The organism is Amnibacterium sp., from assembly GCF_025463795.1.
Taxonomy (GTDB): Bacteria; Actinomycetota; Actinomycetes; order Actinomycetales; family Microbacteriaceae; genus Amnibacterium.
The window spans coordinates 1-44,142 of the sequence record NZ_JAODBE010000028.1 but is presented as its reverse complement, the minus strand read 5'-3'; the positions used below and the strand labels follow the sequence as shown (position 1 = coordinate 44,142).

At 73.1% G+C, this 44,142-nt stretch carries 39 protein-coding genes and 1 tRNA gene; 13 read left to right on the top strand and 27 right to left on the bottom strand.

Going from position 1 to position 44,142, the window contains the following annotated elements; all coding sequences use genetic code 11:
• Nucleotides 1–10: 10 nt before the first annotated feature.
• The 7 genes from JWQ92_RS02450 (at nucleotide 11) to JWQ92_RS02420 (ending at nucleotide 7,902) form a co-directional block, all read left to right on the top strand.
• The gene (locus JWQ92_RS02450) at nucleotides 11–1,444 is read left to right on the top strand and encodes a rhamnulokinase family protein (protein WP_297342868.1); all 1,434 of its coding nucleotides are present in this window, start codon (nucleotides 11–13) and stop codon (nucleotides 1,442–1,444) included.
• Nucleotides 1,445–1,447: 3 nt separating this feature from the next.
• Nucleotides 1,448–2,686 carry an alpha-hydroxy acid oxidase gene (locus JWQ92_RS02445; protein ID WP_297342865.1) on the top strand — a complete coding sequence of 413 codons (1,239 nt, stop codon included), beginning with the start codon at nucleotides 1,448–1,450 and terminating at the stop codon, nucleotides 2,684–2,686.
• 100 nt (nucleotides 2,687–2,786) lie between these two features.
• Complete coding sequence (gene htpX / locus JWQ92_RS02440) at nucleotides 2,787–3,662, top strand: zinc metalloprotease HtpX (protein ID WP_297342864.1); 876 nt, start codon at nucleotides 2,787–2,789, stop codon at nucleotides 3,660–3,662.
• Between the two features lie 272 nt (nucleotides 3,663–3,934).
• The gene (locus JWQ92_RS02435) at nucleotides 3,935–5,032 is read left to right on the top strand and encodes an ABC transporter ATP-binding protein (RefSeq protein ID WP_297342863.1); all 1,098 of its coding nucleotides are present in this window, start codon (nucleotides 3,935–3,937) and stop codon (nucleotides 5,030–5,032) included.
• Complete coding sequence (locus JWQ92_RS02430) at nucleotides 5,032–6,231, top strand: ABC transporter substrate-binding protein (protein WP_297342862.1); 1,200 nt, start codon at nucleotides 5,032–5,034, stop codon at nucleotides 6,229–6,231. Before JWQ92_RS02435 ends, JWQ92_RS02430 begins: the two co-directional genes overlap by 1 nt.
• A 10-nt stretch (nucleotides 6,232–6,241) precedes the next feature.
• Nucleotides 6,242–7,090 carry an ABC transporter permease gene (locus JWQ92_RS02425; protein WP_297342861.1) on the top strand — a complete coding sequence of 283 codons (849 nt, stop codon included), beginning with the start codon at nucleotides 6,242–6,244 and terminating at the stop codon, nucleotides 7,088–7,090.
• Nucleotides 7,090–7,902, top strand: a complete 813-nt coding sequence (locus tag JWQ92_RS02420) for an ABC transporter permease (protein WP_367276702.1) — start codon at nucleotides 7,090–7,092, stop codon at nucleotides 7,900–7,902. The genes JWQ92_RS02425 and JWQ92_RS02420 overlap by 1 nt, the downstream gene beginning before the upstream one ends.
• Nucleotides 7,903–8,117: 215 nt before the next feature.
• Here the strand turns inward: JWQ92_RS02420 and JWQ92_RS02415 are convergent, their stop codons facing one another.
• Nucleotides 8,118–8,402: a GlsB/YeaQ/YmgE family stress response membrane protein gene (locus JWQ92_RS02415; protein WP_297342859.1), complete on the bottom strand. Its 285-nt coding sequence runs from the start codon at nucleotides 8,400–8,402 to the stop codon at nucleotides 8,118–8,120.
• 184 nt (nucleotides 8,403–8,586) lie between these two features.
• Between JWQ92_RS02415 and JWQ92_RS02410 the strand changes: the two genes are divergently transcribed.
• Both JWQ92_RS02410 and JWQ92_RS02405 read left to right on the top strand, forming a co-directional pair.
• Nucleotides 8,587–9,198, top strand: coding sequence for a response regulator transcription factor (locus JWQ92_RS02410; RefSeq protein ID WP_297342858.1), 612 nt, complete (start codon nucleotides 8,587–8,589; stop codon nucleotides 9,196–9,198).
• Between the two features lie 26 nt (nucleotides 9,199–9,224).
• Nucleotides 9,225–12,131 (top strand): aminotransferase, encoded by a 2,907-nt coding sequence (locus JWQ92_RS02405; RefSeq protein ID WP_297342857.1) that lies wholly within the window; start codon nucleotides 9,225–9,227, stop codon nucleotides 12,129–12,131.
• Between the two features lie 3 nt (nucleotides 12,132–12,134).
• Here the strand turns inward: JWQ92_RS02405 and JWQ92_RS02400 are convergent, their stop codons facing one another.
• The gene (locus JWQ92_RS02400; RefSeq protein WP_297342856.1) at nucleotides 12,135–13,316 is read right to left on the bottom strand and encodes an aromatic acid exporter family protein; all 1,182 of its coding nucleotides are present in this window, start codon (nucleotides 13,314–13,316) and stop codon (nucleotides 12,135–12,137) included.
• Nucleotides 13,317–13,445: 129 nt separating this feature from the next.
• Nucleotides 13,446–14,870: an XRE family transcriptional regulator gene (locus JWQ92_RS02395; protein WP_297342855.1), complete on the bottom strand. Its 1,425-nt coding sequence runs from the start codon at nucleotides 14,868–14,870 to the stop codon at nucleotides 13,446–13,448.
• 119 nt (nucleotides 14,871–14,989) lie between these two features.
• Between JWQ92_RS02395 and JWQ92_RS02390 the strand changes: the two genes are divergently transcribed.
• Entirely contained in the window at nucleotides 14,990–16,822 is a 1,833-nt protein-coding gene (locus JWQ92_RS02390) for a phosphoenolpyruvate carboxykinase (GTP) (RefSeq protein WP_297342867.1), read from the top strand.
• 266 nt (nucleotides 16,823–17,088) lie between these two features.
• On the opposite strand, the gene JWQ92_RS02380 is transcribed toward JWQ92_RS02390, so the two are convergent.
• Genes JWQ92_RS02380 through JWQ92_RS02345 form a run of 8 tightly spaced genes read right to left on the bottom strand, consistent with a single transcriptional unit; the run spans nucleotide 17,089 to nucleotide 24,804 of the window.
• Complete coding sequence (locus tag JWQ92_RS02380) at nucleotides 17,089–18,309, bottom strand: acetyl-CoA C-acetyltransferase (RefSeq protein ID WP_297342854.1); 1,221 nt, start codon at nucleotides 18,307–18,309, stop codon at nucleotides 17,089–17,091.
• The gene (locus JWQ92_RS02375) at nucleotides 18,306–18,965 is read right to left on the bottom strand and encodes a CoA transferase subunit B (protein WP_297342853.1); all 660 of its coding nucleotides are present in this window, start codon (nucleotides 18,963–18,965) and stop codon (nucleotides 18,306–18,308) included. Before JWQ92_RS02375 ends, JWQ92_RS02380 begins: the two co-directional genes overlap by 4 nt.
• 2 nt (nucleotides 18,966–18,967) lie before the next feature.
• Complete coding sequence (locus JWQ92_RS02370) at nucleotides 18,968–19,747, bottom strand: CoA transferase subunit A (RefSeq protein ID WP_297342852.1); 780 nt, start codon at nucleotides 19,745–19,747, stop codon at nucleotides 18,968–18,970.
• A gap of 10 nt (nucleotides 19,748–19,757) precedes the next feature.
• Nucleotides 19,758–20,930 carry an alpha/beta fold hydrolase gene (locus tag JWQ92_RS02365; RefSeq protein ID WP_297342851.1) on the bottom strand — a complete coding sequence of 391 codons (1,173 nt, stop codon included), beginning with the start codon at nucleotides 20,928–20,930 and terminating at the stop codon, nucleotides 19,758–19,760.
• Nucleotides 20,927–22,243 (bottom strand): lyase family protein, encoded by a 1,317-nt coding sequence (locus JWQ92_RS02360; RefSeq protein ID WP_297342850.1) that lies wholly within the window; start codon nucleotides 22,241–22,243, stop codon nucleotides 20,927–20,929. The genes JWQ92_RS02365 and JWQ92_RS02360 overlap by 4 nt, the downstream gene beginning before the upstream one ends.
• Complete coding sequence (pcaG, locus tag JWQ92_RS02355) at nucleotides 22,240–22,875, bottom strand: protocatechuate 3,4-dioxygenase subunit alpha (protein WP_297342849.1); 636 nt, start codon at nucleotides 22,873–22,875, stop codon at nucleotides 22,240–22,242. The genes JWQ92_RS02360 and pcaG overlap by 4 nt, the downstream gene beginning before the upstream one ends.
• Complete coding sequence (gene pcaH / locus JWQ92_RS02350; RefSeq protein WP_297342848.1) at nucleotides 22,862–23,620, bottom strand: protocatechuate 3,4-dioxygenase subunit beta; 759 nt, start codon at nucleotides 23,618–23,620, stop codon at nucleotides 22,862–22,864. Before pcaH ends, pcaG begins: the two co-directional genes overlap by 14 nt.
• On the bottom strand, nucleotides 23,617–24,804 hold the full coding sequence (locus tag JWQ92_RS02345) for a 4-hydroxybenzoate 3-monooxygenase (protein WP_297342847.1): 1,188 nt from the start codon (nucleotides 24,802–24,804) through the stop codon (nucleotides 23,617–23,619). The genes pcaH and JWQ92_RS02345 overlap by 4 nt, the downstream gene beginning before the upstream one ends.
• Nucleotides 24,805–24,959: 155 nt before the next feature.
• Between JWQ92_RS02345 and JWQ92_RS02340 the strand changes: the two genes are divergently transcribed.
• From JWQ92_RS02340 to JWQ92_RS02330, 3 genes are all read left to right on the top strand, one after another.
• Nucleotides 24,960–25,175 carry a hypothetical protein gene (locus tag JWQ92_RS02340; RefSeq protein WP_297342846.1) on the top strand — a complete coding sequence of 72 codons (216 nt, stop codon included), beginning with the start codon at nucleotides 24,960–24,962 and terminating at the stop codon, nucleotides 25,173–25,175.
• Between the two features lie 7 nt (nucleotides 25,176–25,182).
• Nucleotides 25,183–27,000 (top strand): ABC transporter ATP-binding protein, encoded by a 1,818-nt coding sequence (locus JWQ92_RS02335; protein WP_297342845.1) that lies wholly within the window; start codon nucleotides 25,183–25,185, stop codon nucleotides 26,998–27,000.
• Nucleotides 27,001–27,228: 228 nt separating this feature from the next.
• On the top strand, nucleotides 27,229–28,155 hold the full coding sequence (locus JWQ92_RS02330) for an endonuclease domain-containing protein (protein ID WP_297342844.1): 927 nt from the start codon (nucleotides 27,229–27,231) through the stop codon (nucleotides 28,153–28,155).
• 135 nt (nucleotides 28,156–28,290) lie between these two features.
• Here JWQ92_RS02330 and JWQ92_RS02325 read toward each other — a convergent pair whose 3' ends face one another.
• The 16 genes from JWQ92_RS02325 to JWQ92_RS02250 all read right to left on the bottom strand — a co-directional run.
• Nucleotides 28,291–29,604, bottom strand: a complete 1,314-nt coding sequence (locus JWQ92_RS02325) for an L-fuconate dehydratase (RefSeq protein ID WP_297342843.1) — start codon at nucleotides 29,602–29,604, stop codon at nucleotides 28,291–28,293.
• Nucleotides 29,601–30,587: an aldo/keto reductase gene (locus JWQ92_RS02320; RefSeq protein WP_367276701.1), complete on the bottom strand. Its 987-nt coding sequence runs from the start codon at nucleotides 30,585–30,587 to the stop codon at nucleotides 29,601–29,603. Before JWQ92_RS02320 ends, JWQ92_RS02325 begins: the two co-directional genes overlap by 4 nt.
• 4 nt (nucleotides 30,588–30,591) lie before the next feature.
• Nucleotides 30,592–32,067, bottom strand: a complete 1,476-nt coding sequence (locus JWQ92_RS02315; RefSeq protein ID WP_297342842.1) for an NAD-dependent succinate-semialdehyde dehydrogenase — start codon at nucleotides 32,065–32,067, stop codon at nucleotides 30,592–30,594.
• A 111-nt stretch (nucleotides 32,068–32,178) separates the two neighbouring features.
• Nucleotides 32,179–32,760 (bottom strand): isochorismatase family protein, encoded by a 582-nt coding sequence (locus JWQ92_RS02310; protein ID WP_297342841.1) that lies wholly within the window; start codon nucleotides 32,758–32,760, stop codon nucleotides 32,179–32,181.
• A 75-nt stretch (nucleotides 32,761–32,835) separates the two neighbouring features.
• Nucleotides 32,836–34,251: a D-alanyl-D-alanine carboxypeptidase/D-alanyl-D-alanine-endopeptidase gene (dacB, locus tag JWQ92_RS02305; protein ID WP_297342840.1), complete on the bottom strand. Its 1,416-nt coding sequence runs from the start codon at nucleotides 34,249–34,251 to the stop codon at nucleotides 32,836–32,838.
• Nucleotides 34,252–34,287: 36 nt separating this feature from the next.
• A complete protein-coding gene (locus JWQ92_RS02300; RefSeq protein ID WP_297342839.1) occupies nucleotides 34,288–35,289 on the bottom strand; it encodes a Gfo/Idh/MocA family oxidoreductase in 1,002 nt (333 codons plus the stop codon).
• 273 nt (nucleotides 35,290–35,562) lie between these two features.
• Nucleotides 35,563–35,635 (bottom strand) — tRNA-Thr (locus JWQ92_RS02295).
• Nucleotides 35,636–35,695: 60 nt separating this feature from the next.
• A complete protein-coding gene (locus JWQ92_RS02290; RefSeq protein ID WP_297342838.1) occupies nucleotides 35,696–36,358 on the bottom strand; it encodes a TetR/AcrR family transcriptional regulator in 663 nt (220 codons plus the stop codon).
• Between the two features lie 36 nt (nucleotides 36,359–36,394).
• Nucleotides 36,395–37,909 carry an alpha/beta hydrolase gene (locus JWQ92_RS02285; RefSeq protein WP_297342837.1) on the bottom strand — a complete coding sequence of 505 codons (1,515 nt, stop codon included), beginning with the start codon at nucleotides 37,907–37,909 and terminating at the stop codon, nucleotides 36,395–36,397.
• Nucleotides 37,910–37,920: 11 nt separating this feature from the next.
• On the bottom strand, nucleotides 37,921–39,093 hold the full coding sequence (locus JWQ92_RS02280) for a DNA polymerase III subunit delta' (RefSeq protein ID WP_297342836.1): 1,173 nt from the start codon (nucleotides 39,091–39,093) through the stop codon (nucleotides 37,921–37,923).
• Nucleotides 39,090–39,713, bottom strand: a complete 624-nt coding sequence (gene tmk / locus JWQ92_RS02275) for a dTMP kinase (protein WP_297342835.1) — start codon at nucleotides 39,711–39,713, stop codon at nucleotides 39,090–39,092. Before tmk ends, JWQ92_RS02280 begins: the two co-directional genes overlap by 4 nt.
• On the bottom strand, nucleotides 39,710–42,400 hold the full coding sequence (topA, locus tag JWQ92_RS02270; RefSeq protein WP_297342834.1) for a type I DNA topoisomerase: 2,691 nt from the start codon (nucleotides 42,398–42,400) through the stop codon (nucleotides 39,710–39,712). Before topA ends, tmk begins: the two co-directional genes overlap by 4 nt.
• Nucleotides 42,376–42,843 (bottom strand): Rv3654c family TadE-like protein, encoded by a 468-nt coding sequence (locus JWQ92_RS02265; protein ID WP_297342833.1) that lies wholly within the window; start codon nucleotides 42,841–42,843, stop codon nucleotides 42,376–42,378. The genes topA and JWQ92_RS02265 overlap by 25 nt, the downstream gene beginning before the upstream one ends.
• The gene (locus tag JWQ92_RS02260) at nucleotides 42,840–43,139 is read right to left on the bottom strand and encodes a TadE family type IV pilus minor pilin (protein ID WP_297342832.1); all 300 of its coding nucleotides are present in this window, start codon (nucleotides 43,137–43,139) and stop codon (nucleotides 42,840–42,842) included. Before JWQ92_RS02260 ends, JWQ92_RS02265 begins: the two co-directional genes overlap by 4 nt.
• A 19-nt stretch (nucleotides 43,140–43,158) precedes the next feature.
• Nucleotides 43,159–43,353, bottom strand: coding sequence for a DUF4244 domain-containing protein (locus JWQ92_RS02255; RefSeq protein WP_297342831.1), 195 nt, complete (start codon nucleotides 43,351–43,353; stop codon nucleotides 43,159–43,161).
• A 100-nt stretch (nucleotides 43,354–43,453) separates the two neighbouring features.
• Nucleotides 43,454–44,142 (bottom strand): hypothetical protein (locus tag JWQ92_RS02250; protein ID WP_297342830.1); only part of this gene is annotated, 689 nt, incomplete at its 5' end.

Genomic DNA, 44,142 nt, shown 5'->3' with positions numbered 1-44,142 from the left:
GGGTCGCCGGATGAAGACCGTCGCCGCCGTCGACCTCGGCGCCACGAGCGGACGGGTGATCCTCGGCTCGGTCGGGCACGGAGAGGTGACGCTGCGCACCGTCGCGCGCTTCCCCAACACGCCCGTGCGACTGCCCGACGGGCTGCACTGGGACGTCCTCTCCCTCTACTCCGCCGCGATGCACGGCCTCGGTACGGCCTCCCGCGAGGAGCCGGAGCTCGTGGGCGCGGCCGTCGACGCGTGGGCGGTCGACTACGCCCTGCTGCTCGGCGACCGCATGATCGGCAACCCCTACCACTACCGCGACGCCCGTACCGAGCGGGGAGTCGCGGCGGTCCACGCGGCGATCGGGCCGGACGAGCTCTACCGGCGCAACGGCCTCCAGCACCTCCCCTTCAACACCCTGTTCCAGCTGGCGGCATCCGCCTCATCCGGCGCGCTCGACGCCGCCGACGGCTTCCTCCTCATCCCCGACCTCATCGGCTACTGGGCGACCGGCCAGAGGGTCGCCGAGCGGACGAACGCGTCGACCACCGGCCTCATCCGGGCCGGCGAGAACGAGTGGGACGCCGAGCTGCTGTCCCGCCTGGGCCTGCGCTACGACCTGCTGCCACCGATCGTCGAGCCCGGCACCCAGCTCGGTCCCGTCTCCCCCGTCATGCGGGAGGAGTTCGGGATCCGCCACGTCTTCCCCTTCACGACCGTCGGCTCCCACGACACCGCGTCCGCCGTCGTCGGGGTGCCGTCGACCGGCGACGACGCCGCATACATCTCCTGCGGCACCTGGTCGCTCGTGGGCACCGAGCTGCCGTCACCCGTGCTCACGGAGGAGGCGCGGCTGGCGCGCTTCACGAACGAGGGCGGCGTCGACGGCCGCATCCGGTTCCTGAAGAACGTGATGGGCCTCTGGCTGCTCTCCGAGTCGATCCGCTCGTGGGCGAAGGTCGGCGAGCAGGAGGACCTCGAGCATCTGCTGAAGCAGGCGGCGGACGCGCCGGCGGACGTGCCCGTCTTCGACGCGAACGACCCTCGGCTGCTGCCGCCCGGCGACATGCCCACGCGGATCGAGACCTTGTTCACCGAGCAGGGAGTACGTCCCCCCGCGACGATGGGCGAGTTCGTGCGCAGCGTGCTGCAGAGCCTCGCGAACGCGTACGCCGACGCGATCCGCGACATCGAGCGCCTCACCGGCCGCCCCATCCGCACGGTGCACCTGGTGGGCGGTGGCGCACGCAACGAGCTGCTCTGCCGGCTCACCGCGGACGCGTGCGGGCTACCGGTCGTCGCCGGCCCTGTCGAGGCCACGGCCGTCGGCAACCTGCTGGTGCAGGCGCGCACCCACGGCCTCATCACCGGCGACCTCGAGGCCCTGCGCAGCGTCGTCGCGTCCTCGTTCCCCCTCCGCACCTCCGCCCCGCGCACCAGCACCGACGCGAAGGACTGACTCATGGTCCAGCGACAGCTCCCGAGGCCGGTGGAGGTCTTCGAGTACCTGCGGTTCAAGAAGCCCGACCTCGACCGCAAGAAGGCGCGGCTCGAGGCGGCGCTGACCATCGAGGACCTGCGGCGGATCGCGAAGCGGCGCACCCCGAAGGCGGCGTTCGACTACACGGACGGGTCCGCCGAGGGCGAGATCTCGATCGCTCGCGCGAGGCAGGCCTTCCAGGACGTCGAGTTCCACCCCGAGGTGCTCCGCGACGTCGAGCACGTCGACACCACCGCGACGGTGTTCGGCGCCCCGTCGAGCCTGCCGTTCGGCATCGCGCCCACGGGCTTCACCCGCCTGATGCAGACCGAGGGCGAGACCGCCGGCGCGGGTGCGGCGAACGCCGCGGGCATCCCGTTCACCCTCTCGACGCTCGGCACGACGTCGATCGAGCACGTGAAGGACGCGAACCCTGGCGGCCGCAGCTGGTTCCAGCTCTACGTGATGCGGCAGCGGGAGATCTCGTACGGCCTCGTCGAGCGCGCCGCGAAGGCCGGCTACGAGACCCTCTTCTTCACGGTCGACACCCCCGTCGCCGGCGCGCGGCTCCGGGACAAGCGCAACGGCTTCTCCATCCCGCCGCAGCTCACCCTTCGCACGCTGCTCGACGCCGCACCCCGGCCGTGGTGGTGGTTCGACTTCCTCACGACGCCGAAGCTCGAGTTCGCCTCGCTGACCTCGACCGGCGGCACCGTCGGCGACCTGCTCGACCTCGCGATGGATCCGACCATCAGCTTCACGGACCTGAAGACGATCCGGCAGCTGTGGCCCGGCAAGCTGGCGATCAAGGGCGTGCAGAGCGTCGAGGACGCGAAGCTGTTCGCGGACTTCGGCGTCGACGGCATCGTGCTGTCGAACCACGGCGGCCGCCAGCTCGACCGCGCCCCGATCCCGTTCCACCTGCTGCCCGACGTCGTGCGCGAGGTCGGGCGCGATCTCGACGTGCTCGTCGACACCGGGATCATGGACGGCGCCGACATCGTGGCGTCGATCGCCCTCGGCGCCGACTTCACCCTTGTCGGCCGCGCCTACCTGTACGGGCTCATGGCCGGCGGCCGCGCCGGCGTCGACCGGGCCATCGCGATCCTCGCCGACCAGATCGTCCGCACCATGAAGCTGCTCGGCGCCCACTCCCTCGAGGAGCTCGAGCCCCGGCACGTCACCCAGCTCGAACGGCTGATCCCCCGAACCCGCGCCTGACCGGCGGTCCATATGCCCTTCCGAGGATGTATCGAAGCGGTGGGGCCCTTCGCGTGTTGATCCGGATGCGAGCGCATCGGGTGCTCGCGGAAGGATCGACATGTCCCACCGGCACTTCAACGGTCTGACGACCGCGGCGCTCTTCGGACTCCTCGGCGCCGTCGTGCTCGGCGCCAGCTACCTCCTGTTCGGCCGCAGCCTCGCGGCGCTCACGATCGGTCTCGTGCTCGCCCTCGCGGTGAACCTCGGCTCCTGGTGGTTCAGCGACTCCGTCGCCATCCGGGCCATGCGCGCCCGTCCCGTCACCGAGGCGGAGCAGCCGGGCATGTACCGGATCGTCCGCGAGCTCTGGGCGCGCGCCGGCAGGCCGATGCCCGCCCTCTACGTCTCCCCCACCGCCGCGCCGAACGCGTTCGCGACCGGTCGCAGCCCCGAGCACGCGGCGGTGTGCTGCACCGAGGGCATCCTGCAGCTGCTCGACGAGCGCGAGCTGCGCGGTGTGCTCGGGCACGAGTTCATGCACGTCTACAACCGCGACATCCTCACGTCGTCGGTCGCCGCCGCGCTGAGCTCGGTGATCACGTATCTGGCCTACGGCGCGATGCTCTTCGGCGGCGGGAACGACCGCGAGAACCGGGGCGGTGGCGTCGGCGCCCTGCTCCTGCTGGTCCTCGGCCCGATCGCGGCCGGCGTGGTGCAGCTCGCGATCAGCCGGACGCGCGAGTACGACGCCGACGAGGACGGCGCCGCCCTCACCGGCGACCCGATCGCGCTCGCCTCCGCGCTGCGCAAGCTCGAGGCGGGCACGCAGCGGTACCCGCTGGCGCCGGAGCCGCAGCTGCGGAGCACGAGCCACCTGATGATCGCGAATCCGTTCCGGGCCCAGGACGTCGGCAGGCTGTTCTCCACGCACCCGCCCATGCGGGAGCGCATCGCCCGCCTCGAGGCGATGGCGGGCGCGCCCCTGCTCCACTAGCCGCATCCCGGCGGGCGCGACGCGGCCCGTGGTCGCGATCGACGCCGCTCCAGTCGCTCCGCTGACGGCAGGAACCCGGACCACCGCGCTGGTCGGCTCCCACTCGATCGAGGACCCGGAACGGCCTGATCGTCCGTCGTGAGCCCGGATCGGCACGGATCCGGTCGCCGAGACGCGATCGCAACACGGATCCCGTGGTCGAGCACCCGCCCGCGCCCCTAGCATGCACCCAGGGAACGCAGAGGAGCGCACCCCGTCCGGGAGGAGCAGCGGTGGCACAGGTCGCGGCACGGCGCGACGTCCGGGACGCCGACCCGGCGACACCCGGGATCGCCCTGGAGGGCGTGCGGAAGACCTTCGGATCCGTCGTCGCGGTCGACCGCGTCGACCTCGAGATCGCCGACGGCGAGCTCTTCGCGATGCTCGGTCCGTCGGGCTCCGGCAAGACGACCGTGCTCCGGATGATCGCGGGCTTCGAGCAGCCGACCGAGGGCCGCATCCGCCTCGCCGGGATCGACTCGACCGACCTGCCCCCGCACCGGCGCGACGTGAACACCGTCTTCCAGGACTATGCGCTCTTCCCCCATCTCAGCGTGCAGCAGAACGTCGAGTACGGGCTCACCGTGCGCGGCATCGGCCGCGCCGAGCGGATCCGGCGGGCGGGCGAGGCGCTCGACATGGTGCGGCTCGCCGGCGTGGGCGCGCGCCGCCCCGACGAGCTCTCCGGCGGCCAGCGGCAGCGCGTCGCGCTCGCCCGCGCCCTCGTGGTCCGCCCGCGGGTGCTCCTGCTCGACGAACCCCTCGGTGCCCTCGACCTGAAGCTGCGTGAGCAGATGCAGGTCGAGCTGAAGGCGATCCAGCGCGAGGTCGGCATCACGTTCGTGTTCGTCACCCACGACCAGGACGAGGCCCTGACCCTCTGCGACCGCCTCGCCGTCTTCAACGCGGGTCGCATCGAGCAGGTCGGGGCCGCCGCCGACGTCTACGAGCGGCCGCAGACGCGCTTCGTCGCGGGCTTCGTCGGCACCTCCAACGTGCTCGACGGGGCCGCGGCGGCCGCCCTCGTCGGCCGGCCGGGGGTGTTCGGCATCCGCCCCGAGAAGCTCGAGGTGCTGCCGGCGGGCACGGCCGCCGGCGGCGGCCTCCGCAGCACCGAGGGCACCGTGGCGGAGGTCGTCTACGCCGGGTCCACCACACGGCTGATCGTCGACACGGACGCGGGCGCCGCCCTCTCCGTCGTGCAGCTGAACGCCGACACCGGCCCGGCCGCGCTGCGCCGCGGCGACCGCGCGGTGGTCGCCTGGCATCCCGAATCCGTCCGGACCCTCGAGTCCGCCTCCCCCACCCCTCCCCCGGAAGGATCCGCGTGATGAAGCGACCGATCGCCCGCATCGCGGCGACCGCGACGGCTCTGGCCGTCGCCGTGCTGCTCGGTGCCTGCTCCACCGCCACGACGACGACCGGGACGGCCGGCGTCGCCCCGCCGAAGGTGAAGGAGATGAAGAAGCTCGGCGCCGGTGAGGGCCAGCTCAACATCATCGCCTGGGCGGGCTACGCCGAGGACGGCTCGAACGACAAGACCGTCGACTGGGTGCATCCGTTCGAGCAGCAGACCGGCTGCCAGGTGAACGTGAAGATCGGCAACACCTCCGACGAGATGGTGCAGCTCATGCGCACCGGCCAGTACGACGGGGTCTCCGCCTCCGGCGATGCGACGCTGCGCCTGATCTACGCGGGCGACGTGGCCCCGGTCAACACCGCGCTCGTGCCGAACTACGCCACGATCTCCACCTTTCTGAAGAAGCGGCCCTGGAACTCGGTGAGCGGGCAGATGTACGGCATCCCGCACGGCTGGGGCGCCAACGTGCTCATGTACAACCCGAAGGTCGTCACGACCGCGCCCACCTCGTGGGGCGCCGTGTTCGGCGGCTCGAGCGCGTACAAGGGCAAGGTCACGGCCTACGACTCCCCCATCTACATCGCGGACGCCGCGCTGTACCTGATGAAGACGAAGCCGTCGCTGAAGATCAAGGACCCGTACTCCCTCACCGAGAAGCAGCTCGACGCGGCGGTGGCGCTGCTGAAGCAGCAGAACGCGAACGTCGGCGAGTACTGGGCCGACTACACGAAGGAGGTGCAGGCCTTCGAGTCGGGCAGCTCCGTGATCGGCACGACCTGGCAGGTCATCGCGAACGTGATCGGCGCCGACAAGAAGGTGCAGGTGAAGACGGTCCTGCCGGCCGAGGGCGCGACCGGCTGGTCGGACACCTGGATGATCTCGTCCAAGGCGAAGCACCCGAACTGCATGTACCAGTGGATGGACTACATCACCTCGCCGAAGGTCAACGCGCAGGTCGCGGAGTGGTTCGGCGAGGCGCCCGCGCAGACGAAGGCCTGCACGGAGACCTCCGACAAGGGCTTCTGCACGACCTACCACGCCCTCGACTCCGCGTACGCGTCGAACATCCACTACTGGACGACGCCGCAGAAGCAGTGCGTCGACGGGTCCGGGAACGACTGCACCGCCTACTCGGAATGGGTCGACAAGTGGCAGCAGATCAAGGGCTGAGCACGGTCAGGTGAGCGTCCCCTCGACTGCGCGGCCGGGCGCGCGCCTGCGCCTGGCCGCGCTGCTCGGGCCGCCGATGGTGTGGCTCGTCGTGGCCTACCTGGGCTCGATGGCGGTGCTGCTGGTCTCGGCGTTCTGGAGCACGAACACCTTCACCGGCGCCGTCGTGCCGGTCTACACGAGCGGGAACCTGCTCGCGCTCGTCACGGATCCCCTGTACCGCGACGTCACCCTCAGGACCCTGCTCGTGGCCCTCGGTGTCACGGTGCTCGACGCCGCGGTCGCCGTCCCGATGGCGCTGTACATGAGCCGCGTCGCCTCTCCGCGCGCCCGGGTCGCGCTCGTCGTGGCCGTCACGACGCCGCTGTGGGCGAGCTATCTCGTGAAGGCGTACGCGTGGCGTGTGCTGCTGTCGCCGACGGGGCCGATCGCGTGGCTCACCGGTGGGCACTCGAGCGGATACGGGATCGGGGCGGTCGTCGTCACCCTCGCCTACCTGTGGCTGCCCTACATGGTGCTGCCGGTGTTCGCCGGCTTCGACCGGGTGCCCGACTCGCTCCTCGAGGCGAGCGCGGACCTCGGCGCGCCGATGCGCACGACGCTCCGTCGGATCGTCGCCCCGCTCGTGCTCCCGGCCGTCGCGGCGGGCTCGATCTTCACGTTCTCGCTGTCGCTCGGGGACTACATCGCCGTCACGATCGTCGGCGGGAAGACGCAGATGCTCGGCAACGTGATCTACGGCCAGCTCATCACCGCCAACGACCAGCCGCTCGCCGCGGCACTCTCACTCGTCCCCCTCGCCGCGATCGTGATCTACCTGCTCGCGATGCGCCGCACCGGTGCTCTGGAGAACGTGTGATCCGCCGATCCCCCGGCCTCCGCCGCGCGCTGCTCGCCTGGACCGTCGCCGGGCTCGTGCTGCTCTACGTGCCGCTCGCCCTCGTCGTGCTGAACTCCTTCAACGCGTCGCGGACGTTCGGCTTCCCCCCGTCCGGGTTCACCCTGCGCTGGTGGATCGCGGCGGCCGGCAGCTCGGGGGCGCTCCAGGCGCTCGGCACGTCGGTGCTCGCCGGGCTCTGCGCGACGGCGATCGCCCTCGTGCTCGGAACGATGGCGGCGTTCGCCGTCCAGCGCTTCCGCTTCTTCGGCCGGCGGGCGGTCAGCTTCCTCGTCGTGCTGCCGATCACGCTCCCGGGCATCGTCACCGGGATCGCCCTGAACGCGACCTTCACGTCCCTGCTCGGACCCGTCGGCGTGACGCTCGGCCTCGGGACGGTGATCGTCGGCCACGCCACGTTCTGCATCGTCATCGTCTTCAACAACGTGGCCGCACGCCTCCGGCGGCTCGGAACCTCCTTCGAGGAGGCGTCCGCCGACCTCGGCGCGAACCCGTGGCAGACGTTCCGGCTCGTGACCGTCCCCCTGCTCCGCGGCGCGCTGGTCGCGGGCGCCCTCCTCGCGTTCGCGCTGAGCTTCGACGAGATCGTGGTCACGACCTTCACCGCCGGCCCGACCGTGCAGACCCTGCCGATCTGGATCTTCGGGAACCTCTTCCGCCCGAACCAGGCGCCCGTGGTCAACGTCGTCGCGGCCGTGCTCACGCTCGTCGCGATCGTGCCGGTGTCGCTCGCGCAGCGCCTCGGTGGCGACGTGGCCGGCAGCCGCACCTGACCTCATCCGCCGTATTCAGGATCCGAGGCGCCGGCCGCCGCCTGTCGCCCCCCGGATGTCCTGAATCCCTCGACCGACTCCTGAGAACGGCGGACGCCGGCGCGGAGATCGGCAGCCGGGAACCGGGCGGTGCGCAGACGACGGCGCCCCGCCCCGCGATCCCGTCGAAGGGGGACGCGGGTCGGAGCGCCGATCCGTGGTGGGTGGGTGTGGGCTCAGACGCGGGCGCCGCTGCGGCGCTTCACGGCCATCCAGATCAGCAGCACGATGATCGCGCCGATGATGGAGCCGATGATGCCGGCCGGCTGGAAGAAGCCCCCCTGCGGGTCCGCGTGGAAGAGCAGGAAGCCGAGGAAGCCGCCCACGAACGAGCCGATGATGCCGAGCAGGATCGTCGCTCCGATGCCCATGCTCTGACGGCCCGGCACGATGGCGCGGGCGAGGAACCCGGCGATGAGGCCGACGATGATGATGACGATGATGGTGCCGAGGAGGCCCATGGCCGTATCCCTTCTGATGGCACGACGGTCGTCGTGCTGCTGGACCGCCCGGTTGCGGCGGTGGCCCTACTCGACCACTTCAGGTCCTCTGCAGGCACACCCCTAGGGGTGTTACGGTCCGATCATCAGCGTTCTCACACTCACGCGGCCGATCACGGTCGCCCTCGTCGACGACTACGACGTCGTGCTGGTCGGGCTCGCCCATCTGTTCGACGCCTTCCGCGACCGCGTCGTGGTCTCGGAGATCGACGCCAACGCGGCGCTCGACGACTCGATCGACGTCGTGCTCTACGACTCGTTCGCCCAGCCGGAGTCGGATCAAGTGGAGGTCGCCGGCCTCGTGGCCAACCCGCGGGCGAGGCGGGTGGTGATCTACACCTGGAACTTCCAGCCCGACCTCGTGGCTGCGGCCGAGGCGCTCGGCGTCCACGGGTACCTCCCGAAGACGCTCTCCGCCGAGGAGCTGGTCGAGGCGATCGAGCGCGTGCACGCGGGCGAGCGGGTCTTCGTCCGGCCGCCAGGCCGAGTCGGGAGCGCCCCGGGCCTCGACTGGCCGGGCCGCGAGCTCGGGCTCTCGGATCGGGAGTCGGAGATCCTCGCACTCATCACGCAAGGCAAGAGCAACGCGGACGTGGCACGGCTCACCCACCTGAGCCCCAACACGATCAAGTCCTACATCCGCTCGATCTACCGCAAGATCGGCGCGGGCAGCCGCACCCAGGCCGTGCTGTGGGGCGTCGCGCATGGATTCACCCCGGACCATCGCCGCATCGACCACTGGCTCGGCGGACCGTAGGGTGCGGATGCGGGAAGGTGGAGGACGTGACGGAAGCACCTCCCAGCCCCGCGTTCGGCGGCCTGCCCCGGCCGCAGGTCGACCTCGAGTCGGCCCGCTCCCTCGCGGAGCGCCTCTTCGGGGTGACCGGGGACCTCGAGGAGCTGGGCAGCCAGCAGGACCGCAACTTCCGCATCGACGGTCCGCGCGGCCGCTTCCTGCTGAAGGTGGGCAACCCGGCGTTCCCGGTGGCCGAGGTCGAGGCCCAGAACCTCGCCATGCGGGCCGTCTCGGCCCACGGCATCCGCTGCCCCGTCCCGGTGGCGGCAGTCGACGGCACCGAGTGCCCGCTGGTCGAGCTGGACGGCCGGCCGCATGTCGTGCGCCTGCTCACGTTCGTCGACGGTGTGCCGCTCACCGATCGGCGGCACCTTGCGGCGGAGACCGCCGCCGGACTCGGCGACACCGCCGGCGCGGTCGTCCAGGCCCTCGCGCCCCTCGACCATCCGGGCTTCGACAGGCGGCTGCAGTGGGACCTGCGGCACGCGGAGCAGGTCGTCACGGACCTGCTGCCGTTCGTCGCCGACGAGGACCGGCGGGCGCAGGTCGCGGCGGCGGCCGGGGCGGCGGCAGCGGCGCTCGAGGCGCTGGCCGCCCGGCTGCCGGTGCAGGTCGTGCACGGTGACCTCACCGACGACAACACGGTCGCGGAGACCGGCATCGACGGGCGGCCGCGGATCACCGGAGTGATCGACTTCGGTGACGCGGCACTCGGCTGGCGCGTCGCCGAGGCCGCCGTCGCCTGCAGCGCGGTGTTCCACCACGATCCCGCGTCGCCCCTCGCCGTGCTGCCGGTGCTCGCCGCGTTCGACGCCCGGGTGCGGCTCACGGACGAGGAGCTGGCGGCGGTGTGGTCGCTGCTCGTGCTGCGCGGCGCGACGCTCGTCGTGTCCGGCGAGCAGCAGGTCGCGATCGACCCGGAGAACGCCTACGCCGACTCGGCCAGGGAGAGGGAGTGGCTCATGTTCGCCGTGCCGGCCGGCTTCGATCCGGCCGTGGCGACCGCGGCGATCCGGCGGCACCTCGGCCGGCCCACCGAGGCGCCGGCGCTGCCGGCGGCCTCGGCTCCGGTGCTTCCCGCCAGCCCGGACGTGATCGACCTCGGCTGGTCGAGCCGCGCTCTCCGGGACGGGGACTGGCTCGTCGACCCGCGTGCGACGGAGGAGCGGTTACTGGCGACGGCGGCCGGTGCCGCCGGGGCCGCCGTCACGCGGTACGGCGAGGCCCGGCTGACCCGGAGCGCGGCGCCGTCCGCCGAGGAGCCCCGCAACGCCGCCCTCGGCGTCGAGCTGCTGGTCGCCGCCCCTCAGGTGCTGCGGGCACCGTTCGCGGGACGGGCGCGCTCGAGCGGGAACGGCGTCCGCCTGCTCGCGGACGGGCTGGAGCTGCGCATCGACGGGGTCGCACCCGAGGGCCCGGACCGGGCGGTGGCCGCAGGCGAGCCTATCGCCCGCGTCACGACATCCGCGTGGATCCAGGCGGTCGTGCCGGGCGGCGTCGCGGATCCCCCGCGCTTCGTGCCCGCGGGCGAGGTCGCCGCGTGGGGCGCACGCTGCCCGGATCCGTCCCCGCTGCTCGGTCTCCCCGCGGCACCCGCGGAGGAGCCGCCCGCATCCGTGCTCGCCCGCCGCGATCGCAGCTACTCGAGCCTGCAGTCCCACTACTACGCGGATCCGCCGCGCATCGAGCGGGGCGTGCGGGAGTTCCTGATCGACACCGCAGGCCGCCACCTGGTCGACATGGTCGACAACGTCACGGCGCTCGGGCATGGGCACCCGCGGATCGCCGCGGCGGCGGCGGACCAGTGGTCGATGCTGAACACGAACTCGCGGTTCCACTACGGCGCCGTCGCCGATCTCAGCGAGCGCCTGCTCGCCACCCTGCCCGCGCCGTTCGACACCGTGCTGCTCGTGAACAGCGGCAGTGAGGCCGTCGACCTCGCGCTGCGCCTGGCCCGCGCCTTCACGGGGCGCGAGGACGTGCTCGTCGTGCGCGAGTCGTACCACGGCTGGACCGTCGCGACCGACGCCGCCTCCACCTCCGTCTCCGACAACCCGCTCGCCGACGAGACCCGGCCGGGCTGGGTCCACGTCGTGGACGCGCCGAACACCTACCGCGGCCGGTACCGCGGCGCCGGGGCCGGCGCCCGCTACTCGGCCGACGCGGTGGCCGAGATCGACCGTCTCGCCGCCGCCGGCCGCCCCCTCGGGGCGTTCCTGGCGGAGCCGCGCAACGGCAACGCGGGCGCGATCGAGGTACCGCCCGGCTACCTCGCGGCCGTGTACGACGCCGTCCGCCGGCACGGCGGGATCTGCATCGACGACGAGGTGCAGGTCGGCTACGGCCGGCAGGGCGACGTGTTCTGGGGCTTCGAGCAGCACGAGGACGTCGTGCCGGATGTCGTCACGGTCGCGAAGGCGATGGGGAACGGGCATCCGCTCGGGGCGGTGATCACGCGCCGGGAGATCGCGGACGCGCTCGCCGCGCAGGGCTCCTTCTTCTCGTCCGCCGGCGGCAGCACGCTGTCCGCCCGGATCGGCTCCGAGGTGCTGGCCGTGATGGCGGACGAGCGGCTGCAGGAGCACGCCCGCGAGGTCGGCGACCGGGTGCACCGGCGGCTCGAGGCCCTGCGGACGCGGCATCCGCTGATCGGCGCCGTGCACGGGTGCGGGCTCTACCAGGGTGTCGAGCTGGTGCGGGACGCCTCGACCCTCGAACCCGCCACCGAGGAGACGGCGCGGATCTGCGACCGGATGCTCGAGCTCGGCGTGGTGGTGCAGCCGACCGGCGACCGGCAGAACATCCTCAAGGTGAAGCCGCCGCTCTGCATCTCGCGGGCGAGCGCGGACGCCTTCGTCGACGCCCTCGACCGGACCCTGACCGACGGCTGGTGATGCTCAGGCCTCGTCGCGGGCGGCATCGAGCTGCGCCAGCACGTGCTCGACGGCGGCGAGCACGGAGCCCTGCAGCATCCAGAGGTCCGGCCGGTCGCGCGGGTCCACGTCGAGCAGCCGCAGCTCGGTGAGCACCGCCCGCGTCTCGCGGACCGTCTCGAGGGTGCGCGACAGGGCCGCCTCCCGATCGGCCGGGCGTCTGTCCGCAGCGCCGGCGGCGTCGCCGTAGGCGCGGAGCGCGCCCGCGATGTCGTCGAGCAGCACGGCGAACGCCCGACGCACCTCACCCGCGGTCGGTCCCGGTGATCCCGTGGGCCGTGCCTCCTGGCCGCCGAGGACCACGAGCAGCGCCCGCTCGGCGGCGAGGCATCGATCCAGTCGGGCGAGCGCCGACCGGAGCGCGGGATCGAGGCGCGCCGACCCGAGCGCGCGAGGGTTGAGCCGACGCGCCTCCTCGATCGCGCGGATCGCCAGGGACGCCTCGACCACCTCGGTGCCGATGTGCTCCGCCCAGGCGGCCCACGCCTCCAGCTCCTCCGGCGCCGGAGGGCGCTCACCGAGCGTCGAGGCGACCTCGTCGAGCAGCGCGGCCTGGGAGCGCGCCACCCGCCGCACCGCGTCCGCCGCCGTCCTGTTCGGGATCGCGACCGGCACGACGAGGCTGAACAGGATCCCGACGGCCGTGCCGATGAGCGTGTTGACGATCCGCACCTGGGCGGCCTGGTGATGGGCGGAGACCGCCAGGATGAGCATCGCGCTGATCGGCGTCTCGAGCGACTGCTCCCCGAGGCGGAGCAGCTTCGCGAGCGTGAGCGACGCCGCGATCGCGAGCGCCAGGCTCCACCACGTCAGGCCGATCCACGTCGAGACGCCGACCGCGACGAGCACGCCCGTCAGCACCGCGCCGACGCGCACGATCCCCATCTGGAGCGTGCCCACCGTCGAGGCCTGCACCACCAGGAGCGCGGTGAGCGGCGCGGTGAGGTCGAGCGTCCCCGGCGTGACGAGCTCGGCGGCGACGTAGGCGACGACGGCCGCCACCGTGAGACGGGCGATCTGCACCGCCTGCGGCCGCAGCAGAGACGGAACCTCCCGCCACGACGCCGGGGACGACGGCCAGACGAGGTGCAGCAGCCGCCGGGCACCGATGCGCCACCGCCGCCGATCGAACGCGCCCGTCGTCATGCCCCGCTCCGCCCTGCAGAGGATGCGCGCAGGGTAGCGCGCCCTTCCTTCAGGAGAGCGGCCAGCCGGACGGCCTCGATGCCCCGTCGGGTCCGAGGGCCGAGACGGCCCTCGGCGCTCTGCTCCGAGCTAGCGGCTCGCATGCGCCGCAAGGAAGCGGTACACCTCCGCGTCGTCGACGCCCGGGAAGGTGCCGGTCGGCAGCGGCGACAGCACGTGCGCGTGCAGCTTCGCGCTCGGCCACGCCTTCCCGCTCCACCGGGCGGCGAGCTCGGCGTCCCGGCCGTCGCGGCGAGCGCCCGCGACCCGCGCATCCGCCCGCTCCGCGGTCTCACGGCCGCGGAACCACTTCGCGTCCGCGAACCGCACGCCGACGGTGATCGAGAACTCCTCCGAGGCCGATGTGCCCGTCTGGGTCGAGCACCAGAAGGTGCCGGCCGGGGTGTCGGTGTACTGGTAGAACTCCGTCGTTCTGTTCGTGCGCTCGAACGCGGCGCGGGCGGCCCACGCCGGATGCACGAACTGCCCCTCGACGGATCCGGACACGTCCGCGGGCAGGGGCAGGTCGTCGTTCTCGTAGGCCTTCGTGATCGCGCCGTCGTCCGCGACGCGGAGGAAGTGCAGTCGCAGGTCGAGGTGCACGGTCGCGAGGTTGGTGAGCCGCAGCGCCGCCGCCTCGTGGGTGACGCCGAACGCGTCGCGGAAGTCCTCCACCGCCAGGTCGCGGCGCTGCTTGGCCGCGGCGAGGAACTCGACGCTCGCCGGCTCGGGCATGAGGCACGCGGCGGCGAAGGCGTTGATCTCGAGCCGCTGCTCGAGGAACTCGGCGTAGTCGCGCGGCTCGTGGTGGCCGAGCACCCGGTGCGCCATCGCCTGCAGCGCGAGCGCCCGCAGGCCGTGACCGCCCGGGATGGAGGCGGGGGGCAGGTAGATGCGGCCGTTCTCGAGGTCCGTGACCGACCGCGTGGAGTGCGGCAGGTCGTTCACGTGGATGATCGAGAAGCCGAGGTGCTTCGCCATGAGGCCCACGGAGCGGTGGGTGAGGGCGCCGCGCTCGTGGCCGACGACCGCGAGCAGCTCGAGCGCCGCCCGCTCGATGGCGGGGAGGTGGTTGTTCCGCTCGCGGCTCGCCCGCCGCAGCGCCGTGTTCGCCCGACGCGCCTCCTCGGGCGTCGCGATCGCGCGCTCCGCCCGGCGGCGCAGCTCCCGGTGCAGCCCCACGAGCGCCTCCAGCGCGTCCTGCGGCAGGGTGCGCGAGGCGGGCACGGCCGGGAGGCCCAGCTCCGCGTAGAGCGGGGACTGCTGGAAGCGCTCCAGCTCGACCTCCAGCGCGGTGCGCTCGTCAGGGGCCTCGTCCGCGAGGAGCGCCGGCATCTCGGCGCCGAGCGCCGCGGCGATCGAGGCGAGCTGCGAGAGCCGCGGCTCCCGGCGTCCGTTCTCGATGAGGGACAGCCGGCTCGCCGCGATGCCCGTCCGCTCGCCGAGGTCGTCGAGCGTGAGCCCTGCCGCCCGTCGCCGCGCGCGGATCTGGCGGCCGACGAGCAGCGCATCCATCGTTCTTCTCCTATCGGAAAGATCGGCCGATCTTCTCCTTCGCACAGCCTGTACGGTCCACGCAATGCGCGCAACAGTGGAAGACAGGCCGTTTCTTTCCGGGAGGCACCGTGTCCGTACTGCCCGTCGCATCCGCACCGAGCGCCGCCCGCTTCCACGGGAGGGCCGCCCTCGAGGACTGGGTCGGCGGGATCGCCGCCCTCACCGGGCCGGACCGGGTGGTGTGGTGCGACGGCAGCGCCGCCGAGGCGGACCGGCTCGCGAAGGCGATGGTCGCCGACGGGGCCCTGATCCGGCTGAATCCGGAGTGGCGCCCGAACAGCTTCCTCGCCCGGAGCGACCCGGCCGACGTCGCCCGGCTGGAGGACCGCACCTTCATCTGCTCCGCGACGGCCGCGGACGCCGGTCCGACCAACAACTGGCGGGACCCCGCCGGGATGCGGGACGAGCTCGGCACGCGCTTCGCCGGCGCCATGCGCGGTCGCACGATGTACGTGCTGCCGTTCTCGATGGGGCCGGTGGGCGGAGCCATCTCGCAGCTCGGCGTGCAGGTGACCGACTCGCCCTACGTCGTGCTCTCGATGGGCCTGATGACCCGGATGGGCGACGAGGCGCTGGCGGAGATCCAGGGGACCACCTCGTGGGTGCCGGCCGTGCACTCGGTCGGCATGCCGCTGATCGACGGGGAGGGCCGGCGGATCCCGGACCTGCCGTGGCCGTCGAACGCGGTGAAGGTCATCGCCCACTTCCCGGAGACGCGGGAGATCTGGTCGTACGGGTCCGGCTACGGCGGCAACGCGCTGCTGGCGAAGAAGTGCTTCGCCCTCCGGATCGCCTCGGTGATGGCCCGCGACGAGGGCTGGCTCGCCGAGCACATGCTGCTCATCAAGCTCACCTCGCCCGCAGGCCGTGTCCACCACGTCGCCGCGGCGTTCCCCTCGGCGTGCGGCAAGACGAACTTCGCGATGCTGCAGCCCAGCCGACCCGGGTGGCGGGTCGAGACGATCGGCGACGACATCGCATGGCTCCGGCAGGGCGCGGACGGGCGGCTGCGCGCCATCAACCCCGAGGCGGGCTTCTTCGGAGTCGCCCCGGGCACGGGTGAGGCCACCAACCCGGCGGCGATGGCGACGATGTGGGGCAACACGATCTTCACGAACGTCGCGCTGCGACCCGACGGCGACGTCTGGTGGGAGGGGATGACGCCGACGCCGCCGGACGGGCTGATCGACTGGCGGGGCGAGCCGTGGTCGCCCCGCTCCGGCCGGCCGGCCGCGCATCCGAACGCTCGCTTCACGGTCGCGGCGGAGCAGTGCCCGGTGCTCGCCGACGACTGGGACTCCCCCGACGGCGTGGCGATCGACGCGATCGTGTTCGGCGGCCGCCGCGCCCGCAACGTGCCGCTCGTCGCCGAAGCCGCCGACTGGACCGACGGCGTCTTCATGGGCGCCACCATCGCGAGCGAGCAGACCGCCGCCGCGGAGGGTCCGGTCGGCGAGCTGCGGTTCGACCCGTTCGCCATGCTGCCCTTCGGCGGCTACGACATGGCCGAGCACTGGAACCATTGGCTGCGGGTCGGCGAGCGCCTCGGCACGAAGGCGCCGCGGATCTTCCGCGTCAACTGGTTCCGGAAGGGGAACGACGGCCGCTTCCTCTGGCCGGGCTACGGAGACAACATCCGCGTGCTCGACTGGATCGTCGCCCGGATCGAGCACGAGGCCGATGCCGTCGTCTCGCCCATCGGCCTGCTGCCCTACCGGCACGATCTCGACCTCGCCGGCCTCGCGCTGCCCGACGCCGACGTGCGCGAGCTGCTCACGGTCGACGCCGCCGGCTGGCGGCACGAGTGCGACGAGATCGAAGGGCTGTTCGCCCGCTTCGGGGACCGCGTGCCCCGCCCGCTCGTGCGCCGGCTGCAGCAGCTGCGCTGGCGGCTCGGCTCGTACGCATGACCCTCGACGCGACGGTCGGCGCCGAGCGGGGCCACCACCCTCCGGTTCCTCGCGCTCCCGTCGGACGCCGCTGTCGACGCCGGGTCGGTGCAGGCCGGTCGGGTGCTCGAATGGATCGACCGGGCCGGCTTCGCCTGTGCGGCGGCGTGAAGCGGCTCGTATGACCCCTCGCAGGCCGGCGCGAAGGAGCGCACGGACCCACGCACACTTGCCACTTTCTGCCCTCATCCGAGCCGTTTGAGGGCGGAAAGTGGCAAGTCCGCGTTTCAGCGCTCGACGCGCTCGAAGACGGCAGCGAGGCCCTGACCGCCGCCGATGCACGTGGTCTCGAGCGCCCACCGGCCGCCCAGGTCGTGCAGCTCGTTCGCGAGGGTCGCGAGCATCCGCACCCCTGTCGCGCCGAGCGGATGGCCGATCGAGATGCCGCTGCCCCGCGGGTTGAGCCGCGGATCCGCGTCGTCGACCCCCCACTCGTCGAGGCAGGCGAGCACCTGCACCGCGAAGGCCTCGTTCAGCTCGATCACGTCGAGGTCGTCGAACCCGATGCCGGCCCGCTCCACCGCGCGTCGGGCGGCGGGCACGGGTCCGATCCCGAACCGCTCCGGCTCGACGCCTGCGACGGCCCACGTCGCGAGGCGCAGGAGCGGGACCAGCCCGAGCGCCTCGGCGCGATCCGGGGTCGTGAGGATGCACGCGGCCGCGGCGTCGTTCTGCCCGCTCGCGTTGCCGGCCGTCACGGTGGCGTCCGGATCCTTCCGCTCGAGCGCGGGGCGCAGTGCCGCGAGTGCCTCGAGGGAGGTTTCCGCCCGCGGATGCTCGTCCCGTGACACGGTCACGGCGCCCTTCCGTCCCGGCACATCGACCGCCACGAGCTCCCGATCGAACGCGCCGGACTCCTGGGCGGCGACGGCCCGGCGGTGCGACTGCAGCGCGTACGCGTCCTGGCGCTCCCGGGAGATCCGGTACTCGCGGCGCAACCTCTCCGCCGTGCCGATGTTGCCGTCCGGCGTCGCATGGAACCGGCCTCCGGCGCGCTCCCGCCCACGGCTCAACGCGTCGTGCAGCACCAGGGCGGCGGGCGGCAGCCCGCGCCGCCCCTCCTCGGTGTAGTACGGGGCGTTGCTCATCGACTCGACGCCCGCGGCGATCACGACGTCCGAGACGCCGGTCTGCACCTGCATCGCCGCGTTGACGACGGCCTGCAGGCCCGACCCGCAGCGCCGGTCGAGCTGGTAGCCGGTCGCCGTCACGGGCAGCCCGGCGTCGAGCGCGGCCACGCGGCCGATCGGGGGCGCCTCCGTCGTCGGGTAGCACTGACCGACGATCACATCGTCGACCGCATCGCCCGGCAGGCCCGAGCGCTCGAGCAGCGCGGTGAGAACGGTCGTGGCGAGGGTCTGGGCGGAGAGCGTCGCGAGCGCGCCGCCGTACCGGCCCACCGGCGTGCGCACGGGCGTGCAGACGACCGCCTCACGCAGCTCCGTCACGCGGGCACCTCGGACACGAGCGGCTCGGCGACGGCGAAGCCGCAGCCGGTCAGCTCGCGGATGGACTCCACGGTCTCGCCGGGGGCGAGCTCGACGAGCAGCAGGCCGTCGTCGGTGACGTCGAACACGCAGCGGTCCGTGATGATCCGGTCGACGCAGGCGCGGCCGGTCAGCGGCAGGGTGCACGCCGCGAGGATCTTGTGATCGCCGGACTTCGCGACGTGCTCCATCAGCACGATCACCCGCTGCGCCCCGGCGACGAGGTCCATCGCGCCGCCCATCCCCTTGATCAGCTTGCCGGGGATGGCCCAGTTGGCGATGTCACCGCGCTCGGAGACCTGCATGGCGCCGAGCACAGCGACCGTGACGCGGCCCCCGCGGATCATCCCGAAGCTCGCCGCGGAGTCGAAGAACGCCGCACCGGGCAGCACGGTGACGGTCTCCTTGCCCGCGTTGATGAGCTTCGGGTCCTCCTCGCCCTCCCACGGGTAGGGGCCGACGCCGAGTATGCCGTTCTCGGAATGCAGCACGATCGATCGGCCGTCGGGCACGAAGTTCGGGATGAGGGTCGGCAGCCCGATGCCGAGGTTCACGTACGAACCGTCCTCGAGCTCGAGCGCGGCCCGCGCCGCCATCTGGTCCCGGGTGAGCGGCATCCTCAGGCCTCCTGTCGCGTGCGCACGGTGCGCTTCTCGATCGGCAGGTCGATCGCCTGCTCCGGCGTCAGCTGGACGATGCGGTCGACGTAGATCCCCGGCAGGTGCACGGCGTCCGGGTCGATCGCGCCGGGCTCCACCACCTCGTCGACCTCGGCGATCGTGACCCGGCCCGCCATCGCGACGAGCGGGTTGAAGTTCCGCGACGACTTCTCGAAGACGAGGTTGCCGTGGTGGTCCGCCTTCGCCGCCCGCACCAGGGCGAAGTCGGTCCGGATCGCGGTCTCGAGCACGTACTCCGTCTCGGCCCCGAGCACGTCGAACCGCGCCGTCGGCTTCGGCGGGGACGCCACGACCACCTCGCCGTCCGCCCCGTAGCGCCAGGGCAGGCCGCCCTCGGACACCATCGTGCCCACACCGCTCGCGGTGTAGAAGGCGGGGATGCCCACGCCGCCGGCCCGCAGCCGCTCGGCGAGCGTCCCCTGCGGGGTCAGCTCCACCTCGAGCTCTCCGCCGAGGTACTGGCGGGCGAACTCCTTGTTCTCGCCGACGTAGGAACCGACCACGCGACGGATGCGGCCCTCGGCGAGCAGCAGCCCGAGCCCCCAGCCGTCGACGCCGCAGTTGTTCGACACGACCTCCAGGTCGGTGACCTCGCGCGCGAGCAGCGCCCGGATCAGCTCGATCGGCACGCCGTTCAGGCCGAAGCCCCCGACGGCCACCGAGGCGCCGCTCGAGATGTCCGCGACCGCCTCCGCGGCGCTCCCCACTCGCTTGTCCACCCGAGCCTCCTTACGTCTCGTCCGTGTCGTCGTGCTCCGCGAGCACCCGTTTCAGCCGCCCGAACGCGGTGTTGGCGGCGGGCACCCCGGCGTAGATCGAGGTGTGCAGCAGGATCTCCGCGAGCTCCTCGCGCGTGAGGCCGTTCGCGAGCCCGGCCCGGAGGTGCAGCTCGAGCTCGTGCCAGTGGCCGCCGGTGACGAGGCTCGAGATCGTCACCGCGCTGCGCATCCGCCGGTCGAGGCCGGGCCGGGTCCACACCGAGCCCCAAGCCGTCTCGGTGATGAAGCGCTGGAAGTCAGCGGTCTCGGGCGTGATCCCGGCGAAGGACGCGTCGACGTACTCCTGCCCGAGCACCGAGCGCCGCACCGCGAGGCCGGAGGCGTAGCGGTCGAGCGCCTCCCGGTCGCCCGCGAGGTGGTCGAGCACCGCCGCGGCGACGGCCTCCGGTCGCTCGAGCTGCGCCTGGTGGCCCGTGTCCGCGAGAGGGAGCGCCACCGCGCCGGGGATCGAGGCGGCGAGCGTCTCGCCGTCGGCGGTCGACACCACCGGGTCGCTGTCGCCGGTCACCACCACGGTGGGCACGTCGAGCACATCGAGGTCGCCGCGCCGGTCGAAGTCGGCGAGGGCCTCGCAGCAGCGGGCGTAGGACTCGTCGTCCACATCGAGGAGGTCGGCGAGGGCCTTGCCGACCGTGTCCGGATCGCGCGACGGGAACGACGGTGCGAACCAGCGGCGGCCGCTCCCGGCGACCAATGACGCCGTGCCCTGCCGCCGGACCTGCGCCGCGCGCTCGTACCAGGACGCCGGCTCGCCGATCCGGGCGTCCGAGCAGACCACCGCGAGCCCGTCGAGCCGGTCGGGACCGACCATGAGGGCGAGCTCGATGCCGACGGCGCCACCGAAGGAGGCACCCGCGTAGGTGAACCGGCGGTCGCCCAGCGAGTCGACGAGGGCGAGCACGCCACGGGCGAGGTCGGCGACGGTGAAGGAGCCGGTCGCCGCGGGGCTCGAGCCATGACCGGGCAGGTCCCACCGCAGCACGCGGTAGCGGTCCGTGAGCCGCTCGGCGACGGCGGTCCAGGTCTCGGCGGTCGTGCCGAGCGAGGGGCCGAGCACGAGCAGCGGAGCCGCGGGGCCTGCAGCGGTCGTCGGATCCACGACCCCACGCAGCACCGGCGTCACGACGGCATCCCGATCGCGGCGTCGATCATCCGATCGGCGAGGCCGACCGGTCGCTCCGGGTCGGTCACGGCTCGCACGCGGTCGGCCGCCTCCGGCTCGTCGCCGAGCTGCGCGAGCAGGGCCGGGACGAGGTCGCCGGCGGCGAGCGCCGTGCGCACGACCTCCTGCGCGCGGGCACGACCGAGGAACGGCACCAGCGCCCACTGCGCCCGTTCGGCATGCGCGGAACCACCGCCGTCGTCGAGGTGGGCGCGGAGCCGCCCGGGATCCACGTCGAGCGCGGCGATCACGTCGCCGGCGAGCGCGGCGGACTCGACCGCGAGGCGCAGCAGCTCCCGGAGCGGCTGCCATTCGGCGTGCCAGTCCCCCGGCGGCCGGTCGTCGAGCGCGAGCTGGGCGCCGAGCAGCGTGGCGGCGAGCCCGGGCGCCCGCCTGGCCGCGGCGACGAGCAGGATCGCGGGGACGGGGTTGTGCTTCTGCGGCATCGCGGACGAGCCGCCCTCCGCCGCGCCGAGGCCGAGCTCGAGCTCCCCGAGCTCGGTGCGGGTGCCCTGGGCGACCTCGAGACCGAGCCGCCCGAGTGCACCGACGAGCACGGCGAGGGCGGCGCCGAGCTCGGCGACCGGGCCGCGCTCGACGTGCCACGCGGTCGGCCGGAACGCGAGGCCGAGCTCGTCCGCGAAGCGGCGCCGGACGATGTCGGCGCGGTCGGCGCCGAGCAGGTCCACGAGCACGGCGAGCGTGCCCACGGATCCGCCGAGCTGGGCGGGCAGCTCGAGCGCGTCCAGATGCTGGGCGGCGCGACGCACCCCCTCGAGGAGCACCGCGACGCGGAGCCCGAAGACGGTCGGCGCTGCCTGCTGCGTGAGCGTGCGCCCGACGGCCGGGGTGGCCCGGTGGGCGTCGGCCAGCGAGGCGAGGCCCGCGAGCACGGGCACCAGGGCGGCGTCGATCCGGCCCCGGGTGCGGGCTGCGACGAGCATCGTGGCGCTGTCGAGCACGTCCTGGCTCGTGGCGCCCAGGTGGAGCACGTCCCGCACCTCGGACGGGGCCGCGGCGCGCAGCTGCGCGAGCAGCGGGAGCACGGGGTTGCCGCTCGCCCGGGCCCCGGCGGCGAGGGCCGCGACGTCGACCGCGCCCGCAGCCCAGCCCTCGTCGCGCGCCGCCCCCGGCGCCGCGTCGACGGCCGAGAGGGCACGGACGAGCGCGAGCTCGACGTCGACCATCGCCCGGGCGTACGCCTCGTCGGACACCACCTCCGCGACGGTCCCGGTGGCCGGGTCGAGCAGGCCCAGATCGACGGCGGCGGTCATCGCGGCCCGGGGTAGTCGAGGAACACCGTCTCATCCTCGCCCTGCAGCCGGACGTCGAACCGATAGGCGCCGTCGGCGTCGGGCCCCGCGAGCAGGGTGCGGCGACGTTCCGGCGGCAGCTGCGCGAGGAGCACGTCCGTCGGCTCCTCCTCGCCGCCTGGGACGAAGTAGACGCGCGTGAAGAGGTGGTGCAGCAGGCCGCGGGCGAACACCGTCACGAGCGCCCAGCGCGCGCCGTGCGCATCCGGCCCGGGCAGCTCGGTGCGGAACTCGTAGGTGCCGTCCACCTCGGTCGCCACCCGCCCGAAGCCGGTGAACGCGCCCCGATCGCGGCGGCGGCTGCCCGGCTCGGCGACGACGCGACCGTCCGCATCCCGCTGCCACACCTCGAGCAGCGCGTCCGGGACGGGCGCCCCCGCACCGTCGAGCACGGACCCGTGAAGCCGGACGGCGTGCGGTGCGGCCGGAGGCACGAGGAAGGGGCCGCCGTCGAACGGCAGCGCGAAGGCGAAGAACGGACCGATGGTCTGCGACGGCGTCTGCACGAGGTCCGGTCCCCCGGTCGGCGGCTCGTGGTGCGCGAGCCGTTCCGGCGCCGTGAGGCGCGCCTGGTCCGGTTCAGTGGTCGCCATGCTCGTCCTCCCGCCACGTCGCGGTCGCGCCGGTCAGCACGATGTCCCACCGGTAGCCGGTCGCCCATTCGGGCACCGTCAGATCGTGATCGTAGGTCGCGATGAGGCGGTCGCGCGCGGCCTGGTCGGGGATCGACTGGTAGATCGGGTCGAGTGCGAACAGCGGGTCGCCCGGGAAGTACACCTGCGTCACGAGCCGCTCCGTGAAGGCGTTGCCGAACAGGGAGAAGTGGATGTGCGCCGGGCGCCACGCGTTGCGATGGTTGCGCCACGGGTACGGGCCCGGCTTGATCGTGACGAAGCGGTAGGCGCCGGTGTCGTCCGTGAGCGTGCGGCCGACGCCCGTGAAGTTCGGGTCGAGCGGCGCCGGATGCTGGTCGCGCTTGTGCACGTACCGCCCGGAGGCGTTCGCCTGCCAGACCTCGACGAGCTGGTTGCGCACCGGCCGGCCCGCCCCGTCGAGCACGCGGCCGGTGAGGATGATGCGCTCGCCGAGCGGCTCCCCCGGGTGCTGGATGGTGAGGTCGTTCTCGTACGGGTCCACGTCGACGTGGCCGAACGCGGGCGCGACGCGCTCGATCTCCTCCGGATCGACACGGACGAGCTCGTGGGTCGGATGCCGCAGCCCGCTCGAGCGGTACGGTGCGGAGTCGCGGGACGGATGCCGCGACGCGCGCCCGGCCGCGGCGCGGTGGGCGTCGGCGATCTCCGCGCTGATGTCCTGCTGCGTGGGGGCGTCGGTCATGCGATGGCCAATCCGGTGTACTGCTCGGCGAGGGTCTGCTGCGCGAAGCGCGAGGTCGTGACGAAGTCGAGCTGACCGACGCGGCTGCGGTAGCGGAAGTCGCGCTCCGCGGGCGGCGTCGACGGCCCAGGGAGATGCAGCATGTCCGTCATCCACTGGGAGAAGTACTGGATCTTCCACTGCCGCGCGAGCGCCCGGTCGCTGTAGGAGGCGAGCGCGGTCTCGCTGCCGCCGACCGCGACGGTGAGCGCGTCGCCGAGCATCGCGACGTCGGCGATCGCCGCGTTGAGGCCCTTCGCGCCGGTCGGCGGCACGATGTGGCCGGCGTCGCCGGCGAGGAAGAGGCGCCCATAGGTGAGGGTGCTGGCCACGGACGAGCGCATCGGAGTGATCGACTTCTCGGTGATCGGGCCGGGCGTGAGGGTCCAGCCGGGGATGCCGAGGCGCTCCTGGAGGCCGTCCCAGATCCGCTCGTCGCTCCAGTCGGCGATGTCCTCTCCGGGGTCGACCTGCAGGTAGAGGCGGCTGACGGACGGGCTGCGCATCGAGTGCATCGCGAAGCCGTCGGGGTGGAGGGCGTAGACGAGCTCGTCGGTGCTCGGCGCCACGTCGGCCAGCACGCCGAGCCAGGCGCAGTCGTAGGCGCGCTCCGCCGGGTTCAGCGCCTCGGGCGGGATCACCGTGCGGCAGACGCCGTGGTAGCCGTCGGCGCCCACGACGAAGCGAGCGGCGAGGTCGTGCTGCTCGCCGCCGACGACGAACCGGAGGTGCGGCTCGTCACCCGTGACGTCGACTGGCGTGACCTCGCTCGCGCCGTAGTGGACGGCGCTGCCGAGCTCGTCGTGGCGCCGCATGAGGTCGAGCACCACCTGCTGCTGGCCGTAGACGGTCACCGTGCGGCCGACGAGGTCCTCGAAATCGACGTGGAAGCGCCGCCCCTCGACCTGCAGGTGGATGCCGCCGTGCACGAGGCCCTCCGCATGCAGGCGGTCCGCGAGCCCGAAGCGGTCGAGCACGTCGACCGAGGACTGCTCGAGCACGCCGGCCCGGATGCGGGACAGCACGTGCTCGCGGGACCGGTTCTCCACGATCACGAACGGCACGTTCGCGGCCGCGAGCAGATGGCCGAGCAGCAGCCCGGCCGGTCCGGCACCGACGATCCCCACGGTGGTCCGCTCCGTCATGCCCGCTCCTTCGCGTCCCGTCCACCGTGCCAGGGAACGAGGTCGCCCGTCGGAGGACTTCCATTCAGCGGAAGGAGCCCTCCTGTCAACCCAGGTTGACAACTCTGCGACCCGCTCAGTACGGTACCTCCTCGTTCGTCAACTACAGTTGACATATGTCGGAGATGGAGGACGCCGTGACGGTCGCGGCCGCGGAATCGGACGACCCGATGCAGACGCTGGGGCGGATCGCCGCGCAGCGCCGCGAGCTCGACCGCGCCGAGGCGATCGCGGTGCGACGGGCGCGCGTCGCGGGCGCCTCGTGGGCCTTCATCGCGACCCTGCTCGGCGTGACCCGTCAGGCAGTGCATAAGCGGTACGGACGACGATGAACGAGCGATGACCACCACCACAGCCACCACCACGCCCACCCGCCGGTTCGGCCGGGCTCGCGCGGAGAGCGGGCCGCGTGCCCGGTTCGCGGACCTCCTCCCCTACCTCCGTGAGCACCGCGGCGTGCTCGGCGTCGTCATCGGCATCAGCGTGCTCGGCGCGCTCGCGTCGCTGGCCCAGCCGCTGCTGCTGCAGCAGGTGGTGCAGCACGTGCAGCACGACCAGCCGCTCGGTGGCCTCATCGCGATCATCGCGGTCGTCGTCGCGTTCGCCGCGATCACGAACGGGATCCAGCACTACCTGCTGCAGCGCACCGGCACGTCCGTGGTGCTGAGCGCGCGGCAGCGGCTGATCCGGCACCTGCTCCGCCTCCCGGTCGCCGACTTCGACCGGCGCCGCACCGGCGACCTGGTCTCCCGGATCGGCACGGACACCACGCTGCTCTACGCCGTGCTCACCCAGGGGCTCGTCGACGCCGCCGGCGGGCTGATCACCTTCATCGGCGCGCTGATCGGGATGCTCGTCTTCGACCCGCTCCTGCTCGGCATCACGGTGCTCATCATCCTGTTCGCGATCCTCGTCGTCGGGGGCCTCGCGAGGCGGATCCGGACGGCCAGCCGCCAGCAGCAGGACGCCGTCGGCCGACTCACCGCGGAGGTCGAGCGGTCGATCGGCGCGGTGCGGACCATCCGCGCCTCCGGGGCCACCGAGCGGGAGACGGAGGCCGTGGTCGGCGTCGCGAGGGACGCGTGGACAGCGGGTCTGCGCGTCGCGACCGCCTCGGCACCGGTGGTGCCCGTGGCAAGCCTCACCCTCAACCTCGCCTTCCTCGTCGTGATCGGCGTCGGCGGCTACCAGGTCGCGGCCGGTGCCACCACGATCGCGAACCTGTCGGCGTTCCTCTTCTTCCTCTTCCTGCTCGTGATGCCGCTCGGCCAGGCGTTCGGCGCCGCGAGCTCGGTCGCATCCGCCCTGGGTGCGCTCGGCCGCATCACCGAGGTGCTCGATCTGCCGAGCGAGACGGCGACGGATCCCGCGGATGCGGCGTTGACCGGACCGGCGAACGCCGCCGGCGCCCCGGCGGCGCCCGCCATCGAGTTCGACCACGTGTCGTTCGCGTACGGCGCCGAGGACGGCTCCACGATCGACGTGCTGCACGACGTGTCGTTCGCGGTCCCCCGCGGCACGCGCACCGCGCTGGTGGGCCCGTCCGGGGCCGGCAAGAGCACCATGCTGTCGCTGCTCGAGCGGTTCTACGACGTCGACGCCGGCACGGTCCGGCTCGGCGGGGTGGACATCCGGCGCCTCCCCCGCGAGGTGCTGCGCAGCCAGTTCGGCTACGTCGAGCAGGACGCGCCCGCCCTCGCCGGCACGATCCGGGAGAACCTCGTGCTCGCGGCGCCGCTCGCCACGGAGGACGACTGCCTCGCCGCGCTCGACGCGGTGAACCTGCGTGCCGCGGTGCTGAAGCATCCGCAGGGCCTCGACGCACCCGTCGGTGAGGAGGGCGTGCTGCTCTCCGGTGGCGAGCGGCAGCGGCTCGCTATCGCGCGGGCGCTGCTCGCCGACGCGCCCGTGCTGCTGCTCGACGAGTCGACCTCGAACCTCGACGGACGGAACGAGCAGCTGCTGCGGGAGTCGCTGCAGACCGCGTCGGTCGGCCGCACGGTGGTCGTCATCGCCCACCGCCTTTCGACGGTCGTCGACGCCGACCAGATCGTGGTCGTCGACGCGGGCCGCACGGTGGCGAGGGGCCGGCACGAGGAACTCGTCGAGTCGTCGCCGCTCTACCGCGAGCTGGCGGCGAGCCAGCTGCTGGTCTGACCCCGCCCGCGGTCCCGGCTCCGCGCACGGAAATCGCGCCGTTCCGGAGTTCTCGAACGACACCCCGCCGTCCCTGCCCTCGAAGCGGCGTGTCGGGCGATTTCTCCGGAACGGCGCGATGAACGGACGTGGCGTCCGCTTCTCCCCAGGCCTTCGTCCGTGACGATCACGGCGGTCAGCCGGGATCGCGTCCGCCGGGCCGCGCCGAACCGTGCACCCTCACCGGCCATGGCCCCCCGTCGCCCCGATCCGAATCCGCGACACCTGGCCGCCGTGCTGCGGCGCCACGGCGACCTCGTGCCCCTCCGCGTGCTGCTCGAAGCGGGCTTCCGGCGCCACGAAGTCGCCTACCTCCTGCAGCGCGGCCTGCTCGTCCGGCCGAGGATCGGCTGGTACGCGTCCCCGGCGGTGCCGCCCGACGGCCTTCGGGCGGTGCGGGTCGGCGGCATGCTCGGATGCCTGAGCGCAGCCGCACACTTCGGCCTCGCGACGCCCGAGCGGGTGGACGCGGTCGTCCACGTCAGCCTCGACGAGCACGCCACGCGCCAGCGGCGGAGCGACGACGCGGCGGTTCGGGCGTTCGCCGGCGATGAGCGGGGCGTGCGGTGGCACTGGGAGCGCCGAACGCATCCGACGCTGGGCTTCGTCGTCGATCCGGTGGACGCCCTCCTGCAGATGGCGAGCTGCGTGCCGCCGGCGTGGTTGACGGCGGCCATCGACTCGGCGATCGCTTCCCGCAACGCGGCGGAGCCGCTCGTTCCGCCCTCACACCTCGCACTCCTTCGGGAGGAACTGCCCCGGCATCTGCGCGCCGCAGTGGACCTCGCGGATCCGAGTTGTGAGAGTCCAGCGGAGTCGATCACGCGGCTCGGGCTGGGCGCGGCCGGCCTCAGCTTCCGGACGCAGGTCTGGGTGACCAGCGAGTACCGCGCCGACTTCGTCGTGGACGACTGGCTGGTGATCGAGGTCGACGGCATGCAGCACAGCGCTGAGCAGGCGTTCACCCGCGACCGGGAGCGGGACGCCCTGATGGCCTGGTACGGCCACCGAGTCCTGCGCTTCACCTACGACCAGGTGATGAACCGTTGGCCTTGGGTGCTCGATGTCGTCCGACGGGTTCTCGCCGAAGGCCGTCCGCTGGCCCTCTCCCGCTGATCCGCCATCCGCCGGTCTCCTCATCGCGCGGTTCCGGAGAAATCGGACGACACGCCGCGGCGCGGGCGGAATGCGCGGCGTGTCGGACGAAAACTCCGGAACGGCGCGATCTGTGGGGCGCTGAGGAGCGCGCGGTCAGGCCGGAAGCCCCGCCGTCGCCCAGTACTCGCCGTCCGGAAAGGTGAAGCGGGCGACGGATGCCTCGTGCATCCGCGCGCTGTAGCCGGGCGCCGTCGGCAGCAGGTAGCGGCCGTCCACGACGACGCACGGGTCGGTGAAGTGCTCGTGGAGGTGGTCGACGTACTCGGTCACCCGATGCTCGAGCGTGCCGGACACCGCGACGAAGTCGAAGATCGACAGGTGCTGCACCAGCTCGCAGAGTCCGACCCCGCCCGCGTGCGGGCAGACCGGCACCCCGAACTGCTTCGCCATCAGGTAGACGGCGAGGATCTCGTTCACGCTCGCGAGCCGCGCCGAGTCGAGCTGGCAGAAGTCGATCGCCTCCGCCTGGAACAGCTGCTTGAAGAGCACCCGGTTCATGCCGTGCTCGCCGGTCGCGACGCCGATCGGCGCGACGGCGCGGCGGATGGCCGCGTGGCCGAGCACGTCGTCGGGGCTCGTCGGCTCCTCGATCCAGAGCGGCCGGAACTCGGCGAGCCGCTCCATCCACGCGATCGCCTCGGGCACGTCCCACACCTGGTTCGCGTCGATCATCAGGTTCGCGTCCCAGCCGATGACCTCGCGCGCGATGGTGAGGCGCCGCACGTCGTCCTCGAGGTCGGATCCGACCTTCAGCTTCACGTGCCGGTACCCCGCGTCGACGGCCTCGCGGAGCAGGTGCCGCAGCTTGTCGTCGCTGTAGCCGAGCCAGCCGGCGCTCGTCGTGTAGCACGGGTAGCCGCCTGCGGCCTCGAGCTCCGCGACCCGCTGCTCGCGGGTGGGCGCCAGCTCGGCGAGCATCGCGACCGCCTCATCGCGGGTGAGCACGTCGGACAGGTACTTCAGGTCGGCCGCGTCCGCCAGCTGCTCGGGGGTCATGTCGACGAGCAGCCGCCAGAGCGGCTTCCCCGCGCGACGGGCGGCGAGGTCCCACACCGCGTTCATGACGGCGGCCATCGCGAGGTGCACGACGCCCTTCTCGGGGCCGAGCCACCGCAGCTGGCTGTCGGATGCGAGGTCCCGGTAGGTGCGGCCGAGGTCGCCGACGAGCTCGTCCACGTCCCGTCCGACGAGGGGTCGCCCCCTCTGCTCCGCCGCCGCGCAGCAGAGGTCGTTGCCGCGGCCGATCGTGAAGGTGAAGCCGTGGCCGGCGAGGCCGGGCTCGTCCGTCTCGAGCACGACGTAGGCGGCCGAGTAGTCGGTCACCTTGTTCATGGCGTCCGACCCGTCCTGCGTCAGCGACGTCGGGAAGCGGACGTCGTGCGTGCGGATGCCGGTGATGCGCGTCATCGTGAGCCCTCCCGGGGATCGAGCAGCCCGCTCTCGACGAGGTCGGGCCAGAGCGTGCCGGGGATCGGCGTCGTGGCCCGGCGGACGGCCTCGGCCACCTCCTCGGGGCTGCGAAGGCCGAGCACCGCGGACACGACCTGCGGGTTGCGAAGCGGAAAGCGCGTCGCCGCGACCGGCAGGCTCGTGCCCGCGGCCTCGCAGGCCTCGGCGAGCCGCACCACCCGGTCGCGGACGTCCGTCGGCACCGGCGCGTAGTCGTAGGTGGCGTCCGGCGCCGGCCGAGGCCGGCTGAGCAGCCCGGAGTTGTAGATCGCACCGGCCACCACATCGACCCCCCGCTCCGCCGCCGCCGGCAGGAGGTCGTCGAGCGCGCCCTGCTCGAGCAGGGTGTACCGCCCCGCGACGAGGACGAGGTCGATGTCCGTGCGGCGGACGAACGCGGTGAGCATCGCCGACTGGTTCATGCCCGCGCCGATCGCGCGGACCACGCCCTCGTCGCGCAGCTCGACGAGGGTCTCGATCCCCGTCGTCGACGCCGCCTCCCAGTGCTGGTCGGGGTCGTGGAGGTAGACGATGTCGACACGGTCCAGGCCGAGCCGCGTCAAGCTCTCCTCGAACGAGCGGAGGATGCCGTCGCGACTGAAGTCGAACTCGCGGCGCACGGCGGCGGGCACGGCGAAGCCGTCGTCGTCCATCCGGTCCTCGCCGCCGGGGTTCGGCACGAGCAGCCGCCCGACCTTCGTCGAGACGACGACCTCGTCGCGCGGCCACCCCGCGAGCGCCTGCCCCAGCCGGCGCTCGGCGAGGCCGAGCCCGTAGTGCGGCGCGGTGTCGAAGTACCGGAATCCTTCGTCCCACGCCGCCTCGAGGGTTCCGGCGGCCTGCTCCTCGCTGACGGGGGTGAACAGCCCCGCGAGCGGCGCGGTGCCGAAGCCGAGCTCGGTCAGCGGGATCCCCCGCCTGGTCGTCCGCAGGTCCATCATCGGATCAGGCGAACGGCGACGGCGTCATCGTGTACTTCGTCGAGAGGTACTCGTGGATGCCCTCGAAGCCGCCCTCGCGGCCGATTCCGGACTGCTTGACGCCGCCGAACGGCGCCGAGGCGTTGGAGATCACGCCGGCGTTCAGGCCCATCATCCCGGTCTCGAGGCGTTCGATCATCCGCTGCCCGCGGGCGAGGTCCTTCGTGTAGACGTAGGAGACGAGCCCGTACTCGGTGTTGTTCGCGAGGCGGACGGCGTCGTCCTCGGTGGCGAAGCGGGCGATGCCCACGACCGGGCCGAAGATCTCGGTTCGCAGGATGTCGCTGCCGGGCGGGACGCGGTCGAGCACCGTCGGCGAGTAGAAGGTGCCGGGCCGGTCGATCGGACCGCCTCCGATGCGGACGGTCGCCCCGCGTTCGACGGCGTCCTGCACGAGCTCCTCGGCCTTGCCGACCGCCGCCTCGTTGATGAGCGGGCCGATGCGCACGCCCTCGTCGGTGCCGCGGCCGATCGGCAGCGCCTGCACGCGGGCGGTGAGCTTGTCGGCGAACTCGTCCGCGACGGCCTCGTGCACGAGGAACCGGTTGGAGGCGGTGCAGGCCTGCCCGATGTTGCGGAACTTCGCCAGCATGGCGCCCTCGACGGCCGCATCGACGTCCGCATCGTCGAACACGACGAACGGCGCGTTGCCGCCCAGCTCCATGGAGGTGCGCAGCACGTTGCCCGCGGCCTGCTGCAGGAGCTTCACGCCGACCGGCGTCGAGCCGGTGAAGCTCAGCTTGCGGAGGCGGCGGTCCGCGAGGAGCGGCTCGGTGATCGCGGCCGCCGTCGTCGTGGGGACGACGTTCAGCACGCCCGGCGGAAGGCCGGCCTCCTCGAGCAGCCGGGCGACGTAGAGGGTCGTCAGCGGTGTGAGCTCGGCCGGCTTCACGACCACGGTGCAGCCGGCGGCGAGCGCCGGGGCGATCTTCCGCGTCGCCATCGCCAGGGGGAAGTTCCAGGGGGTGATCAGGTAGCAGGGCCCGACGGGGTGCTGGGAGACGATGGTGCGGCCGGTGCCCTCGGGGTTGACCCCGTACCGGCCGGTGATGCGCACGGCCTCCTCCGAGAACCAGCGCAGGAACTCGGATCCGTACGTCACCTCGCCGAGGGACTCGGCGAGCGGTTTGCCCATCTCGAGCGTCATGAGCAGCGCGATGTCGTCCCGCCGGGCCTGCACCGCCTCCCACGCGCGGCGGAGGATGTCGCTGCGGGTGCGGGGTGCGGTGGCGGCCCAGGCGTCCTGCGCGCCGACGGCGGCGTCGAGTGCGCGCACGGCGTCCTCGGGCGAGGCATCGGCGACCGAGACGAGCGTCGAGCCCGTCGAGGGGTCGAGGACGTCGAATCGGCGTCCGCCCGTCGCGTCCTGCCAGGTGCCGCCGATCAGCAGGCCGGTCGGCACATCGGCCAGCACCTTCGCCTCATCCGCCGCCGTCGTCATGCCGTGCCTCCTTGCTCGTGCACGCGGCGCCGAACGGGCGGGAGGGCCTCGGGTTCGGCGGGACCGCGCTGGATCCGATCCTACGGGCGGCCGTCCGGGCACCCGACGGGATCAGGAGCCGGCGGGCACCGTCTCGACCCCGGCCGCTCGCAGCTCCTCCAGGGCGGCGGCGCTGGAGGCGGCGGCGACGCCGGCGACGAGGTCGGTGAGCACCCGCACGTGCGCACCGGTCGCAACCGCGTCCAGGGCGGACGCGCGGACGCAGTAGTCGGTGGCGATGCCGACGACGTCGAGGTCGGTCACGCCGCGGTCGGCGAGCAGGCCGGCGAGCGGTTCCCCGTCGTCGAGCACCCCTTCGAACGCGGAGTAGGCCGGCTCGCCCTGGCCCTTGCGCACATGCGCGTCGATCCGGTCGACGGCGAGTGCGGAGTGGTACTCGGCGCCCGCCGTGCCGGCGACGCAGTGCACCGGCCAGGTGTCGACGAAATCCGGCTCGCCGGTCGCGAAGTGGCCCCCGTTGTCGGTGTCGCCGTCGTGCCAGTCGCGCGAGGCGACCACCAGGTCGTAGTCGCCGCGGTGGCGCGCGAGGTGCTCGGTGATGGCGGCCGCGACGGCCGCGCCTCCGTCGACGCCCAGGGCACCGCCCTCGGTGAAGTCGTTCTGCACGTCGACGACGAGGAGGGCGCGCGCCATGCCGCCATCGTAGGTCGCGTCCGAGGACCGCCGCCCGCCCGGCGAGCGATCAGGAGGGAGCGCTTCCAGCACTGGTCAGCCGTTCGAGAGCTTCGCTCCGCAGGCCCAGGTGTCGGCGGTGATCCCGTCGAGGGCGTACTTCGTCGACTCGCTGATCGACCCGAGGGCGTAGAACGCGAAGGTGAGCATCGTGCCGTCCTTCGCGTGGATGATCCCGGCGAGCGTGTAGCCGGTGTCGATCCAGCCGGTCTTCGCGTGCACCTGACCGTCGGCGCGGGCCGCGGCGCCCTGGAAGCGATCCGAGTAGCTGAGCGACCCGGTGCGGCCCGCGATCGGCAGGCCGTCGTAGAGGGCGCCGAGCGCCCCATCACGGTGCAGCACCTTCACCATGAGCTTCGTGAGGTATCTCGGCGCGACACGGTTGTCGTCGCTGAGGCCGGATCCGTCGACGATCCGGATGCCGGTCGTGTCGACGCCGTACGTCTGGAGGCCGCCGAGGGTGCCCGCCTGCTCGGCGGAGAACGTGTTGCCGGCGCCCGAGACGATCGCGGTGACGCGGGCGAGGGCCTCCGCGAGCGTGTTGTCGGAGACGATGAGGGTCTGCTTGACGAGCGTCGAGACGGGCTGCGAGTGCACCGCACCGAGCACCTTCGCGCCGGCGGGCGCCGTGCCCCGGGTGACCTTCACCGAACCGAAGTAGCCCGCGAACACGCTCCCGGCGCGGCCGACCGGATCCGTGCTGCGGTGCGAGACCGTGGCGTACGGGTTGTCGCGGTCGCCGTCGACCATGAGCGCCGTCATCTTCGGGGTGGTGCCGTCGATGCGCTCCGCGACGGCCCAGGAGGGCTGCCAGGACGGGCCGCCGAAGTAGGACGAGTCGAGCACGATGTGGGTGATCCTTCCGCCCTTGTGGGCGGGATCCGCGGCCCAGGCCTTCTTCACCTGCCGGGCGAGGTCGGAGAGGTGAGCGGCGCCGGAGTAGTACGGCGTGCTGCCGGCCGGCGTGCGGGAGAGGGTGACGTCGCCGCCGCCGACGAGCACGATCTCGCCGGGCGCGCTGCCGGCCACGACCTTCGTGGTCAGGCGGTAGTCGGGTCCGAGGACGTGCAGCGCCGCCGCCGTGGTGAGGACCTTCAGCACGCTGGCGGTGCGGGACGGCGTGTCCGCCCCGCGGCCGAACAGCTGCTTGCCCGTCTTCACGTCGAGCACCGCCCCCTGGAAGTGCAGGAGGCGCGGGTCGCGGGCGACGGCCGCGATGGAGCAGGTGCGGGCGACGGCCTTCACGGTCGGCTTCGGCGTGGGCGTCGCGGTCGGCGTCCGCGTGAGGGCCGGCGTCGGAGCCGCCGCGGAGGTAGCGACGGCTGCGGCCGGGCGTGCCGCGACGGTCGTCGCAGGCTGCGCGCCGCCCATGGCGTGCGCCGCTCCCCAGCAACCCGCGACGAGGGCGACGAGGGTCGCGCCGCCGATGATCGCGGTGGTCCGCCTCCGCATCGCGCCAGTGTAGGCAGCGACCTGCGCGGCGCCCGCTCATCCGGCGGCGCGGCGCTCCTGCGGGTAGACGAAGCCGATCCGCTCGCGAACGGCGTCGAGCGCCCGCATGACGCCGACGGACTGCTCCGCGGGCATCCGCTCGCTGCTCGTGCGACCGGCACGGGCCAGCGCCTCGAGCTCGAGCGCCTGGTACTGCATGCCGCGGCCCGGCACCTCGGGGCGGGAGGTGCGCACGACCTTCTGGTCCAGGTCGAGCACGGTGTACGTGGTCGGGGTGTACCAGGTGTGCTCGATCTCGATCGAGCCGCCGGTGCCGAGGATGGAGGCGCGGTTCGCCCCCGCGAGGTTCGAGGCGGCGAGGAACACCGTCGAGGCCCCGCCCTCGTGGGTGAGCACGCCCTGCACACGCTGGTCGACACCCGTCGGGGTGAAGGTCGCGGTCGCGTCCACCGCCATGGGGAGCCCGAAGAGGTCGACGCCGAACGAGATCGGGTAGACGCCGAGGTCGAGCAGGGCCCCGCCGCCGAGCTCCGGATCGTTCATGCGGTGCGCCGGGTCGGAGGGCAGCGCCTGGGTGTGGTCGGCGACGAGCACCTGCGGGGTGCCGATCTCGCCGGCGGCGATGGCCGCGTGGATCTCCGCCATGTGCGGCAGGAACCGGGTCCACATCGCCTCGAGGACGACGAGGCCGCGCTCGGCCCCGAGCGCGACGACGGTCTCCGCCTCCGCCGCGTTCAACGTGAACGACTTCTCGACGAGTACGTGCTTGCCGTGCTCGAGGGCGATCCTCGCGGCCTCGGCGTGGAAGGGATGCGGCGTCGCCACGTACACGGCGTCGACCGTCGGATCCGCGGCCAGCGCTTCCCACGAGCCGTGCGCGTGCGGGATGCCGTGCTCGTCGGCGAACGCCTGGGCGCGCTCGGCGGTGCGGCTGCCGACGGCCGCGACGCGCAGCCCCGCGTCCTTGAGGTCCTGGGTGAACGTCTGCGCGATCCATCCCGTCGCGAGTATCCCCCAGCCGAAGCCGTCGTCGGTCATGCGCACCTCCACGGAAACGCTATCGGCCGCCGACTGAGCGGTCCGGCGGTCGCCGCCGCAGGGGCCCACCCTGCGAGGAGTTCTCGCGACCCCACGCGACCCAGGGAGAAGGACCGCCCGGGGGAATCGATCCCTACCGTCACGGCATGACCGCCGCTGCGCGGCGGTCAGGAACCGGCGGCAGGGGCCCACCCTGGGAGCGGTTCTCGCGACCCCACGCGACCCGACGAGAGAAGGACCGCCCCTCACGGGACGGTCCTTCTCTCGTTACGGAGCCGCCCGGGGGAATCGAACCCCCGACCTATTCATTACGAGTGAATCGCTCTGCCGACTGAGCTAGGGCGGCGTGCGGCGCCGTCGAGTGTAGTCCATCGGGCGATCGCCCCCAGGGAGCGGACGGCGCGGGTCACGCGGGCAGCAGCGCCGGATCCCCCGACGCGACGACCGCCTCGGCGATCGCCCGGAAGTCCTCGAACCCCGCCAGCACGGCCGCGCCGAGCGACGGGGTGCCTCCGGTCGCGACCCACCGGCTCCAACCGTGACGGGTCACCGCGGCGGCCACGAGCACCAGGAGCCCTGCCCGCTGCGCGATCGCGTCCTCATCGGGCGCGCGTCCCGCCCGCTCGACGTCGGCCCGGAGCCGCTGCGCCGTCGCCTGCACCGCCATCTGGTGGAACCGCTGCGTCTCCGCGACCCGCATCCCGAGCAGCTGCGGCTCCCGTTCGAGCACGCGCTTGCGCAGCCGGTGCACCTCGACGTCGTCGGAGTCGTCGATGTTCGTGGCGATCATGGCGACGAGGTCGGTCAGCACGTCGTGCTGCCCCGCGACGAACCGGTCCAGCTGACCGGCCGGCACCTCGATCGGTCCCGGCGATCCGGCGATCGCCTCCTCCTTGGAGGCGAAGTAGTTGAAGAACGTGCGCGGCGAGACCTGGGCGGCGCGGCACACGTCGTCGATCGTGACGTTCTCGAGCCCCCGTTCGAGCGCGCCCTCGAGCAGGGCGACCTGGAGCGCACGTCGCGTCGCGCGCCGCTTCTGCTCGCGCAGGCCGAGGCCGTCGTCGCTCATACGCGCATCATCGCACCGGCGCGCGGCCCGGTCGCGTCATCCGCAGGTGACCGGCTGCGGAACCGCTCCCTTCGTGAAGAAGGCGTCGACGCGGTCGCCGACGCACGGCACGTGGTTGCGATAGGCGGTGTGCCCCTGACCGCGCCACGTGATCAGCACCCCGCGCTGCAGCTGACCGGCGAGGCTCTCCGCCCACGCGTAGGGCGTCGCCGGGTCACCGGTGGTGCCGAGCACGAGGATCGGGGGCGCCCCGGTCGCGTGGACGCGGTGCGGCGACCCCGTCGGCTTCACCGGCCAGTCGGCACACACGGGGTCGCCGAGGTCCTCCGTGTTGTCCGCGGCGCCGAGGGGATCCGCGGCGGCGAGCTGTCGGCCTTCCGCGGCGAGCACCGTCGGATCCTTCTCCACGGGCCGGTCGATGCAGTCGACGGCGTACAGGGCCTCGAAGAGGTTGTCGGTGTACCCGTGCGCTCCGCGGTCGACGTAGGAGTCGGCGAGCGCCATCGCCGTCGACGGGTCCCCCTTCAGGATCTGCGTGAACGCCTGCGTGAGGACCTTCCACTCGCCCTGGTCGTAGAGGGCGGCGTCGATCGCCGTGCGCAGCACCGCCGAGTTCGCGGCGCGACCTCCCGCGGTCCTGATCGGCGACTCCCGCAGCCGGATCAGCAGGGTGGCGATGGCCCGGGTCGCCTCGTCCACGGTCATCCCGCGGAACGGGCAGTCGGTGCTGCGGACGCAGGACGCCAGGTAGGTCTGCAGGGCGGCCCCGAACGCCTTCGTGTTGGCGAGGTCCTGCTGGAACGAGGTCGTCGACGGATCCACGGCGCCGTCGAGCGCCATCCGGCCGACGTGCGTCGGGAAGCGGTCGGCGTAGAGCGCGCCGATGGACGTGCCGTACGAGAAGCCGAAGTAGTCGAGCTTCGGCGAGCCGGCCGCAGCGCGGAGCATGTCGAGGTCCTGCACCGTGCTCTCCGTGTCGACATGGGCGAGGAGCGCACCGGTCCTCGCCGCGCATGCGGCGCCGAAGGAACGGCTCACCGACTCCTCGTGGGCTTTGAGCTCGGCGCTGCCCTCCGGCAGGTCCGGATCGTCGAACAGGAACGCGTCGAGCTGCTTCGTGTCGTAGCAGTCGACGGCGGTCGAGTGCCCCACACCTCTCGGGTCCCAGGCGACGACGTCGTACGCGTCGAGCAGTGAGCTGTCGAAGAACCGGCTCGCACTGCTCTTCAGGAAGTCGACACCGGAGACGCCGGGGCCGCCGGGGTTGATGAAGAGCGTGCCGATCCGGTGCCCGGAGGCGGGGTGCTGCGTGAGGGCCAGGCGGATGCGGGGGCCGTCGGGATGCGCCCAGTCGAGCGGGGCGGTCGCCGTCGTGCAGCGGAAGCCGCCGCCGCAGTCCTTCCACACGAGCCGCTGGACGTAGTAGGGGCGCAGCGCCGCGGGGACCGAGGACACCGGCTGCGGCGTCGACGTGACGGTCGGCAGCGGGAAGAAGCCCGAGCAGCCGCTCAGTGCGAGCACGACGACCGCGAGCACGGCGACGAGCGCCATCCGCGTCCGCCTCACGCGCGGCCCCGCGCGAGCACCGTCGTCACGAGCAGCGCCTCGAGGGTGAGGAGCGGGGTCACGTTGGCGGGCAGCCGGCGTCGGGCGTCCGCGATCGCATCGAGCACGACGAGGGTCGCCGTCGCGGGGGTGCCGGTCGCGAGGCGTTCGACGCGGTCAGCCCACGCGGCGTTGACCGGTGGCAGGCCGCCGTCGAGCTGGCGGACGAGCACGTCCCGGTAGACCGAGAGGAGGTCGACGAGCACCCGGTCGACGCTGTCGCGGAGCCCACGGGTGGCCCGCCGCTTCTGGTCCTCCTCCAGCTGCTTCAGGGTGCTGCGGAGCGCCGGCGGCACGGCTCCGCCGGGCTCGACACCCATCGACCGCAGCGTGGCGGCCCGTTCGGCGTCGTCGCGCTCCTCGGTGAGCGCCGTCGAGTCGGCCTTCGCGATGTCGAGCAGGCGCTGCGCGGCGCGGACGGCCTGCGGCACGGTCGCGGCGTCGAGCACGAGCGAGATGGTCTCGTCCCGGCGGTGCCGCGCCTCCTCGTCCGTCGCGAGGCGGTGCGCCATGCCGATGTGGCTCTGCGCCTCCTCCGCGGCCCGCAGCGCGAGTGCGCGGTCGACGCCGTCGCGGCGGACGAGCAGGTCGGCGACCTCGCCGGGATCCGGGACGCGGAGCCGCACGGTCCGCACCCGCGACCGGATGGTGGGCAGCAGGTCGGCCTCGCTCGGCGCGCACAGGATCCAGACGGTGCGCTCCGGGGGCTCCTCGAGTGCCTTCAGCAGCACGTTCGAGGTGCGCTCGGTCATCCGGTCGGCGTCCTCCACCACCAGCACCCGGTAGTGGGCGACGGACGGCGAGTACTGGGCCGCCGTGACGAGCCGGCGCACCTCGTCGATCGTGATCGTGACGCGCTCGGAGGCGAGCACCGCGAGGTCGGGATGCGTCCTCGCCTCGACGAGGGCGGCGACCCTCGGGTCGGGGTCGCCGTCGGACGACAGCAGCGCCGTCGCGAAGGCGTACGCGAGGTTGGACCGGCCCGAGCCGGGGGGGCCGGTGATCAGCCAGGCGTGCGTCATCGCTCCGGTGGCGTCCGCGCCGCGGTGGGCGTCGCGGGCAGCGGCGGCGATCGTCTCGATGGCCCGGCTCTGTCCGACGAGCTCCTCGAACGGGGCGGAGCCGGTCACGACTCCTCCAGCAGGGGTTCGACCGCGGCGCGGATGCGGTCCTGCACGTCCTCGGGGGGCAGCGCGGCGTCGACGACGAGGAAGCGCCGTGGCTCCGCCGCGGCGATGCGGAGGTAGGCGTCGCGGACCCGCTGGTGGAACGCGTCGTCCTCGGCCTCGAGGCGGTCGTACTGCTCGCGGCCCGCCCGCCGGGCGCGGCCGACGCGCGGATCGAGGTCGAGCAGCACCGTGAGGCGTGGGAGCAGGCCCCCGACCGCCCAGAGCGACAGCCCGCGCACCTCCTCGGCGTCGAGCACCCGCCCGGCGCCCTGGTACGCGACCGACGAGTCGAGGTACCGGTCCTGCAGCACGACGTCGCCACGGGCGAGCGCCGGCTCGACGACGGTGGCGACGTGGTGCGCCCGGTCCGCGGCGTAGAGCAGCGCCTCGGCCCGGGGGGCGACGTGGCCGTCGCGGTGCAGCACGAGGTCGCGGATGGCGAGCCCGAGGTCGGTGCCGCCGGGCTCGCGGGTGCGCACCACCGTGCGTCCCCGCGCCGTGAGCCAGCCGTCGAGCTGCTCCGCCTGCGTGGTCTTGCCGACGGCGTCGCCGCCCTCGAGGGTGACGAAGAGCCCGGTCACGCGCTCTTGGTGGTCTTCTTGGCGCCGGTCGTCTTGGGACGGGCGCGGGCCGCGGTCTTCTTGGGTGCCGGTCCCTTCGCGCGCTTGTCGGCGAGCATCTGCACCGCATCGGGGAACTCGATCGCGAGCGGATCCTGCCCGCGCGGCACGGTGACATTCGTCTCGCCGTCCGTCACGTACGCGCCGAAGCGTCCGTCCTTGATCCGGATCGGCTTGCCGCTCACGGGATCCGCGTCGAACTCCTTCAGCGCCGACGATGCACCGCGGGCGCCGTACTTCGGCTGCGCGTACATCTCGAGGGCGGCGGGCAGGTCGATCGTGAAGATGCTGTCCTCGTCGGGCAGGGTGCGGGTGTCGGCGCCCTTCTTCAAGTAGGGACCGTAGCGGCCGTTCTGCGCGGTGATCGGCGCCTGCGACTCCGGGTCCTCCCCGACGGTCCGCGGGAGGTCCAGCAGCTGCACCGCGGTCGCGAGGTCGACGCTGTCGGGCGACATCGACTTGAACAGCGAGGCGGTGCGTGGCTTCGGCGCACCCTTCTTCGCCGCCTCGTCCTCGGGGATCAGCTCGGTGACGTACGGTCCGAAGCGGCCGTCCTTCGCGACGATCGTGCGGCCGGTCTCGGGGTGCGCCCCGAGCACGCGGTCCTCCTGCGGCGGCGCGTCGACCAGCTGGCGCGCCTTCGCCTCGGTGAGCTCGTCGGGGGCGAGGTCCGGCGGCAGGTTCACCCGCCGCGGGGTGCTCGCCACCTTCAGCTGGCCGCTCTCCGGATCCAGCGCGGGCTCGCCGAGTTCCATGACCTCGAGGTAGGGCCCGTACCGACCGATCCGCAGCGTGATGTCGTCGGACAGCCGGATCGAGTTGATCGACTTCGCATCGATGTCGCCGAGGTTGTCGACGACGCTGCGGAGGCCGGGGTGCGCGGTGTCGCCGAAGTAGAACTCGCGCAGCCAGTCGACCCGGTCCTGCTCGCCGTCCGCGATGCGGTCGAGGTCGTTCTCCATCTCGGCGGTGAAGTCGTACGCGACGAGGTCGCCGAAGAACTCCTCGAGCAGCCGCACGACGGAGAACGCGATCCAGTTCGGCACGAGGGCGCTGCCCCTGGCGCTCACGTAGCCGCGGTCGACGATGGTCGAGAGGATCGACGCGTACGTCGAGGGGCGCCCGATGCCGAGCTCCTCCAGCGCCTTCACGAGGCTCGCCTCGGTGTAGCGGGGAGGCGGGCTGGTCTCGTGCCCGGCGGCGACCGGCTCGCGGGGAGTCAGCGCCTGCCCGGGGGTGAGGGGCGGCAGCTTCGCCTCCGCCTCGGAGTCGCCGGCGTTGCGCTCCTCGTCGCGGCCCTCCTCGTAGGCGAGCAGGAAGCCGCGGATGGTGATCACGGTGCCGCTGGCGGTGAACTCGGCCTTTCGGCCGCCCGCGGTCAGCCCGACGACCACTGACGCGGTGGACCCGCGCGCGTCGACCATCTGCGAGGCGACGGTGCGTCGCCAGATCAGCTCGTAGAGCCGCAGATCGTTCGTGCTGAGCGTGCCGCGCAGCTCGTCGGGGGTGCGGAAGGCCTCGCCGGAGGGGCGGATCGCCTCGTGCGCCTCCTGCGCGTTCTTGGACCGGCCCGAGTAGACGCGCGGGGCGTCGGGCACGGTGTCGGCGCCGAAGAGCCGCGCGGCCTGCGACCGGGCGGCCTGCGTGGCCTGCGCCGACAGCGACGGCGAGTCCGTGCGCATGTAGGTGATGTACCCGTTCTCGTACAGCGCCTGCGCGACGGACATCGTCTGCTTCGCGCTGAACCGCAGCTTTCGGGCGGCCTCCTGCTGCAGCGTGGAGGTCGTGAACGGCGCCGCCGGCCGTCGCGTGTAGGGCTTCGAGTCGACGGAGACGACCGACCCCTGCGGCTGCTCGTGCTCGATCGCCTCGACGAGCTTGTGCGCGGACTCCGCATCGAGGAGGAGCACGTCGTTCTTCAGGGCGCCGCGGTCGTCGAAGTCGCGGCCGGTCGCGATCCTGCGACCGTCGAGGCGGGCGAGACGTGCGCCGAATTCCTGACCGGCCTCGGGAGCGAACCGTGCCGAGACGTCCCAGTAGCCGGCGGCGACGAACGCGAGGCGCTCGCGCTCGCGGTCGACGACGAGGCGGGTCGCTGCGGACTGCACCCGGCCCGCGGAGAGGCCGGGGCCGACCTTGCGCCACAGCACCGGGGAGACCTCGTAGCCGTAGAGCCGGTCGAGGATGCGCCGCGTCTCCTGCGCGTCGACGAGGGCGGTGTCGAGCTCGCGGGTGTGGTCGCGGGCGTGGGCGATCGCGTCCTTCGTGATCTCGTGGAAGACCATCCGCTTCACCGGCACCTTCGGCTTCAGCACCTCGAGGAGGTGCCAGGCGATGGCCTCGCCCTCGCGGTCCTCATCCGTCGCGAGGTAGAGCTCGCTGGCGTCCTTCAGCGCGCGCTTCAGGTCGGAGACCGTCTTCTTCTTCTGGTCCGAGACGACGTAGTACGGCTCGAACCCGTTCTCCACGTCGACGGAGAACTTGCCCATCGAGCCCTTCTTGAGCTCGGCGGGCAGGTTCTTCGGCTCGATCAGGTCGCGGATGTGGCCCACCGAGGCCTGCACCTCGTACTCGGGCCCGAGGTACTTCGCGATCGTCTTCGCCTTCGCGGGCGACTCGACGATCACCAGCTTCTTCGTGCCGGGCACGGAGGTCCTCCTTCGTCAGCGGCGCGCGGGTGCTGTGGGGGCCGCCGATCCCGCACACCATACACAGACCCGTCGGACGCGCTGCGCAGGGCGACCGCCGGCCGGTCCTCGGGCGGCCCCGCTCGAGCGGCGCCGGGCACCGCCACGCCGAGCACCGTCATGGTGACGTCGACGCGCACGTCCACGCCGTCCTGGCGGCATCGGACGACCGTCGCGCCGTTCGCACGGGCGACCCGGGCGGCTGTCTCGCAGGGGATGCCGGCGGTCGCTCCCAGGGCCGTGTCGGCACCGGCGAGCGCCGCCGCGTCGGCGGCAGCACTCGCTCGTCCGTGAGCGGCGAGCAGCACGACGACGGGCATGAGGGCCGCGAGCAGCACGAGGAGCCCCGCGACGATCCCCACGGCCAGGACCGTCGCGGCGCCCGACTCGCGGTCCGGTGTCACGGTTCGAGGGCGCACGCCGCCCCCGCCACCGTGATCGGCAACCCGAGCACCGGCATCGGTGCAGCAGCCCGGACGCAGACCAGACCCGATCGGTGCTGGACCACGATCGACGCCGCCCCGGCGATGGTGCCGCGGGCGATCGCGGCCGCCGGCGGATCCCCTCGAGCGAGGCCGCGGGCGACGACTGCGGCCGCGGCGTCGAGCCGGCCCTGCTCGACGCCGAGCCGCAGCGCTCCGAGGCACCCGGCGAGCACGAGCAGCACCGCCGGCAGCACGACGGCCAGCTCCGCCGTCACGGTTCCCCGGTCGCCCGCGTCAGGCGGGAAGGGCGAGCGCATGGCGGATCAGATCCGTCAGCATGCCGCGCACCTCGTCGGACCGGAGCACCACCACGAGCAGGGCGGCGAAGCCGACGGCGGCGATCGTGGCGATCGCGTACTCGGCGGTGACGGCGCCGGCCTCGTCGTGCCGATCGAACCGGAGCGCCGGCGGCAGCAGGAGCGGATGCATCGCGTACCTCATCTTCTTCTAGGAGCGGCGCACGGACGGAGCGATCGTGCCCGTCCGTGCGGCCCGCCGGGACCGCGCCGCGGCGTCGGCCCCGCTCCGGTCACCAGGACAGGGCTGTGGAGGAGAGGACGGCAAGCCCGATCGGGAGCGCACCGGCGAGCAGGAACGCCGGCAGCACGAGCGCGCCGAGCGGGACGAGCAGCTGCGCGGCGAGCACGGCCGCCCGCCGACGGGCGTCGGCGAGCACGAGCTGCCGGACGCGATCCGCCTCGGCGTCGAGAAGGGCGGCGAGGGGAGCACCGGAGCGCTCCGCGAACCCGACGAGCCGATCGACGTCGGCGAGATCCTGCTCGATCGAGAGGCCGGCCGCCGCCGCCGCTTCCCGGGCATCCGTCGCGGCCGCCGACGTGGGACGACCCGCCCGAACGGCGAGGGCGACGAGTTCGAGCCCGACGCCGCGGTCGAGGGCCACCGCGGATGCGCTGCGGATCAGCCGCGCGCTCCACCGCTGCGCGCCGACCAGCAGGAGGACCGCGAGTGCGAGGGCCCCTCCGCCGACGGGTGACAGGATCACGCCGGGTACATCGAACCCGAACGCCCATCCCAGCAGGGCGGAGCCGGGCGGCAGCAGCAGGGTCAGCCGAGCGCTGGCGGCGGGGCCCGCCACGGAGGTCGCGACCGCCCGGTGCAGCTCGGCGCCGCCGCGCAGTCCTGACGCCGCCCGCCGCAGCGCATCCGCGAGCGGAGCGCCGACGAGGGCGGCGAGATCGGCGAGCACCGCGACCCGCC

Coding starts and splice junctions, on each gene's coding strand:
- JWQ92_RS02450 (WP_297342868.1), top strand. CDS start 11: ATGAAGACCGTCGCCGCCGTCGACCTCGGCGCCACGAGCGGACGGGTG.
- JWQ92_RS02445 (WP_297342865.1), top strand. CDS start 1,448: ATGGTCCAGCGACAGCTCCCGAGGCCGGTGGAGGTCTTCGAGTACCTG.
- htpX (WP_297342864.1), top strand. CDS start 2,787: ATGTCCCACCGGCACTTCAACGGTCTGACGACCGCGGCGCTCTTCGGA.
- JWQ92_RS02430 (WP_297342862.1), top strand. CDS start 5,032: ATGAAGCGACCGATCGCCCGCATCGCGGCGACCGCGACGGCTCTGGCC.
- JWQ92_RS02415 (WP_297342859.1), bottom strand. CDS start 8,402: ATGGGCCTCCTCGGCACCATCATCGTCATCATCATCGTCGGCCTCATC.
- JWQ92_RS02400 (WP_297342856.1), bottom strand. CDS start 13,316: ATGACGACGGGCGCGTTCGATCGGCGGCGGTGGCGCATCGGTGCCCGG.
- JWQ92_RS02395 (WP_297342855.1), bottom strand. CDS start 14,870: ATGGATGCGCTGCTCGTCGGCCGCCAGATCCGCGCGCGGCGACGGGCG.
- JWQ92_RS02375 (WP_297342853.1), bottom strand. CDS start 18,965: ATGCCGCTCACCCGGGACCAGATGGCGGCGCGGGCCGCGCTCGAGCTC.
- JWQ92_RS02360 (WP_297342850.1), bottom strand. CDS start 22,243: ATGACCGCCGCCGTCGATCTGGGCCTGCTCGACCCGGCCACCGGGACC.
- pcaG (WP_297342849.1), bottom strand. CDS start 22,875: ATGGCGACCACTGAACCGGACCAGGCGCGCCTCACGGCGCCGGAACGG.
- pcaH (WP_297342848.1), bottom strand. CDS start 23,620: ATGACCGACGCCCCCACGCAGCAGGACATCAGCGCGGAGATCGCCGAC.
- JWQ92_RS02345 (WP_297342847.1), bottom strand. CDS start 24,804: ATGACGGAGCGGACCACCGTGGGGATCGTCGGTGCCGGACCGGCCGGG.
- JWQ92_RS02340 (WP_297342846.1), top strand. CDS start 24,960: ATGTCGGAGATGGAGGACGCCGTGACGGTCGCGGCCGCGGAATCGGAC.
- JWQ92_RS02335 (WP_297342845.1), top strand. CDS start 25,183: ATGACCACCACCACAGCCACCACCACGCCCACCCGCCGGTTCGGCCGG.
- JWQ92_RS02330 (WP_297342844.1), top strand. CDS start 27,229: ATGGCCCCCCGTCGCCCCGATCCGAATCCGCGACACCTGGCCGCCGTG.
- JWQ92_RS02325 (WP_297342843.1), bottom strand. CDS start 29,604: ATGACGCGCATCACCGGCATCCGCACGCACGACGTCCGCTTCCCGACG.
- JWQ92_RS02320 (WP_367276701.1), bottom strand. CDS start 30,587: ATGATGGACCTGCGGACGACCAGGCGGGGGATCCCGCTGACCGAGCTC.
- JWQ92_RS02315 (WP_297342842.1), bottom strand. CDS start 32,067: ATGACGACGGCGGCGGATGAGGCGAAGGTGCTGGCCGATGTGCCGACC.
- JWQ92_RS02310 (WP_297342841.1), bottom strand. CDS start 32,760: ATGGCGCGCGCCCTCCTCGTCGTCGACGTGCAGAACGACTTCACCGAG.
- dacB (WP_297342840.1), bottom strand. CDS start 34,251: ATGCGGAGGCGGACCACCGCGATCATCGGCGGCGCGACCCTCGTCGCC.
- JWQ92_RS02300 (WP_297342839.1), bottom strand. CDS start 35,289: ATGACCGACGACGGCTTCGGCTGGGGGATACTCGCGACGGGATGGATC.
- JWQ92_RS02290 (WP_297342838.1), bottom strand. CDS start 36,358: ATGAGCGACGACGGCCTCGGCCTGCGCGAGCAGAAGCGGCGCGCGACG.
- JWQ92_RS02285 (WP_297342837.1), bottom strand. CDS start 37,909: ATGGCGCTCGTCGCCGTGCTCGCGGTCGTCGTGCTCGCACTGAGCGGC.
- JWQ92_RS02255 (WP_297342831.1), bottom strand. CDS start 43,353: ATGCATCCGCTCCTGCTGCCGCCGGCGCTCCGGTTCGATCGGCACGAC.